The following is a 54,304-nucleotide window of genomic DNA, read 5'->3' on the forward strand; positions in this document are numbered from 1 at the left end:
ATTGTCCAGAACCAGGCGAACGGCACGCTCGCGCACTTCGGGGGAATACTTGTTCGTTGTCTTGCTCATGATGCTCCATCCTACTCAGGAGTTGGAGCCTCCGGCAAACCCGGCGCGGTTCAAGGATCTGGACCTCACCGAAACCCAGTTTGATCGTGCGCGCCAGAGCTATGGTGCCGTCGGAGACTGGCTGTCCGGTTCAACTGATCCCCTACTCGTCAGTGTTCTGGTCTATCTCCAAGAGTCCAGTGCGCTTGGAACGGCCGTGAAGCCAATCGGGCGGCGGGAATTCGATGTCGATCTGATCTGCTTTTGTGCAGGTATCGCGTCCGGCATCTCACCAACGACCCTGAAGGCGGCGGTTGGAAACCGGCTCAAGGAACACGCCACCTATGTGCGCCTTCTCGAAGAAAAAAAGCGTTGTTGGTGTCTGAACTATGCGGAGGACTTCCACCTCGACCTATCCCCGACGATAGCAAACCCGGTCTGCGGCAACCAGGGCGAATTGGTGCCCGACCGGGCTCTGAAGGAATGGCATCCGACAAACCCGCGGGCCTACAAGACCCTGTTCGATGAGCGCGCCGCACTCTGGCCTACCTTTGTGGGCAAGTTTATCGCCATGCAGCGGGACGAGGCGACGGTGGAGCCGTTCCCCGTCCAAGAAGCAGTGAAGGCATCCTGCGCCGCATCGTGCAATTGTCAAACGGCACCGCGACGTTTTTTATCAGAACAACACGCAAGACGTGGCCCCGATTTCCGTTATCATTACCACCCTTGCGATGCAGTCCTATGCCTATTGCGTGCGCAACCACGTCTTCCATGACGAAATGGATCTGTTGGTCGAAACGATCCGGATGATGCCGCACTTCATCGACCGCCCCATTCTGGACGGACGGCGGGGCTATGCCATCCTGAACGAGACAACCAACGGGGAAAACTTCGCCGACAATTGGAACAAGGATGAACGCCGGGCACCAGCGTTCTATGCGTGGCACGCACAAGCTCTGTCCGACTTAGAAGTCCTTCGCGATGCTGTTGGTCAGGACCGTGTGTCATTGAACATGGAGCGTTCGTTCGGTTCCGGTGTCACCGGACGGGTTCTCGGCAACCGCGTCAATGCGGTGTCGGATGGTCGCAAATCGGGTCTGCTTTCTGTCGCACCTGTGGTCGGGCTGACGACATCGAAGGTCGCAGCATCAACGACCGTGCCCACAAATACGTTCTTCGGTGATTGATGATAGGACGAGGCGGGCAATACGACCTGACCCTGTCGCAGCAGCTGCTGTTCCTGAAGGCAAGCCCGGCTATCAGTGGTGTGGGGCAGGTCCGCGCAAACAAATTGACATGGCAAGAGCCTATACAACCGACCGCCTTGGCGCGCTCCTACCTTGCCACTATCACGTTTCAGCCGGGTCAAACGCCCGGTGTTCAGATAGACGACCCGGATCTGGAGTTGCTGGCGGCAGGGCGTCCTTTGCCTCACGTCTACAGAGATCCGCTGCGCCTTTGTCTTTATCTTCCAGGTGCCAGGGAATGGGACGCGCGGAAGCGGATCGACCAAACCATCATTCCGTGGACTTACCTTTGGCTCTATTATTTCGAAGATTGGCTTTGGTCAGACGACTGGAAAGGTGAAGGGCAACACCCCGGCGAAGAGCCTGAGCCAGTTGGCAATCGGGTGATGCGCAGGGCCGTGGCACGGTGCTAAAATTGTCGATTCCGCCTGTGGCAGAAACGGTCGTGTTTGGCCACGTGCCTTGTGTCGCGAGGGATCAACCGTTTAGCAATGACAAAAACCCGCAGCGAAACCTTTGCAGTTTTGGCAAGTTTTTGGCACCTGGCTGTCACCGCCTGCCCAACCTACCAAGTCTTGAAAGCTGTGCCAGCATTCGGGCGCCTGTTCCGGTAGCGTCACCCGGACGAGCCGCAGTTGGCCCTCCAGCAGTATTTGGCCGGCTCGGCAAGGCTTGCACGCCGAAGAATTGTCGCGCTCGAAGGGCTGCGTATTCAGCCCCAGTTGCGCCACCGATGGCATAGCGATTGTAAACTTGTTGGCTACCTGCAAGCCCTCTGGCGAAGGCATAGCTTCCCCCGAACCCGGCCGAGAGTGCCGGCATCATGATGTTTCCAGAAATCGCCCGGACCAAGAAAGGCGTTGCTATGATGAAACCCTTTGCCATCAGCACCATCATGAAAAATGGGATAAGGGCCCCTATGTTCGAGGCTCCCTCCGGGTCGCCAAGCTCGGCAAGAAGCGCCCGAGAGACCCCCGTGATCGTCGCGAACACTCCGGCGACGACGATCGGATACATCGCGAATGAAATGAGCGCGGATAACCAGCGCGCGAAATAATCCTTGGTCACCTCGAACAGGGTCAAGAAGATCATCACTGGCGCAATGCCAATTAGCAGAGCGATCATGAGCCGGGACGCCACAACAATAAACGCCGCCAACCCGCCAAGAATCGAGAGCAGCAGAACCCCAAGTGTGTCAAGCAAGGCACCCGCCATCCAGTTCAGCTCAGATCCCGCAGCATTCAGATAGTCCCCGAGCGCTGCAATCAGTTCGTCAAATTCCTCTGCAAAGGTACCGGACGGACCAGGTGATCCGCCGCCGACAGAAGCCACAAGGGCGCCGGCAATGCTGTCAATTCCGTTCAGTATTGCTGAGGCAAGCGCATTGAACTGGACCCAGTTGGTCGCGAAGACCCCTATAAGTCCGACCTTCACGGCCAGCCAAAAGGCAGTTCGGCCGTCCATGGCGCGATACTGGTAGATCATGTTGATGAAGACCAGAATGACAACTAGTGTTGTGCCCAGAACCAGCAACGTGCCGACCGTTGCGGCGACCGCGCCGAATTGCGTCTCGGCAGCGGTATTGAGATAGCCTTCAGCGGTTTCCACGAAATAGGTGACGACACTCATGGAGACCTACCAGTTTCCGGTGGCTTCGCAGATAGGCATGGCTTCGCGTCGAAGCTCATTTGCTTGGCGTCGGTATGCGGAAGTCGCTTCCACGATGTCCCAGTATTCAGATGCTGCGAAATGCTCGACGTATACGCGTTCGGCTGCTGCCCAAGATGGATACCGCGTGGGACAGTCGCAGTTTTGCGAGTCTACGACGCGCTCCATGCTTTGAGCCCGATATATCTGTTGGATCAAAAGGCGCTTATAGGATTCGCGCACATTGATGTTCTGCATCCACTTCGGCTCAGGTGGCTGGTCTGGGCAAACATTTGGGTGGTTGTCGAGCGTCGGGATCAGGTTCCGCTCGGCTACGCCAGCAGTTGTGCCAAAGATCAAGAGCAGGCCAGCGACTGCAATAGCCCGTGTCATTCCGATGCCGCCTTCTTTGTACCAGTCTCACGCTTCAAGAAAGTGGTGTAGCCGTAGTCGCCGGCTTCGGCGGTGATAACCTCCCACCCTTCCGCGCCGCGCTCATTCAAAGCACGTCGCACCTCGTCGTAGTCCTTTTGCTTCTTCACCGGAAAGAACAGGATATCGTATTCAAAGGTCTTCATTGGGAAGCTCCGATCTCATTGGCGCCGGGGAGGTAGAATTCTGTGATGCCGCGTCGGCCGTCGTGGCGACCGGCCTGGATGATCACGTCGATGGAATTCTCGATGTACTGGATCATGTCGGTATAGGTCATCGGGATCTCGGTCTTGAGCGCCGCGATTGCGAGGCGCTGCACGGCAAGTTGCGGGGTTTCGGCGTGCAGCGTGGTCATGGACCCGCCATGGCCAGTATTGATCGCTTCGAGGAATGTCATGGCTTCCTTGCCGCGCACCTCGCCGAGGATGATCCTGTCAGGGCGCATGCGCAGCGTCGCGGTCAGAAGCACATCGGCGGTCTGGAACTCCGCGTCGCGATTGGCGATGAGGGTCACGGCATTTGGCTGGGTCGGCAGAAGCTCGGCGGCTTCCTCGATGGTGACGATGCGTTCTTCGGCAGGCACATGAGAGAGGATCTTGCGCGCGGCGACAGTCTTGCCGGTGGAGGTGCCGCCCGAGACGATCATGTTGAGCTTGTTGTCGACGCAAAAGGCCAGGGCATCGTCGATGACGCCCGCGGCCACCACCTCGCGCAGTTCGCGGGTTTTCTCGAGGCGGAGTTCTTCTAGCTTGCGTTCCTTGCCATAGAGGAAATCGAGCGCGATCCCGTCGAGCGGCAGGCTCGAGAAAAACCGCAGGCTGATCGACATGGCAGAGGGCACAGCGGGTGGCGTGATGACCTGCGCTCTGATCGGTCGCCCTTTGTAGGTGATCGAGACCGAGACGATGGGGCGGTCCTTGCTCATGGTGGTATTGGCGGAAGAGGCGATCTGGTTGCCGAGGTCTTTGACTTCTGTTGCGGTCAGCTTCTGGTCCAGTCTCCGCATGAAGTGATCGCCCTGGAATTCTCCCCAACAGCTGCCATCGGGGTTGATGCAGATCTCGATGACATCGTCGCGGGCGGCGGCGTCGATCCGATCAAGCGAGGTCTGGAGATAGCTCAGCGACATGGGCTCAGAGTATCTCCAGATCGCGGTCGACCATCACCGTGACGCGGGCGCCCTGGTCGACATAAATGACAGGACCGATCGAAAGGTAATCGCCAATCACGCTGTCCGTGGCATCGGCCAGATCATCGCCCACGTCTTCGAGCACGTCTGCGGTGGTCTCATCTTGAACGTTTGCAGCAGCGGCGCTTGGGGCTGCGGATATCAGGGAAATCAGCGCTGCCGAGCCAAAGCGCTCATCAAAGCGCGTGTCGACAAAGCCGGTCACGCCTGAGCGGCCAAGTTCATCGCCGCCGAAGGAGCTGATCTGGATGGTTTGATTGTCAGGCAGGATGATCCGATCCCAGGCGATCGTGACCCGGCGCTGCGCGATATCAACGCCCGAACGATAGCGCCCGATGAGACGGGACCCGCGCGGGATCAGGAGACGAGAGCCGTCGAAGCTGTAGACATCTTCGGAAACGACGGCACGGGTTTGGCCGGGCAGGGAGCTATCGAGGGCAGTTTCCATGACGGCCTGGATCATCGTGCCCTGAATGATGGTGTTGGACGGATTTGCGATGACCTCGGCTTGCGTGACGGAAGTGGGCAGCGCACCGTTCAGCACGAAATCCGTCACATCGCCAAAGGTTCGCTCTGTCAACGCCGTCTCATTTGCGCCGGAGGTGCCACCAAAGGCGATAGTGGGCGAGGCGATGCGGCGCTCCTGAAACGCGCGCTCCTCAGTTGCGCGGCGCTCAAGTTCCGCGAGCCGTCTTGCTTCCTCTTCGCGGCGGAGCCGCTCTTCTTCCCGCGCGCGCAACTCGTCCTCTGTGGGCCCAATGGGCGCGGGGAGGGGGCGATTGGCTTCGAGCTGCGCGAGTTCGAGGTCCATGCGGAGTTGCTCCAGCTCGCGATCGCGCGCGGTAAGCTCATCTCGAAACTGCTGTTGCGCGGCTTCTGACGCTGCTTGCAGCGCCGCGATTTGGGCTGTCAGCGCATCGATGGCTTCTGCGGCAGCCGTGTCTTCCTCGACCACCGGTTCGGGCGCGTTGCGCAATTCCTCGATCTGGGCCTGAAGGGCGGCGAGTTGCGCCAAAAGCTCGGCGTTCGGTTCCACCGGGTCTGGTGCGACCAGAACGACTTCGGGCTCCGGTGGGGGGAGGGTTTCGATGGCACCGAACCCGTCTCCTTCGTTCTGGAACACGTCCGGTGTGGCCGTGGGCAGGGCCTCCTCTTCTTCTGGTTGGGACAGGAGATAGAGCAGTGCACCGCCGGCGCCGATCACGAGGACGACGACCAAAGCGAGCAGCGGTGAGCGCCGTGGGGCAGGAGGCGAACCTGCGCCTTTGCCTTGCTCGAGGGCTGCGAGACGTTTCTCGAGGTCCGCGTTTCCGGTGTCGCTCATGAGCCCACCCCCGCAGGCGGTGTGGCCTCTATACAGACCACCTCGTCACCGATCCGCAGAACCCATTGCCTGTTTACCCCGGAGACCCGGATCACGCCGTCCTCGGTGGCTTGTGTGTTGACCGTCCGTTCGCGACCATTCGCGTAGCGAAAGATCGCCGGCACCGGCGCGTTCCGCGGAAATTCGAAGTACGTGAAGGTCCCATCGTCCCAGACGCGGGTTGGGGTGAACTCTGTGCGCGCACTTGCCCCGTAATTGTAGTTCGGCGCTTGGGTCGCGATGGCACGTGTGGGCCGTGCATTGTCGTCCGGATAGCGGAACTGCACCACGTAGAAGGTTGGGCTGCGGACCTCCTGGACGTTGAAATAGTAGCTCCGCCTGTTCGTGTAGACGGTCACGTTGGTATGGACACCGCGCGCGACGGGTTTGATCGCGAAAGCTTGCCCGCCCGGCACGCCGTCGATCTCGAAGCCCTCCGTGTCGCCTGCGATGATCGAGCGGATGCTTTCGCCCTCGCCGAACTCGATGGTAGTCACATGGGTGAGTGAGACGCTGAGGCGGTAGACCTGACCTTCCTGGTAGGTGGCCAAGCGCACGCGATTGTCGTTGGGACCGCCACGCGGGATGGCTTCGGCGAAGGCAAAGACTGGCAGCAGGGCAAATATGCCAGTAACAACGAACTTTCTGATCAAACTAATTTTCCAATCTGTCGGAGCGGATGGAATATTCGAGCACGGTGAAGCCGAAGGGGTTCGTCCAGACCTCATCGATGGAGCGGCGGGTCTCGGGGCGGAACTCGAAGAGAAGCGTGGCGGTGAAAAGGCCGGTTTGGACTCCGTTGATGGATGTCAGGCGTTTGCGCAGGCGGACCGTGGCGCGGTTGGTACCGATGCGATTGATGCTGAGGATTTCCACGTCGAGCCGGGCATTCGGGCCATAGACCGTGGGCGGATAGTTCTCGTTGGCGCTGTTCCAGATCTGGCGCAATCCGCTCTCGGCCGCACCGTCCGAGCGACGCAGAACACTGCGGATGCGCAGATCATTGTCGAGCTGGTTATAAACCTCGCGGTCGGTCACATAGCGGAAGACCTCCGCCTCGATGACCGCCTGGTTGGCTGTGACCGAAGTCGCGCCCACGGATGCCTCGGGCAGGGCAAAGCCGGTGGCGGGATCATAGGGAACGACCACAGGCGGCGGATCGACATCGAGAATTGAGACAGCCGCCGCGCTCAGGCAACCGAGGATGCCGAAGATGAGCCCGATGAGCCCAAGGCGCTGCCAGAGCCGTTCGCGGCGCAGGGCACCATAGACCAGTTCTTCTTCGATGATGTCCTGTTCACTCGCCACGCGTCACACCCAAGTCAGTCTGCACGCAGGTCGGGCAGCGTGAAGTCCATGAAGCGCTGCTCCTCGGCGATGGTGGCGGCATCGATCACGCCTCCGGTGCCGTCGCCTACCGTTTGCACGGCTTCGAGCTGCCACATGGCCACGAGCGCGATCGCCAGTTCCGCCGTGACGCGTGTGTTGAGATCGATGCTTTCCTTGAGTTCATCCATGTCATCGATCAGCCCGACGAGCCGGTCGACGCGTTCCAGCGACTGGCCGGCATCTTCATAGCTGTTCTGGGCCGCGGCTGAGACGAGCGCGCCGGTCGTGGCTTGCGTGGCCACGCGGTTGGCCCCTGGATTTCCGCTGGTGGCCATCTCGGAGAGGGTGTCATCGTCAAATCCGAGATCGGCCAAGACCCGATCCATCTGAGTTTCGATCTCGCCCGCACCGGAGCCAGAGAGGCCGGAGAAGTCTCCGGTCTTGATGGCTTCAATGGTGGCGAGGATGTCTCCGAACTCCTGATCGAGCAGGCCGTTCAGCTCGTCCTCCATCTCGGTGCGGATGATTTCCGGGAGTTCGGCAAGGCGGGTGAGCGCTTCGTAGGTCCGTTGCAATTCGCCAAGTTGTTCCGTGAGTGTGGCAAGCTGTTCGCGGAGCTGCGTGAGCTGCTCGTTTTGCAGGATCTCGTCTTCGATCATCTGCCGGAGCTGCTGGATGTTTTGTGCGATGTTCTGGGTGTCGACGACGGGTACGCCTTGCGCCAGGGCGGTGGACGGTGTGCCGAGATGCAGGCCAAACCCAAGTGTCGTGGCCAATGCCGTCCTCATGAGTAAATCTCTCATCAGTCTATCTCCCTGATCGTGAATTCTATGAACGCGCCTTCGGCCATACGGGCGCTGGCCTGGGCCAGTTCCTCGGCGGAGAGCACGCGGGTGCACGCCGCCTGCAGCCGAATACGCGCGGCGACGAGGCGCACGAGTTCGGCGCGGGCATAGGTGTTGAGTGCGATGCTCTCCTGCACATCTTCGGTCTCGGAAATCCGCTCGACGATGTCTTGGATGCGTAGGGCGGCTTGTCTGATCGCGGCGGGCGCGTTGTTGCCATAATAGGCCGCGCCATGCCCGGTGATCGAGAGGTTCGCATTGGCCAGCAACGCGGGGTCGATCGTGCCGAGCGCTTCGATCCCGCCGATGCGGCTCAGGTAGAGATTGTAGCGTTCGGGGATGACCTGGACGTAATGCTGTGTCTCGGCGAAGGGTGGGACGCCGCCATATTCAAAGACCCGGCCCGGCCCCGCGTTATAGGCGGCAAGCGCGTTGATGATATTGCCGTCGAAGGTGTTGAGCTGGGCCGCGAGATAGCGCGCGCCGCCATGCACTTGCAGGTAGGGGCTATCATAATATTCCGGGTTGATGCCGAGATCGCTGGCGGTGCCGGGCATAATCTGGGTGAGGCCGAAGGCGCCTACGGGCGAGCGGGCACCGATGGTGAAACGGCTTTCCTGCCAAATGAGGGCCTGCAGCAGGGCGCGCCATTGGACCGGAGAAAGGCCCGCGCGGCCAACACCGGCAAACCCGCTGGTCTCTTGGGCCACGCGGATGATGAGTTGCTCGATGTTTGCCGCCGCATCTCCGAACATCTGTGCGCCGCCGGGATTGGGATCGATCTCACCCGTGCCATAGACCGCCTCGACGGAACGGTCGGGATCGCCGCTGCCGCTTTCCAGCCCGGAGACCATGGCCGGCAGACCCTGGCCGCCAAAGCTTGTCTGGGCATCGAGGATGCGTTGCAAGGTTTCGAGTTGCTCCCGTTCGATCTCGGCGATGAGTTCGCGCACGGCAAGCTTGTCTGCCTGGATCGCAAGATCGGACTCGCGATCGCTGGTCTCGACGATATCGCGCGCGGTCAGCCCGCTGTCATTGGTCGGCACACCTTGGGACAAGGCGAGACCGGGCAGCAGGCAAAGCGCGAGGATATGGGGCAGCTTAGATCTCAACGTCACCCTCCGGTGCGTCGAGAGGCGTGAAGCTGCAATCCGGTGCTGTGGGCGCCGTCGAGGCCAGGAAGGTGAAGCAATTGGCCTGCGGTTCCTGGTACTGGGCGCAGGAGGCCAAAGCGCCGAGCGCGGCGAGAAGCAACAAAATGCGTGTCATGAAAGTCTCCAGAAGTCTGGGCGGTCGCGGTAATCAGCGCCGACGAGCGCCTCGCCTTTTTCCATGCCGCCGAGGATGGTGAGATTGGCTCCGAGGGCGCTGAGATCTGCATCAACAACGATGGAGCCCTGATCATCACGGATGAGCGCGAGGCGGCTGTCGCTGCCGGTGTTGAGAAGCACGTCGAGTTCCTTCTTATAGAGGTTCAGCATCGCGTAATCGGACGCATGGGCGCGGATGTTCGGAAGCAGGATTTGTGTCGGCACCGCCTCGACGATGGTCTTGCCGGTCCGCGTACGCTCGAGCTGGCTCGTGTATTGCGTCATCATCACCGCAACGGTGTTTTGCTTGCGCGCAGTGACCAGCCAGTTCGAGAGCCGCTCGGCGAAATAAGCGTTGTCGAGCGCTTTCCAGGCCTCGTCGATGACGATGATCGTGGGACGGCGGTCCTCGATCTCGCGCTCGACCCGGCGGAAGAGATAAGAGAGGACGGCCATGCGCTCCTTCTCGGCCTCGCTGTCGAGAATACCGGTGAGATCGAAGCCGACCACATCGCCTTCCAGCGAGAACGTGTCTTCAAGCGTCTGCCCGAAGATCCAGCCGTAGCGGCCGTCTTCTGTCCATTCGAGCAGGCGCTGGTGGAGATCGCCGCCATCATCGGTCGAGACGAACAGTGACGCGAAATCCCGCCAGTTCCTCAAAGCCGGATTCGTGGCCTGCGCGTTCTGGCGCACGACTTCCTGAATGCGGTTGGTCTGGGCGGGCGTGAGCGGCTTGTCGGCGCGATAGAGCAGGGTCGCCAGCCAGTCCGACAGCCAGGCGGTGCCACGCGCATCGGTTTCCGTCCAGAGCGGATTGAGGCCCGTGGGCTGCCCGGCCTTTAGCGATGCATAGCGCCCGCCATTGGCGCGGACCGCCATCTCCATACCGAGACGGTAATCGAAAACGAAGATCCGCGCCCCTGCTCGACGGGCCTGCGTCATGAGGAATGCCGAGAGGACCGACTTACCTGACCCGGGCCGCCCCATGATCAGCGTATGCCCGCTGGTCGGTTCCTTCTCGGGGCTGCCTTGCTCGTGATAGGAAAATCGGTAGGCGCTTTGTTCCGGGGTGGGCAAATAGGTAATGACCCGGCCCCAGGGGGTCTTCTCAGCAGGCTTGCCAAGTTGAGTCCGATGAAACGCCGCGAAATCTGCGAAGTTGCGATTGGTGATCGCGCTGGCACGCACGCGCTTGGGCTGGTTGCCGGGATGCTGGCTGAGGTAATGGGCCTTAGCTGCCACCCTCTCGCCGATCATCTTTACACCTTCGGCGGCCGCGGCGTTCACGATCTCGGCGCTGAGGGTTTGCAGCTCGTCAAGCGTCTCACAGAAGATCGTCACCACCATGTGGTGCTCGCCAAAGCTCTGGCGCTTGGCCTCGAGATCATCGGCGGCGATATCGAGGGCTTCCATGAGCGACAGGGCGGCGTCCTGGCTGGCCTGCATCTGGCGCTTCTGGCGCTTGATCCGGCCCGCCATGAGGTTTGAATTGATCGGTGTGAAGGAATGCGTGACGATCATGTCGACCGGCAGGTTCAGCATGTCGAACATCGTGCAGGAGGTGGCTTCGGAATATTCCCCGACGGTAAAGCTCTTGCCGTAGCGGTGGCCCACGACGCCTTCGGAAAGCTCGAAGTGATCTCCTTGAAACGTCACTCGCGTGTTGGCGACGTTGAATGACAGAAAGCCGTAGGTATTGGCGGGATAAAGCGGCAATTCCTGGCCGGTGTTGAGCGCCCCCAGAAACCCGATGAGTTCGCCGCTTTCGGCCGATAGCACGCGCGGGTTTAGTTCGGTCAGGCCAGACAGGAATACGCTCACGGCCTCGCCCAATCGGCGAAGGCGTTTCTCGGTTGCCTCCTTCAGCCGGTCCGGGGCGCTGCGATTGAGGAAGGGCAGAACGCTCTTGGGAGGCGGGCGGTGAATGACCGTGAGGGTCAGGGTTTTGTCGCGTAGGCCGCTGCTCTCGAGTTTCGCGCGCCACAGGCGGTCAACTTCTCTGGCAAAACTGTCCTCGCGCACTGGCTCGAGGTCCGGCGTGATCGCTTTCGAGACCTTGTGGACGTAGTAGCTGAACTCCGGTCCCAGCTGCGCGATGATCCGGGCAAAGAGCGCCGTCACCTTGTCGAGATAGGCATCATCCGTCGTGTAGCTGTTGACCCCGTCGAGCCGGATGCACTGGAAAAGCTCGTTCACCCGCGTCCGCACCGTGCGGTCATCGACCAGGCTGACGTAAGGAAGCATATGCGCAAGGCGGGTTTCGCGCGCATACCAGTCCGGCGTCATGGTCCGAGTATCGAGGGCTTCATTCAGAGCCGTATTAGGGCGCATAGCTGTCCCCACCGTGAATGCTGCGGTACCGCGTCGGCGGTGTCTCCTGCAGCGCCGTCATTATCACGTCGATGAAGCGCGGGTCCCAATCCGCAGCCTTCCAAAGCACGGGATAGAGCAGGGCCGCCACGCCCAGCACCGCGATGTGCTGGACCCAAACAAAGAGCAGCACCGAGCCAAAGAGCCAGACCATCGCGTACATGATGGGCAGGCCCAAAAGCTTGGGCGGTCGCACGAGGCCGAGAAAGAGGGGCGAGCGCTCAGCCACCGGCAAAGACCGCGGCAACGATGGTGGGGGCGGCGGCGACACCGGCGATGCCAACAAGCACCCAGAGCGCCTGGCGCAGATCGATGATGTTGAAGAACCAGCTCAAGAAAACGCCCAGCACGGCGAGCGTCGCGATGACGACGCCAAGCGGGCCGGTCAACGCATCGACGATACCCTGTAGAAGGCTCTGAATCGGCGAGAGATCGATGCTTTGCGCCAGTGCCGGTTTGGCAATGAGCAGGAACAGCGCCAAAGAGGCGACGAATAGGTTTGAAATCTGTCTCATGAATTTGATCCTTCCAATCGGGCCACGACGGCCATGACACGGGCCACGTGGTTCTGGGTTTCTCTGTAGGGGGGGATGCCGCCATACTGGCTTACGGCCTCGGGTCCGGCGTTGTAGGCTGCGAGGGCAAGGCGCGGATCGCTGAACGTCTCCAGCATCATCGCAAGATAGCGGGCGGACCCGTCGAGGTTCTGCAACGGATCGCGCGGGTCAACGCCAAGGTCGCGCGCCGTCGCGGGCATCAATTGACCAAGGCCAATGGCACCGGCGCTCGAGACCGCATCCTGCCGATAGGCGCTCTCGACTTCGATATTGGCACGGTAGAGCGTCAGCCAATCACGAACCGAGAGATCCGTGCGCCGCAGCCCGGGATGCCCGACGTAACGAAGGGCGGTAGCCTCGATGGCCGCCAGAACATCGACGCGGGGCAGGGGAGCGGGCCGCGCTAGTGATGCCATCTGGATTTCGTCTGACCCAAGGTCAGTCTCACCGAGGATTGCCAGTTCATCAGCAGCGGACCCCTGGCCGATGCCGTCATTGTAATTGCGGGCAAATCTGTCCTGAGAGCGGGACGGGGTCAGTGAGCCATCGCTCTCCATGACCAGCACCATCTGCGCAGTGGCGGGACCCGTCAGGAACCAGAAGAGAAAGAGACTACTTGCTGCCGCCCGTGTCGGTTGCAGCCAGTTTGTGCGTCGTCCGCTGGCCTTCCTCGAGCGGCACATCGGCATGGGAGAAGCCGATCCCGATGAGAAAGGACACCACGCCCGTGATGGTTTTGAACTCGCGGATCTTGATGTCGTTATAGGTCGTTCGGGTACGGGCTGTGACCAGCAGCTTTTCCACGCCCTCGTCAGAGACGACACGCATGATCCAGACCCCATAATAGCTGGGGCCCTTCTTGTGTGCCGACTTCTGGCACAGGATTTCAGCGCTATAGCCACTTTCCACGAGTTCGCGGAAACGTGCTTCCGTAACCACATTTGGTGCTTCGATGTCCCAGTTCATGGCCCGGCTCACGCTTTCTTCAAACACGCAACGACCGGGCATTCCCACTTGAAGCCCAGAGTTACGATAGTATATCATTAACCGCAAGATATAATGCGGCAGATACGGCTGTATCTCAGTTACTCAAACTCTAGGCACGGCCATTGGCGTCTATCAAGGAAAATAGGGGTTTCAGAAACTTGCGGTTGAACCGATGGGTGAAGATGCAGGCTGTGGCCTTGCTGATGCTCGCTCCGGTCGCAAGCCAGGCTGGGTCATGCCTCGCCCCGGTCCGGCCATTCGTTCCAAGCGATTCGCAGGCCGCCCGGGATTATGCCGACATCATCCGACGGGACTTTGAGGTCTACATCACGGACATCCAGGACTACTTCCGCTGCCTCGAGCAGGAGCGTGCGCGCGCCTTCGAAGAAGCCCGCGAAGTCAGTCAGGACTACGGTCGGTTTCTCGAACTGGTGGGGGATTGATGGGCCACTGGGCATGCACCAGACTTGCATCCCTTGGAAACCAGACGCCGATAACACCCTCATATATCTACTTTTTAGATAACAGATTTCATCCGCTAGCGACGTCACAAAGGGTATGTGACGCGTGGCGACAACAATCAGAAGCAAAGGTCAGGAGGCTCTGTGCCAGGCGTTGGTCGACGCCCGGAATAAAGCAGGACTCAGCCAGAAAGAATTGGCGGTCAAACTTAGACATCACCAGTCATTCGTGGCCCGTGTCGAAAGCGGAGAGCGCCGGATCGACGTTGTCGAGCTCATCCAATTGTCGCGTGCCGTCGGATTTGACCCCTTCGAGATTTTGGCGATCGTCGAAGCCGCCACGGAGCCCGACCATAAGATTTGAGAACAAAGTAATTTTGGGGCGTACCGCATTGGACGTCCCCATGTGAAGTGAGCTCCTTCAAGGAAGAGTAGTCAGCCAACATCCACCAATTGCGTCATGCTGTGCAGGCGAAGCCTTGGAACACGATGCCGCGATTGCAGCGCCAAAGTGCAGGAAGTCAGTAAACAGTGGACGATGATAAAGGTGAAGGCGTTGCAATTGCCAATCTGATCGGGACCGATGGGTGCAGCGTAGTTGGTTGGGTGTATCGCTGGACTACAGGCACTTATGCGGTGATGTGGGACATCCATGGGCCCCAGCCGGTATCGGAAACCCGGCCGGATCTGACTGAGGAACAGAAACAGGAAATTGACTTCGACGCGCTCACACGGATCGGAAGAGACGAGGGCGGGTGAGGAGTGAGAGCCCGTAGTGTTTGCCGAAATGCCTAATAGCCTATGGACCGCGACGTATATGCGGTGCCGTCGTAAATTCAAAGGAGCCGGGTTCCGTGGCCAGCCAATGCAGCGGTAGGTCAGTAGTTTACCTGCTCAAACCCATAATTGCCCTCATAGTCACGCCAATCGACGAACACGGAACGGTGATAGATGCCGGGGCAATTCTGGCCCCAGCGTTCGAGACCGACATGGTCGGCTGGTAGGGCGGCTATGGAAGACCTCTGCCAGGCGAAGTCACCTTGGATGCCATAAGTGCCGAGGACCACGGTGGCGCTACGGTTGCAGTCACCATCACGACCGGATTCGTGCTGTCGGGCATACCGGACATCAAAGACTCGGATGGATCGTACGAAGTTGAATTCAGGTCCGCTAATGTCGATGTCCGCGCGGTCCTGAACAAGCCGAAGGGCCCTATCGGCGCGAACAAGGTCATCTGGAGCTTCTGGAGTGCGCCAAGCAGCCTCAATTGGGTCAGCGGCATCGCGCGCTGGAAAGGATTGTCGCGGTCCAGTGTTGTTGTTCTGGAAGAACGCTTCAAAGATGCGTTCTGCACTGCTTGGTGCTGGGGCAGTCTCATAGGAAACACCCATAGGACAGCGCCAGATTTGTAGCGGCGGTTCCACCGGCCATGGCGTAATGCGTCGGATGAATTCGGCTCGAGCTCTGGCGCATGGCACGGAAGCAGGCCAGCCACCAGACAGGCACAGTAGGATCGCGCAATCGATCGGGTATGTCTGCGCGCGGGCGGGCATCGGCAGTAAAAGGCCTGTCACAGTTAAAGCGACTGCGACCGAGGGGAGGAGCTTCTTGAGTAGATGACGCATGCTGAGGACCCTCTGTGACAGGCTTCAGCATACATACGAAAATATACTATCGCAACACTAAGTATAACGGCGCATAATGAAGTTTATGTAAAATAGTTCGAGTTCTTGTTCGATTTTATCGTAACTACCTCGGTTCACATGAACCGGCTTGGAGCGCCTTGGTGGCCAGGCTCATGAACTGTTCTTGTTCCGTCTTTTCGTCAAGCACGGGCTCAACGCCTCTAGAATTTCCGAGGTCAGTCAGGCGCTTCGGGTGCCACGCGCCCCACTCTATTTCTTCATGGCGCTCAGTTGTGCCTTGTCCGCGCTGGCCTCACTGGCCATCGCTTTCACCGGCCCGATGGTCGATCCCGAAGACACCCACGCGGAGGAAGCGCTATGATCGTTGGCTCCATCGCCATGGCTGCGGCCATTCTGCTGGCCTTCCTGCGGGTTCCGCTCGCCTTTTCCCTGCTTGCCATCTCGGTTGCCGGGATCGGATTTGCCATCAACTGGAATATTGCGTTTCAACTTCTGCCACTTACGATTTCGGACGCTGTCCTGTCTTACGATCTCGCGGTCGTGCCGATGTTCATCCTGATGGGCAACGTGATCTCGAAGACCGGCATCGCACACGACCTGTTTCGAGCCGCCTATGGATTTGTCGGCCACGTTCGGGGTGGTCTGGCTCTGTCGACAATGGTGGCCTGCTCCGGGTTTTCCGCCGTCTGCGGCTCCAGCTATGCGACGGCTGCCACCATGGCAAAGGTCGCCTATCCGAGCATGAAGAAGTACAATTATTCTGACGAGTTGGCTGCCGGAACAATCGCAGCCGGAGGCACCCTGGGCATTCTGATCCCGCCCTCGATCATCATGGTAGTTTACGGAATTCTGACACAGACGAATATCGGCGACCTGTTCATCGCCGGAGTGATCCCCGGCCTTCTTGGTCTTGCGTTTTACATGCTGGCTATCCGGTTCGTCGCTGCGCGAAACCCCAGCCATGCGCCGCAGGGCGAAAGAACGCCCTGGCCCGAAAAACTTCAGGCCCTCTCAGGGATCTGGCCGTTCCTGCTGCTGTTTGGCCTGATTATCGGTGGGCTCTATGCCAAGCTCTTCACACCTACCGAAGCAGCAGGCATGGGCGCGGGCCTCGCGATCCTGATTGCGACCTTTCACGGGCGCCTGACGTGGAAAGTGCTGCGCAGGGTGATCATCGACACCGCCTATACATCGGTGTCGCTCTACACGGTCCTGTTCGGCGCGCTGATGCTTTCCAAACTGCTGACCTTGTCCGGGCTGGCGGCGGGGGTCCTTGCTCTTGTCCAGTCCACGGGCCTCGAAGGCTATGCATTGATCTTCGCAATCATGCTCGTGTTCCTCGTGCTCGGCTGCGTGATGGACTCCATGGCGATCATCCTGATTTTCGTCCCGCTCTTTGCGCCCATCGTTGTCGCTCAAGGGTTCGATTTGGTCTGGTTCGGCATCATCGTGATCGTGGTGACCGAGATCGCACTGGTCACGCCGCCCGTCGGAATGAACGTGTTCGTTCTCAAGGCCGTCTTACCCGACGTTCCGGTAGTTCGGATTTTCAAAGGCTTGGTGCCGTTCATCGCGGTCGATGTCGTCCGGCTTGCCTTACTGGTCGCCTTCCCGGCGATCACGCTTTGGCTGGGTACGACGGTTGGCTAACAGCAAAACGCAAGTTCGACGGCGGGTGAGCCTGATCCTTCGCTTCCCGCCAACTTGCGTTGGTATCACGACTGCGAAAGCACCGCTAGAAAGCCATATCCCTCAAAAGGCGATGACGACGTAGTTCCGACCGAAGCTCCTGAAAAATTGAGTCTCATCGGTCGAATTTGTAAGCGGTTCTGACGCTTCACAGAGAAGACCGGAAAGATGGACTCAAAACCGTTCAAAGGAATACTATGATCCGAGCAGTGATCACCCAGGTCAAAGACCAGACTGACACGAAGCGCGCCGGAAGGCGCGCTTTTATTGAAAGTTCTGTCAACTCAGCGTGATCTTGAAGCAGGCTTTCTTTCCGTTTTCAAATTCATACGCCAGTTCTGGCGAGCTTTGAGACAAAGCCAATTCGACCTGCGAGATGCGGTTTCACAGCAATTGTAAGGTCGCGGGTTGGACACATCGACTGGCATGGACGAGCTTGAACCGGTCTCCCTAGTTCGGGTGAAAGATGAAGGACCGCATCGACACCGATCCGAGATCGATGGCATCGGTCAAAAAAGTCAGGTCGTCACGCGTATCTGAAGCGCCCGCTATTGTCAGCGCTGGCAAGTAATGATCCACCGTCGGATGTGCCATGATTAGAAGCGTGCCCAGCTCTTGCGCATTCGCGAGCGCGCCGAAATCCCGGTCCGAAAGACGGTCGGCAAAAAGCGCATCAAATTCCTGCGCGAAATCCTGCGGGGTGCCGCCCCGGCGCATGGCGCGCAGATTATGGACGACATTGCCCGAGCCCAAGATGAGAACGCCCCGGTCCCGCAGGTCCGACAGGGCGCGGCCAATCTCCAGTTGGTGGCCAAGCCCGCGGCTCATATCGATCGAGACTTGGAAGACCGGCACATCGGCCTCGGGGTAGAGATATTTCAGGACAGCCCAGGCGCCGTGGTCAAGACCCCAGGTCTCATCCCCGGCGGCGCGGTGACTGTTCAGAAGCGACACCACTTCGCGGGCCAGATCGGGTTGCCCGGGTGCCGGATATTGCTCTTTGTACAGCGCCTCCGGAAACCCGTAGAAGTCGTGGATTGTGCGCGGCATGGCCGAGACATCCACAAGCGTAGTTCCGTTGGTCATCCAATGTGCAGAGACGACGAGGATCGCCCTGGGTCGTGGCAGGCTCTGGCCAAGTGTTGCCCACGACCGGCTGAACGGGCCGTCTTCGATCGCATGCATCGGACTTCCATGCCCAAGAAAGACGACCGGCATCCGGTCGGAGGGCGCGAAACGTTCCTTTAATTCTTGTAAGCTGAGTGACAGCATGATGGTCCTCTTTCGTTGGTCACCGAGCGGCCGCTTGGCCGCCCGGATGTTATGAGTTTCTCAGGCGAATTGGCCGAGAGCTCTCTGCAGGGCCGGTACCTTTAGGGCGAATGCACCGCTGCCGAGAGATGCAATCGCACCCTGCACGACGGTCCAGTAGACCGGGAACTCCCAGCCGCCGCCCTCGGCCGAGAACAGCCAGCCATTGCCAGCATGAACCCAGGTTGCCCCCAGAAGCACCGGGATCAGCGCCAGTGAGACAAGACGCGTGCCAATGCCGAGGATCAAAGCGACGCCGCCGACGATCTCGGCAAAGATCGTAAGATAGGCCAGAAAACCGGGCAGGCCGAGGCTCTCGAAATAGCCGACGGTTCCGGCGACGGTGAAGACGCTGATCTTCAGCCAGCCATGTGCGAGAAAGAGCGAACCGCTCGCGACGCGAAGTGCGAAGGCGGCATAATCAGAGTTTGCGTGCGTGGTCATATCCGTGTCCTATTGTTGAAAGCCGCCCGGGGACAGCCTGTCTGTGAGGGAACATACGCCTTGCAGATAACTCTCAAAATGACGAATATAGCGAATGACCTTCCACGTTTTGTTCGCAATAGTCACATGGACCTTTTCGATCAGCTCCGCGCATTTGTCGCCACCGCGCAGTCCGGCTCCTTCACAGGAGCGGCAACTCAGCTGGGCATTTCGAACCGATTGACCTCAAAGTATGTGGCCGAACTCGAGCAGCGCCTCGGTGTGCGGCTCTTTCAGCGCACAACCCGCAAAGTCGGCCTGACACCGGCCGGGTCGGACCTTCTGTCCCGCGCCCCTGCCCTGTTGGACGATCTCGACGACTTGCTGGCAGATGTCTCGGACTCCTCAAAGGGGTTGTCGGGAGTTGTGAGGATTTCCGCTCCGATCACGTTCGGCGAAGTCTACATTGCGGGAATGCTGGCGCGGTTCGCCGAAGTTCACCCAGGGATCACCATCGACCTCAGATTGAGCGATGCCTTTAGCGACCTTGCTGCAGAGGGGATCGACCTTGCCTTCCGGATTGGTCGCTTCGACATTGCCTCACTCAAAGTCCGACGACTGGGCACGTTCGAGAGCCTGCCAGTCGCCAGCCCGGCCTACCTCGCGCGGGCGGGGCGCCCGGACGCCCCAAGCGATCTTTCCGAGCACAGCTGCATCGTTGATACCAACCGCAGGAACCCCAAGCGTTGGGTCTTCGACCATAGCGACACGCAGGTCGTCACTCAGGTCGAAGGCCGGTTTCACGTCAATTCAGCCAGTGCCGCCGTCGATCTGGCCCGCCGCAGCTTCGGGATCGCCTATGTTCCAAGTTTCGCCCTGCGTGGTGCGCTCGACAGCGGCGACCTGGTTAGGGTACTGGAAAGCCACACCGGGGACCGCGGCGACGTCGCTGCCGTCTACCTTGAAGGGCGCACGCTGCCTCGAAAGGTGCGCGCGATCATCGATTTTGCAGTATTGGATATCGGGATTACAAGATCAATTTAGAATGCGCCCGATTCTCCGAAACCATGTGAGAGTCGACCAAAATGAATGGCAAGATTGAAGCAACGGCTAGATCGAGATCCGCCATATCCTGAACCGTCCTTGCCCTGTCACTTCGCGGATCAAGTCACTCTCTTCCATCCTGGCGAGGTTCCGTTGGACAGCCGCGCGACTTGCGCCTGTTAAGGCCTCCGCCATCGGGGCCGACACCAAAGACCACTCTGTCAATACCGAACGGAGAACCAACGGTGTCGCGTTGCCGTTAAATCTGCGACGCGAGGGAGTGGGCAAAACTTGAGGGTCATGCGGCTGCTCTTTGGTACGCGCCGGTTAGCCGACCGTCGAGAACGGCGGCGCGGACAACGGCCACGCGGTGTGCTCCCTTTGGCGACCATCTCATTCGGCGGCGCTTTCCCATGCGGGTGTTGCCGATGTCGTCTACGCAGCCCTCTGCACGGGATGAGGAAATCGGAAGACCCCTGCGATGCCGCCAGCGATAGTTAGTCAGGTTGTCGATATTGTTCGCAAGGTATGAATAGAGTTCGCGGCACCGAGCTTGCACCCGCCGCGCTGCTTCAGACGCCAGGCGGTCATCTGTAGCCAGCCGCGCGCAATCGACCATCAACCATTGCAGACCGGGTTGTAGCCGTTAGAACTTTTCCATGCCACAGGTACCATCGCAGCGTTTCGGCCGGACGTTTGAACAGCACCGGAATACCGGAGAAGCTTCTGATCTGCAGCAGGCCCTTTACGGCGTTCTCGACGTGCTGAATACGCATCGAGATATGCCACCAGTCGAGGATGTGGCGGACCTTTCCGCCAACGGCATCGCGCACGAGGTTCGGCAGGGCGGGTTCCCCATCCGAAATCACCGTGACGGTTTGTTTCTGATCCCAACCGAGAGCCCTCAAGTCCTGGCGAAGCTGGCAGGCGGGTGACAGCACCGCCTGCGGAACAAGGCCGAAGCGGCGACAGTTATTGAGGCTCTCGATCTTTCCCACCACAACATCGAGGTGTATCTTCTGGTATTCCGGTCGGCATCGGCTATGCGCGCCGTCTAAGAAAACCGTCAACTCAGGCGCATCTTCGGCGGCCCCCGTGACGACCGGCTCAGTCTGCGGACTGTCTCCGATGTCCCGGGCGACTTTGCCAAGACGGTTCCGCACCGAAGTATTCACCTGCTTCGCACAAGGCAGGAAAGTTTCCAGGATGCGCGCCGCTTCCCGGAAGGAATGACGCGCTCCAAGTTCGGCCTGAGGGCGTCGCAGTTCCGGGGTCGACCGATCCGGGAAAAAGTGAGCGAGAGGCGAAAGCGGCCCGCCCAGGACGTCGTCCGATCTGGCATTGCAGCCGCAGCGGCGAATGCGTGGGGCCTTGACCTGGAACCTGCCAAAGAGCGTGTCGAGCACCCTCGACCGATGATCATGGATGGCTCGCACCCTGCCGCAGTCGGGACAAATCCTGCTGGCTTCGGAAATTTCCTCGATCTGGTCGAGCAGGATCGCATTCTGCAATTGTCCCAGGATTTTCTTGGCATCTTCGAGCAACAACCCGAACCCCTCAGGCTGCGCACGCCGAAACGGGCGGCACAAACGACCGAGACGACGCCTCTTTGTGGTTCCGTTCTCAAAGGTCGTCTCGACAATAATCCGCACGTCCATGGCAGTTCCCCTCTTAGTGAACCACCAGCATACACATACACCCCCAAGTTTTGCCCACTCCCGGTCAACCTGACCAAGGCCGCGGGGCCGTGACCCCCCTGCCCTGCTGCAACAAACCGCACCCTAGAACGGGTTCTCGATCGTCACCCCCGTCGGCGCGAAATCACTGACATTTCCGGTGACAACGGTTGCAGCATGCCGCAGCGCCGAGGCCGCGATCATCAGATCAGCGCCTGCGTGACCGATCTCTGCCGACAACCGGCCCCAGATGCGTGCGTCCTCGGCATCGAACGGCAACAATCGGTCAGAAAACAGCAGGACGGTCCGATCAAGCCAGGAACGAAGATCGCGCGCAAAACCGGGATCGCGCACCTCCTGCTGGCGGATGCCGCGCTCGATTTCGCCAATGGTGATGACGCTCAGGAAAAGATCCTGTTCCGATTTACCCTGCAACCAGGCAGCCACCCTTGGTGCACGGTCCGGGCGGCGGACCGCTGAAATGACGTTGGTATCGAGTAGAAACATCAGAAGGATACGTCCCGCGGCTTCGCCTCAGCTCGTTCGACATCACCCCCCGGAAAGGCCATCAGATGCTCCGCAAAGCTCTCGCGCGCTCTCACGGCCCCATCAACCAGCCTGTGGTATTCATCCGCAGACAGGATGACCACCGCAGGCTTGCCGCGACGTGTGACTTCTTGGGGCGTCCCTGCCAGCGCGGCATCGACAACCGCACTGAACTTGTTTTTCGCATCTTGAACTGTCCACATAGCACTTCACCTAGCTAGCTATCTAGCTAGATATATCATTTGCAGGAGGTCCAATGTCAAGGTGAGAGAAAGACGATTGAGCGGCGCTAGCCCAGATATCACGACACCATCACGCGTAGTCGGTCGTTTATTGGCCGTATGTGAAATTGCAAACGGCCCGTTTTCATGCCCCTGATAGGCTATGCCCGCGTTTTCACAGAGGATCAGACCCCCCTGCCCCAGTCCGAGGCGCTGCAATCTGCGGGCTGTGCCGAGATCTTTGAAGAGCACGCCTCAGGCGGTAATCGCGCGCGTCCTGTGCTCGCGCGTGTGCTCGAACGCGTCCAGAGCGGCGATATGCTGGTCGTTGTGCGGATCGACCGGCTTGCGCGGTCTCTGTCGCACTTGCTGGAGGTGATCGAGCGTCTGGAGGCCAAAGGAGCTTCCTTCCGCGCGCTGCAGGATCCAATCGACACCGCCTCCCCTCAAGGAAAATTCACATTGCAGGTTCTGGGCGCCGCGGCCGAGTTCGAGCGCGCGCTGATACGTGAGCGCACAAAGGCCGGGCTCGCCTCTGCGCGCGCCAAAGGGCGCGTTGGTGGCAATCCTGGGCTTCGCACCAAAGACCCCGCCGCGCTGCGCAAGGTGCGGCTGGCACGACAGGACGGCTACATGGAGCGCCTGAACGAAACCGCGCAGGATTTGCTGCCCCATGTGCGCCGCCTGCGCCCCGATATGGCTTGGGAAGACGTGCTGCGGATCATTAATGGCCCCCTGCCCCACGACCGGCACTGGACCCAAAGCCGCCTACTCCGTGCTGTGAAAGCCTTTGTCCGCGACGGGTTTCTGCCCGGTGATGTGCTGGGCCGCGCCGGACGCCGCGAATCCGACGATCGCCTGCCCGCTATCGTGGCCGGCATCAAGGGCGCGGACCCGGACATCACGCTTCATGCGATCTGTGATCGGCTGGAGTCAATGCGTGAGCGCACACCACGTGGACGGACAAGTTGGCAACCGTCCTCTGTTAAGATGTTGCTCGAACGAGCGGAACGACTTGGGTTGGTGGTCAGGCAAATGGATTGACGATGCGCAGCCGGTTTTCGATGAACAATCCGTCGTGCATGTCCTCGCTCCACAGGGTCGTGCACCCGGCTATCAGTGCGGCAGACACGATCATCGCGTCATAGACCGATAGCTGGTACTTCTCTGCCAACGCGCGACCCACTTGATGGGTTTGAACCGTCAGGTCCTCGACCGGGCACAGAGACTGGATACCCTCGAAAAACGCTCCAGTATCCTCCCAACTGAGCCCAGCTTTCCGCCGGCAATTGACCATCGCTTCGTTGAGGACCTGGACGCTGATCCGAGGTCCCTGCCCCAGAATATCCTCTGCCCTATCCGCCTTTGGGCCATCGTTAAGCAGGTAAAGCACAACATTCGTGTCAGCGAATTCAGCGCTCATGCGCGGCGTCGCGGCTTAGACGCGCGTCCCTGGGCAGTTTTCCGCGAAACCGCCTTAGCTCTTGCAGGACTTCATCGGCGCGAGGTTGGCGCCTGACCAGAATGGTTCCATCGTCCTTTACCAGGTCGATCTGATCGCCTTCCTTTAGGCCCAGTTCCCGCACAAGTTCTGCGGGCAGCCGGACGGCGAGGGAGTTCCCCCATTTGGCAACTTGCATGTTGACCTCTCAGGCGCGGATAAACATCGGACTATGTATATCTAAAAACATCTAGAGGCAAGCTTTGGTTCGTTCAAGGCATTCGTCGGATCTGCGCGTAGAGCAGCGCAGGTTCTCCCCATAAGGTGCTTGCCAATGATGTACTGGACCTAGGGTCTGGACCCATTAATCGGCTTGTGACCATCTTGCCGGCGTGATTCATGCTCCCGAACTGATGGGGGCATGATGAGCGATCTTTTCTGGCTGAGCGACGAGCAGATGGCACGGCTGCGGCCGTTCTTTCCGAAGAGTCATGGCAAACCGAGGGTCGATGATCGGCGGGTCTTGAGCGGGATAATCTTCATCAATCGCAATGGCTTGCGTTGGTCCGATGCGCCGCCGGAGTATGGTCCTGCGAAGACGCTCTACAACCGATGGAAACGCTGGAGCGACATGGGCGTTTTCGCCCGGATGATGGAGGGGCTAGCTTCCGAGGCCGCAGACCGGAAGACGGTGATGATCGACGCCACCTATCTCAAGGCGCACCGCTCGGCTTCGAGCCTGCGGTTGAAAAAGGGGGCGTGGCAGACTGATAGGGCGGACGAAGGGTGGCATGAACACCAAGTTGCATGCCGTCACGGACGCGAACGGGCGCCCGATCAAGTTCTTCATGAGTGCCGGCCAGGTGAGCGACTACACCGGTGCGGCGGCCCTGCTGAGCAGCCTGCCTGAGGCCGAATGGCTGTTGGCCGATCGGGGCTATGACGCCGACTGGTATCGTGAAGCCCTGCAGGGCAAGAGCATAAAGCCCTGCATCCCGGGCCGGAAGTCCCGAGGCAAGCCCGCCAAATACGACAAGCGCCGCTACAAGCGGCGCAATCGTATCGAGATCATGTTCGGCAAGCTCAAGGACTGGCGCCGCGTCGCGACCCGCTATGACAGATGCCCGAAAGTTTTCATGTCCGCCGTCGCCCTCGCAGCGGCTGTAATCTTCTGGCTCTGAAAATTAACGAGTCTGGAGCCTAGCTTACGTCAGTGTCCGAATTTTTGGGGGTAGCTCACCATTCGTTGAAGAACAGCAACATCTGACCAACCTTTTGCAAACCACCGAAATTTTCATTCGAAACAATCCACGGTTGTGCCAGAATCGCAATCAAACCAAAAAACGCGATTATTGAGGACATCTGGCATGGCTTTTACTGGTCGCAAGACCCACCTACGCTACGCACTATCGGCATTGGCCTGCATCGGCGCGGTCATCGCAGCGAGCCTCTTCACGAACAATCTCCTGCTCGAACGAGAACGAACACAGGTTCGGCTGGAGCTTCGTGACGACGCACAGTTGATCCGCATGGAATTGGAACGTGATCTTCAAAGCCTTGCACAAGTCGCAAATGGAGTGTCGGCGGCGATCTCGCGCGACCCGGACATCGACCAGGACGTGTTCTCAAAAATCGTTTCCCGCGTGATTCAGGATGACGCAAGCGCCGGGCACAAGTTGGAAATCCTCAATATCGCGGCCTCGTCCGATTTAATCGTGCGTTTCACCTATCCCTACGAACGCAACAAGGATGTGGTAGGCGTGGATTATCGCGACGTCCCAGAGCAGCGTGAAATGATCGAGCGAGTCAAAAAGAGTGGCCGCTTGTTGCTGACCGATCCAGTTGAGCTTGTTCAGGGCGGTCGGGGAATAATCGCACGAGTCCCCGTTTCGGAGTTTGATAGCGGCAATATCTGGGGCGTGATTTCCGTTGTGGGATCACTCTCGGCGATCTTCGGCCACGCTGAAGACACCGCACGGGAACTGGGCCTTAGCTTTGCAGTCTACAAGACCGAGACGTCGTGGCCGATATTTGGCGAGCCAAGCGTTTACGCGAAGGACCCGTTGAACGTTCCGGTTCAAGTTCCGGGCGGCGAAACGTGGAATATGTCAGTCGTCCCAGCTTCCGGCTGGCCGGTTTCACCTTCAAACGCGGTTTTTACCTGGATCACCTATAGCTTGCTTGGTGCTATGGCATTCGTCACACTCACGCTGTTTTATCGTGCCGCTGATGCACGTCAGCTTGCCGAAAAGCAATTGCGGCTAGCCATCGATGGGATCGCCGACGGATTTGCAATTTATGATCCGCAGGACCGGCTGGTTATCTGTAATGATGCGTATCGGCGTTTTTATCCGAGATCCGCAAAAAAAATGGTCGCCGGTACGACTTTTAGAGACATCATCCAGTATGGAATTGATCATGGCGAATACCTCGACGCAATCGGCTGCGAAGAGGAATGGCTCGATCAACGTTTGGCGGCGCATAAATGCGCCGAACACTCCGTCGTTCAGCGCTTGGCAGATGGGCGTTGGCTCAAAGTTTTCGAACGCCGCCTGACGGACGGCAGCATCGTCGGTTTTCGTGTAGATATCTCTGAATTGATGGAAGCCAGGGAGGCTGCCGAAGCGGGGAGCCGCGCAAAATCCCTATTCCTCGATCGAATGAGTCACGAACTGCGCACCCCACTTGCGATCTTGTTGGGGTATCTGTCGTTTATCGAGCAGCCGTCCAAAATTGCGAGCTACAAGAGAATGCTTGAGGCATGCGACCCCGAAGACGCCGCTGAATTCGAGAAGAACATTTCCACCCATGCCGGTCGAATCCGCAAGTCCGGCAAGCAACTCTTGGGGATGGTGGACAGGGTGCTGGATATATCTGAAACCGAGCGGCGCTCAGGCCAGAACGCTCCAGAAGTCCTGCCGCTCGATGACATCCTCTTTTCTGCGACCAACAATATCGAATGGTCACCTCAAAGCAGACCGACGGTTCACATGCCGGATGGCACCCGAGTCGCGGTGCTGGCCGATGGCGATGCGCTTTCTAACGCACTCACCGCTGTGTTCCGGCATTGCTATGACGCATTTCCTGACGGCAAGGTGGACATCACGGTCAAGCAATACACGGCTTCAATCGAATTGTTCGTCGACACACGCGGGAAACGGGCAGTGTCCGTCCTGGAGGCCAAAGTTTTTCATAGGGCATTTGAGGCGCTTGACTCGAAGCGAGGCTCTGAGATGAGCCTTGACTTGGCAATTGCTGAACGTCTGATCGCTCAGGCGCGCGGCGGGTTTTTTTACAAACGACTTAGCGACACGCAAGACCGCATAGAAATATCCATACCACGTGCGCACCTTGAACTTGTTCAGAACAACGCTGCCTAGTATTGGCAAACACGCAGAAGATGGTCGGAGATCGTGCGCGCTATTTTTTGCATTCATTCAATAGGCTATCAATCGCCGTGAAGACTTCTTTCGAAGGGACACGGGCTTCAATACTCTGTTGAAAATATTCCTCTGCGCGTTCCGCAATCCTTATCGATTGGTCCAAAACAGCATCGGTCCCCGACTTATATACCCCAAGCCGAACCAAGTCTTCCATCTCTCCGTAGCGGGAAATGGCGCGACGCAGTTCAAGCATGAGTTCGTTCTCCGCCGTCGAGTGGCAATGGGGCAGCATTCTTGATAGGCTTTTTTCTATATCCACAGCAGGAAAGCGCCCGCGCTCTGCCACACGTCGAGAAAGTAGGATATGACCGTCCAAAGTGCCTCTAACGGCGTCCACAATCGGGTCATTGGGATCATCGCCATCCATCAAGACCGTATAGAGCGCCGTAATGTTGCCCTGCCCTTCCCCACCGGGCCCGGCGCGTTCCAGCAATTGAGGAAGCTGGGAGAAGACTGTCGGGGGGTAGCCGCGTGCAGCTGGTGGCTCGCCCAAGCTTAGACCGATTTCACGGTGTGCATGAGCAAACCTTGTGACACTATCCACCAGAAGAAGGACGTTCTGTCCCGCATCGCGGAACGCCTCGGCGACGCTTGTCGCCGTCAAGGCAGCCTGCCGCCGCATTAGCGGTGCTTCATCCCCGGTGGCAACGACCAGAACGGCACGCGCCATTCCTTCCTTGCCCAAAGCGTTTCCAATGAAGTCCCGGACCTCGCGACCGCGTTCGCCAACCAACGCGACAACCACTACATCCGCTTCAGCCTGCCGCGTCATCATGGATAGAAGTGTTGATTTCCCAACCCCCGAACCGGCGAAGACCCCCATCCGCTGCCCCTGGCAAAGTGGTGCGAAAACGTCCACCACTTTTATGCCGGTTTCAATCCGGGCACCGACTGCGCGACGCTTGAATGGCGATGGAACCCTCGCATGAAGGGGCTTTTCCGGTGCGTCCTGCGGCAACGGACCACGATCGTCGATCGGCTCTGCCAAGGCATTGATGACACGCCCGATCCACCCTCGTCCCGGCCGAATGCCACCATGAGTCGGAAGGTGCTCGACTTCGGCACCGGGACCGACGCCGGTCCAATCGCCGAACGGCAACAGATGCGATCCGCGCCGGTCGACCGCAACAACTTCGCCAAGAACGGACTCGCTTGCCTTGCGGATGCGACAGCGTGACCCGACCCCCAATATCCGCTCAAGCCCGACCACGGTGGCGCGCAGGCCGACCACCTCGCTTACACGGCCAACGCAGCGCACAGTAGTCACCTCCCTCACAGCGGAAGCAAGATTAGAAATGGACATTTGCAAGAACAACCTCGTATAGACGAAGGATTAAAGCCATGTTAATCCTTGGCGGACATGGGAGCAAGAGCATGAATTTTGATTCGATCTCGCTTTTCGACCTTGCGTCAAAGCGCCTGAACTGGCTGGCCGAGCGCCAGCAGGTCGTTTCGGAAAATGTCGCGAACGCCGACACGCCCGGCTTCCGCGCACAGGACGTCGTACCATTTGAAGAGCTGCTAGAACGGCCAACGATCAGCACGAGCCTCGCGACGACGCAGGCGGGACATCTTACGGGAAATTTGGGATCATATACGGCCGCTGCGGTCATCGCGGACGAAACGGCTTGGGAGAAGAGCATCAACGGCAACACGGTCGTACTTGAACAGCAGATCATCAAGGCGACCGAAATCGAAGACGGATACCAGTTGGCCACCGACCTATACCGGAAAGCTCATCAATTGCTTACCCTAGCGACGACCGGGCGCAGATAGAAAGCCAAGGAGGCGGCAACATGGACCCGCTCAAATCTATATCGTCGATCGCAGCCAGCGGCATGCTCGCACAAGGCACGCGTATCAAGGTCGTGGCAGAGAACGTAGCCAACGCCGATACGCGCGGCACGACGCCCGGCGCAGATCCCTATCGCCGAAAAACCATCTCATTCGCCGAAATGGTCGACCGTGAGGTCGGCGCATCCATGGTTGAGGTAAGCGACATCGGTCGCGATCAAGGCGACTTCGACCTTCGGCATGACCCATCGCATCCCGGTGCGGATGCGGATGGGTTCGTGAAAGTGCCGAACGTGAACACATTCTTGGAAATGGCGGATCTCCGGGAGGCATCACGAAGCTATGAGGCCAACATGAACATGTTCGAAGCGGGACGCCGAATGCGTACCCGTATCCTCGATTTATTGAAGTGACCGAACCAAAATGAGCGACACAGTCTTCTCAACCAACGCAGCACTTGGCGCATATCGCACGCTGCAAAAGATGCCCGCAGCCGCTCAGGAGCCGGAGACGGCCCAACCCGTTGGTCAGGACTTCGCCAATGTTCTTGCCGAGGCGGGCAAAAACGCGATCGCAGATGCTCAGAGCGCAGAGAACGTCATGACGTCCGGGTTGGCCGGCGGCCATTCGACCCAGGAAATCGTGCAGGCCACACTCGAACTCGAACAGACGGTTCAACTCGCCGTATCCGTTCGGGACAAGTTCGTCGAAGCCTATCAAGAAATCATGCGGATGCCGATCTGAAGGATGGCGCGATGACCGAAACCGAAGTCTATGAATTTACATCCGACATGCTTTGGGTGGTCATTATCGCTTCGGCTCCGGTGCTTGTTGTGGCGCTTGTCGTGGGCCTTGTGATCGCTTTGTTCCAGGCGCTTACGCAAGTCCAGGAAATGACGCTCACCTTCGTGCCGAAGATCATTGTGATCTTCCTGACCCTCGTGGCGAGCACCCCCTTCATTTATGCGACGCTGGCCACTTTGTCCGAAAAGGGCTTTGATGCAATCGCCAGTGGCGGTCTGTGACGGTGCGGATCTCGCTTGTGACATTCGGCATAGCCCTGATCTGCCTCGGGCTTGTTTTGCCGGGGCCTGCTGACGCATGGCGTGAACTCTACCGACCGATACAGCGTGCTGACCCGGCGCAACCTAGCTACGGACGCGGCGCGCGCCCGCCCGAAAGCGTGTGTATTGCCGAGATATTGGCCGCCCAGACGCGCCACGGGATACCAAATAACCTTTTGCTGGGGCTTGGCCTGCAAGAGGCCGGGACAAAGCGCAAAGGCGTTCTGACAGTTTGGCCCTATGCGGTGAATTCGGAAGGCCGGGGTCGAATCTTCAACACGCGAAAGGAAGCCTTGGATTTTGTGCGATCTGAACAACGCAACGGTGTGCAGTCGATTGATGTCGGCTGTATGCAGATCAATCTTCGCTGGCATCCAAAAGCATTCTCGACCCTTGAGGGCGGGTTTGATCCCGCCCGTAACATCGACTACGCGGCGCGGTTCCTGCGGCGCCTGTATCAAGAAAGCGGCGACTGGAACCTCGCGGTTGGCAATTACCATTCAAGGACGCCAGAAAAGCGGGCCATTTACTCGCGGCGCGCGCAGCGCAACATCGCCGTCGCAAATGAGCGGATCGAAGCATTTCGATCATTGGCGTCGAGATCCGCGACGACATCAGTGCGAGAAGTACAACCGAAGGCACAGCCTCAGACCTCGAAGGTGAAGACTTTGTGGAGCACCGGCGGAGGCGGAACGGACACCCGCTTCACACCCTACGGTCACTACGAGCTTCAGCCAATCCTACCAATTTTGGCGCGGGGCAATTGAACTCATGTCAGACCTGTCATCCCCTGAACACCGGACAACCGCTCTAGAGCACGGGCTCGCCAACCGCGATGTCGCTTTTGCCATCGCGGTCACGCTGATCCTCGGAGTGTTGTTCGTTCCGCTGCCACCGGCCTTCCTGGACTTCGGACTGGCGGTCTCGTTGTCTTTGTCTGTTCTGATCCTGATGGTAGCGCTCTGGATCCAGAAACCCTTGGAATTCAACTCCTTCCCGACTCTTCTTCTTGTGGTCACGATGCTTCGATTGTCACTTAATGTTGCATCCACGCGACTGATCCTGTCGGAAGGCCACACAGGCAGCGGCGCGGCCGGCGGCGTGATCGAGGGGTTCTCTCGGTTCATCGTGGCCGGCTCGTTTGCCATTGGGATCGTGATTTTCATCATTCTGGTGGTGATCAATTTCATCGTAATCACCAAGGGTTCCACGCGGATTGCGGAGGTATCGGCGCGCTTCTCACTCGATGCCATGCCGGGCAAGCAGATGGCCATCGATGCCGATCTCGGCGCTGGGTTGATCGATGAGAAACAGGCCCAAGCCAGGCGACGTCAGCTTGAGAACGAAAGCAGCTTCTTTGGGGCGATGGACGGTGCATCGAAATTCGTTCGGGGCGATGCGGTCGCGGGAATTATCATTACGCTTGTGAATGTCGTCGGCGGAATTCTGATCGGCATCCTTCAATACGACATGTCGATTGGTAGCGCAGCGAGTGCATATACGACTTTGACAATCGGCGATGGTCTCGTGAGTCAGGTCCCCGCACTGATTGTCTCGCTGGCCGCGGGTCTGATCGTCACCAAGGGCGGTACCATCGGTGCGACCAATGAAGTCGTCCTGTCACAGTTGGGCCGGTTTCCCAAGGCACTTTACATGTCGGGAGCGCTGCTCATTTTGATGGGTCTTTTGCCTGGTTTCCCTCTGCCGATCTTTGCCCTGCTCGCTGTTCTCCTGGCCGGGCTGGGCGTTCACATGCAGCGCGTCGATGCCACCGCCAAGAAGACCGCGTCGGATGAGGAACTTCGTGCAAATATCGCTCAGCCCCTAAGCGAAGAAGATGCGCTGAAGGAATCGCTGAAGGTCGATGCTCTTTGCCTTGAACTTGGCAGCGCCTTGATCCCCCTCTCTGACAGTGGGGATGCTGCGCTACCGGGCAAGATCAAGAGCTTGAGAGGCTTTTTCGCCCGCGAATACGGCTTCGTCTTGCCGACGGTGCGTATTCGCGATGAATCCAGCCTCGCACTCAACGAGTACCGCGTTCTGGTACACGGGGTCGAAGCCGCGAAAGGTGAGGTACGTCCGACCGGGTGCATGGTGCTGACGCCTGACGAACGCCCCGAAGGGATCGCGGGAACCCCCGCAAAAGACCCCACCTTCGGTTTGGAAGCGCTTTGGGTCGATGCCGAAAATGCTCGCATCGCCGAAGATCGCGGATTGACGGTTGTCGACCCCGAAAGCGTTTTGACGACCCATCTCACTGAAATCGCGAAGGACCATATGGCGGAACTCGTCACCTTCTCAGACGCCAAAGCGGCCGTCGACAGGCTTGACCGCGACTATCAAAAACTCCTGACGGATCTGTCGATCCCGAACCCGGTGATCATGCTGGAAAGGATGCTGCAAAGCCTGCTGGCGGAGCGGATTTCAGTGCGGAACTTGCCGCTGATCATCGAGGCCATTGCGGAAGCCACCCGTTCGACACAAAACGAACGGAAAATTCTGGATCACGTGCGGCAAAGGCTCTCCAAGCAGATCTGTTCGACGATGCAGGGACTTGACGGGTTCGTGCCGGTGATTGGGCTTAGCCCACCCTGGGAGCGCGAGCTTCTGGAATCGCTGACCACTCGTGGAGACGAGACAACATTTACCATGTCCCCAAAACGCGTTCAGGATTTCCTTTTAGACGCGCGGAGGGAGATCCAGTCGCATGCGCAATCCAATACGTGGCCAGCGATTTTGGTATCCGCGGAGCTCCGCGGGTACATTCGTTCGATGCTTGAACGCGTTAGTCCAGCGACGCCCGTTCTCTCGCATGCAGAGGTGCATCGGAAGGCGTTGTTGCGCACAGTCGGGCAGATAGGCAGCTGATATGGATCTGTCCGACTTTCTGACATCACAGATCCTAGGCTTTGCAACGGTGTTCGCAAGAATTGGCGGCGTGTTCATGTTCATGCCCGGCTTTGGAGAAAGCAGCATTCCGGTCCGCCATCGCCTCGCATTGGCGCTGTTGCTTTCCATCGCGCTCTCCCCTGCCCTCCTTATTGGTCCCCTCGATTTAACATCGCAGGCCAAAGTGCTGGCAGTGTTAGCGACCGAAGTGACGCTTGGCCTCTGGTTCGGGCTGACCGCGCGCATTGTTCTCAGCGCACTGGATTTTGCCGGATACCAGATCGGGATGATGGCGAGCCTCGCCAACGCCCTATCGCCCAGCGTGGGTGCATTCGAGGGGGCCACCCTTGTCGCATCAACGCTGATGCTTGCCGGGACCGCACTGATTTTCGCCACTGACCTCCATCACGTTATCATCTCTGCACTGATCCGGTCGTATGTTGTTTTTCCGGTGGGCGGCATTATGCCCGGCGATCTCGCTGATCAGATCGTCGGAGCTACCGCCACAAGCTTTTACGTCGGCATTTCAATCGTTGCGCCGTTCTACGTTCTGTCCGTCGTCCTGCAAGTTGGCCTGGGTTTGGCCAACCGGTTGATGCCAACGATGCCGGTCTTCTTTGTTGCAATGCCAGTGCTGCTTGGCTCCGGCCTACTGGTTTTGGCTATTGCAGTTCCATCGCTCTTGTCAGGCGTCATCAGCGCGCTTGCCGAGTGGCTCGGCTCTCTAAAGTTCTAAGGGGCTCACATGGCCGAGAATGACGAAGACCGCGACAATCGCACCGAAGAACCGACCGAGCGAAAACTCGAGAAGGCTCGCGAAAAAGGCGATGTGCCAAGTTCCAAAGAGCCAGGCAACATGATGATTGCGCTGTCTCTTTTCGTGCTCGCCTCGCTCATTCTACCGACCACAGGTCCACAACTGGCTGAGGCCTTCTCATTCTACCTGTCAATCTCGGGCACCGTTAATATCGGAACAGCCGCAGAAGGGGTCGCCGATACCGGGAACTTGATGCGCCACCTCCTTTTTGCCGTCGCGGTCATCTTGGGTCCGGTGTTTGGCGTCATGATCGCTCTGGCAATCTTCGGAGTGCTGATCCAAGGCGAAGTCGTAGTATCCTCAGAACGCATTCGCCCGAAACTGTCGAAAATCTCGCCTATCGGTGGGCTCAAGCGGCTCTTCTCGAAAGATACATTGGTCGAATTCGCGAAGAACCTCGCGAAAATAGCGACCGTGACCGCGATCGGCACCTTCATCACCAATGCAGCCGTGACCAGACTTTGGCGCGGTTCGGCTTTCTCACCAGAGGCGCTTCCGCCGCTGCTTCTGCATGAAGTGGCGAAGGTGTTTCTGTGGACGTCAGCATTGCTAGTCCCCTTGGCCATTTTGGACATTCTCTGGAAGCGTTATCAGTGGCATCAGAAACAACGCATGACGATCAAGGAATTGCGTGACGAAATGAAGGATTCCGACGGCGACCCGCAAATCCGGCGTCGCCGAGATGAAATCCGCCGCAAGCGCCTGCGTGATCAATTCGCCAAGAGCGTGCCGACGGCCACTGTCATCCTGACAAACCCGACCCATCTCGCAGTCGCATTGCGCTACGAGCAGGGCGTCGATGCGACCCCAGTTTGCGTTGCGAAGGGTGCCGATCTGATGGCCGCGCAAATCCGAAAGATCGCGCAGGAAAACGATATTCCCGTCATCGAGAACAAGCCGCTGACGCGCGCGCTCTATCCTGTTGTAGAGGTCTCTGACCGGATTCCGGAGGATCATTGGCGCGCCGTGGCCGAGATCATCCGCTATGTGTTCGAGCTGCAAAAGAACATCTCGACCAAGCCGCCGATCGCGTCGATGCCTCGTGACAATTGATCGCGGTCTTAGCGCAATTTGATGCCTCTGAGGTCCTGATCGCCTGGCAATTGCGCCCGTTCGAGCAGGATCTTGGAAATTGCGCGGGCACGGATATCGCTCAGATCCGCCAAGATCGGTGCTGCATCCCGTTCCCGCATGGTCCCAAGAACCATAACAGTCACTTCAAGATCCATGTCGTCCATGATCCGCGCTGCGTCCGCCGGCTTCATCGCTGAATAGAGGGCGACCAGCCGGTCCAGATCGGCCGTTTGGCGGGCTTCCGCACGCTCAAGCAGACCAGAAAGTTCCTGACGTAGCTCTTCGAGACGTGCGGCTTTCACATCAACCGCTTCTTGTTTAATCGCAATCTCGACCGCGCGCTCTTCGAGGCGGACACGTTCTGCCTGAATCAAGGCCTGTTCCTCTTTGATCGTATCGAGGAGCATCTCCGGTATTTCGCAGCCATTGGCCAAGATGTTGCTTACACTTGCCGGCTCCCGGGACTTCGGGGCGGGATCGTCGTCGCTCTCGGCAGCCTCTGCCCATCCAACAAACCCACTGCTCGGTGTGGTTGGCGGCGATGTCGCTTCACCTTGGGGCAACGTCGAGATCGCCAGTCTCAGCACTACCGTCGACCCCAACAACGCCAACAGGCATTGTGACCTTGTCAGTTTCATGCCTGACGACTCCGCGCGGTTTCAAAGAAATCACGGACGAGGTCGGCCTTGCCGTCCACGTTTTTGACCCCGCTGGGCTTGGCTGGCGGAACTGGCGTCTCCACCCGGCGCGATCTGAAGGACAGCAAACTGCTCGGGCGGTCCATCTCTTGTTCCGCTTTGGGCGCGGCGGCAGGGATGGCATCCGGCTCGAAGTCGGACCGCAATGCGGAGACGGAATCTTCGGACCGATCAACCGCGATCGAGAAATCTTCGACCGTCGGTTTCAATTCACGGAGGGCATTCGTCAATCGACGAACACGTCGGTCAAGAACCATACCGAAGCCGATCGCGACGACCAGAAGCGCGACGATGACGATATCTATGAACTCTCCGACCATGGTATTGTTCTCCTCTATGCAAGATTGACGCTGGTGATGCGAACCGCGGTAGAACCTGACCTTCGCCGCCCGACGGAACCGCGGGCTACAACCCGTCCGCTCGTGGCCAACTGGATCTCGTCTTCGGAAGACACCCCAAGATCCAGCACTTGGCCGCGACGCCAGGTCAGCATCTCGCCCAGCGGCACGTTCATTTGACGCAAAATTGCAGTAAGCTTCACACTTGTCTCAGAAATCGCGCCTTGAATATTGGTGCGCCATTCGTCGTCCTGGCCTATATTCTCGCCGGTGGAGAGCACCGATAGGTTCTCCCGGGTGTGGTGCAGCGCAGCATGGGGCAGCATGAAAATCACGGCGCCTCCACGCCCGTCCAGATCAATCGAGAGTGCCACCGACGTTGCCGGGCTTTGGGCTGGAGCAATCATTGACGCCTGCGGACTGCTCTCAAAGTGAGCCAGCGAAAACCGCACCTTATCGATAGGCGCAAAGGCTGTTTCCAACTCTGAAAGTATAGTCTCGGTAACCTGTTGCGCGAGCCGTTTCTCGATTGAGGTGAAGGTCCTTGGGCTCCATTCGGCCGGTGCCGCAGAACGCCCACCAAGCAGCACTTCCAGAAGGGAAAAAAGCAGCTTTGGCTCCAGTGCGACGAGGAACTGTCCGCTCCACTGGTCTGCGTCGCAAATTGCGGTCAGCCAAGCGGCATCTATCTGGCCGATAATATCGCCTGCCGTCTTATAATCGACGCCCATAATGCTGGTTTCAGCCTGGATACCGCTGAATGAGCGCAGTGAGCCGGCAAGCCCCTGCGCCAGTCGATCGAATATTCGCTCCAGCATCGGCAGGCGCTCGATGTTTTCCGCAGCGGCGCGGATGATGTCCTCTTCGATGGCGTACCGTTTTGGCTCAGCGACATTCATTGGATCACCAGGTCTGCGAACAGCACCTCTCGGGGTGCTTCTGTTTCCGCCACGATCCGTGCGCGGCGCAGCAACTCGGACTTCAGAAGCGCAACTCCGGCGCTGCCGGCCAGATCATCTTCGTGAAGCTGGCGCAGGAAGTCTTGCATGGCGTCACGGATAAAGATCTTGCGCTGCACGAGGCGCTCGACGCCCTCCGCCTCGGGGTTGATCGCCAAAGCGATGTTCACCTTCAGAAAGCGCGACGTTCGGCGGCCTGTCGCTGTGACCGAGGTGATATTTACGATCATCTCATCGAAAGGCATCAATTCGACCAGCCCGCTGTCTTTCGGCGCATCGGTTTCGCCGTCACTTTCAGTCTTCTCGGGATCTTTGCTGGACCCTTCGTCAGCCGCGCCTGTCACCATGGCAAGCATACGATCCGGACCGATAGCGACAACCGCGCCCCCAATAGCGGCCAGCGACGACAAAACGACCGCGGCGATCACGATCCGCCCGCGCTTTGGCTTCGCAGCCGTGCCGTCGCTTTCGTCGTCGTTTTCCATACCACACCCGCATTTTATTCTTGTCTAATCTTGAACAATATTTGTTTGACCTGCAAGCTATAAGTGTGCAGAACTTGTTTTTGCTTGCACCAAGCAAGTCACCCCAAGAAAAACCTGCCCCAGAGGACCGCGTGCAAGAATTGAAGAAAAACCTTTTTGCACTTGGGAGGCCGCGATTGGCAGCGCTCGCCGCGACCGGCCTTGCCGTGCTTCTGGTGGTTTTCTTTGGTGTCGGCTCGGTCTTCTCACCAAGCTATCGCCCACTTTACGGCGATCTTGAACCGGCCTCGGCAAGCCGCATCGTTTCCACTCTTGAGCAAGCCGGGTTCGATGTGTCGCTGGACAGCTCAGGGCGCGTTGTGAGCGTTTCAGAACCTGACGTTGCCCGGGCACGCATGGCCCTCGCCGATCAAGGGCTGCCGGCACAAGGAGCCCCTGGCTGGGAGTTGTTCGACAACGCAAGCGGGTTGGGCATGAACAGCTTCATGCAAAGGGTGAACCGGCTTCGGGCGCTGGAAGGTGAACTCGCGCGCTCCATCAAGACGATCGAAGGCGTCGAAGCTGGGCGCGTTCATCTGGTTCTGCCCGAGCGCGAGGCGTTTTCGAACTCAAGGCCAGAGACCAGCGCGTCCGTCATCATAAAAAGTCGGGCTGGGTACTCACTTTCTCGCCGGCAAGCCATGTCCATCCGCGCATTGGTTGCCTCTGCGGTTCCCGATATGGCGGCAAGTCAGGTCACCGTTCTTTCCGCGAACGGTGAAACCATTATGTCCGATGATGGAGAAGCGCCCGGCGACGTTTCCATCGCAGGCATGCAATCGACCCTTGAGGAACGACTATCCAAGCGCGTCAGCCAACTTCTTGCCGCCCGCCTGGGGGCAGACAATATTCGCGTCGAGACCAGCGTGGCGCTGACCACGGAACGCCAGGTCATCCGCGAGCAAAGCTACAACCCCGATCAGCAAGTTGTCCGGTCCACGGAAAGCACTGCGGAAGAGCGGGAAGGCAGCGAAGCCGCGCCGGGTGAGGTCGGTGTCGCAAATGACATCCCGCCCGAACTTGGCGGAGGAACCGATTCAGCGCGTTCCTCCAATCGCAGCAGCCAAACAAACGAAGTCATTAACTACGAGATCGGCAGCACGACATCTGAGACGGTTCGCGAACCCGGCGACATCGAGCGGATTTCCATCGCTGTACTGGTCAACGGCACTTACGTACCCGACGCAAACGGTGTGCCGACTTATCGGGACAGGACGGAAGTAGAACTTGAGCAGATCAACCGCCTCGTCCAGTCAGCCGTCGGTTTCGATGAAACCCGAGGCGACTTCATCTCCGTTGAGTCGATGGAGTTTGTGGCGTTCGAGCAAGACGGCATCCAGATGAGCCAATCTGCATTTGGCGACTTTCTTGCGCGCAACGGCAACACAATGCTGCGTGGTCTTTTTGGTCTTGCCGTTGTATTGGCCGTGCTTTTCCTCGCGGTCCGCCCTGCCCTTCGACGTGCGTTGCCTGACAAGAGCGAAGATGCCGATGCAGCCGCTCTTGACGCGCCGCCGGCAGCGGAGGCCCTCCCGGCCCAGAATACGATGCCGCAGATCGTTCATAACCCATCGAGGCAATCGATCATCAACGATGGCAGGGTCCAAAGGATTGAACCCTCCATCGACGCACTGCTTTACGATGATGAACCGGGCGATCTGATCACGCTCGCGTCGGTGCGCGGTGGCGTTCGCAAGCGCCGCGTTCAGTCGGTGGGCGACCTTGTCGACGCTGAAACTGACGAATCCATGCGTGTGCTGAAGAACTGGCTTGCAGAAGCATGAACAGCGCGCGTTACATATTCGAGCGAGACTTCGATCAGGAACTCGAAATCGAGCGCGGTGAAAGCCCTGCGCCTGAACGCCTCTACACCGAAAGCGAACTTCAAGCCGCGCTCGACAGCGCCAGGGAGACCGCCTTTTCCGAAGGTCAGGATCGTGGATGGCGGACCGCCCATGGCGACGCGGTCGAACAAGCAGAACGCCAGCACCTGGCCGCCTTGGAGTTGCTTAGTGCACAATTGAGCAGCCTGATGGGAGCTGAGGCGCTGCACCGCGCAAAGCTTGAACGCGAGGTCGTGTCGTTGGCTCATGCCGTGCTTGAGAAAGTTGTGCCGAATGTGCAGGCAAAGTTCGCGCAAGATCGTCTCCGCTCGGAAATCCTTTCGCATCTACATCTGGCGCTCGGTTCTGCGAGACTGTTTATCAAGCTGAGCGTCCTCGACACACCACATCTGGAAATCATGATACTTCGCGAAGCTGAAAAGTTGGGCGTTGGCAATCGGATCCAAATTTCTTCGGACGCCGCGCTTTCGAAAGGGGAGTGTCGTGTCGATTGGGACGATGGTTTCATGGAGTTTGGGTTCGACAAGGTCTGCGAAAAAATCTTGGCGCTTCTGCAAGAGACACAAGAGCAGTCCGACCTCGGCAAACAGGAGTTGAAACAAAAACATGGATGACGCGACAAAACAGGATGGTCCTTCGCCGGAGCAACAATCTGGATCCGACGTGACCGCCGATACTACTGTTGGGACCGACACCAAGGACAAGCAGGACACTGCATTTCCTGAGCTGGGCACAAGCGAGGGCAGTGCGTCATATACTGGCGACAGCCAGTCGAAGGAGCATCGCGGACACAGCATCGAGGCTCTGCTGAACGTGGATCTCGAAGTCACGGTCGTGCTTGGGGACAGCAAGATGCCGATCTCGAACTTGCTGAAGTTGTCCAGAGGATCCGTCATCGAACTTGAGCAGCGCATCGGCGAACCGGTTCGAATCGTCGTCAACAGCAAGACCGTGGCACGCGGGGAACTGGTCAAGCTTGCCGGCGAACGGTTGGGCGTTTCGCTGACGGAAATCGTCCGCGAACACATCGGCCATGATTGATTGATGTCACGTCCTTCAGCTCTCCCGTTTCTGCTGCTAACCGCCGCCATACTTGTGGCTGGATGGCCGGCGATGGCACAGGAATCGGGCGGGCTCCTGGATACTCTATCCGACGTGCTCTCGGATGCACCCGCCGGGTCGGACGAACGCGCCGAACTCACGGGCCGCATTGTTCAGCTCATCGCCTTGTTTACCGTGCTCAGCGTTGCACCGGGTCTTCTGGTGGTGATGACAAGCTTTACTCGGTTCGTGATCGTGTTCTCGATTCTTCGATCTGCACTGGGCCTGAACCAGACGCCTCCAAATATGGTCTTGTCGGCGATGGCGTTGTTCATGACCTTCTTTGTGATGCAACCAGTTCTGGAAGACAGCTGGGAAGGCGGTTTGGAGCCGCTTCTCGAAAACACCATCACCGAAGAACAGGCCGTAGAGCGCATCGGCACCCCCTTCAAAGTCTTTATGTTCGAGAATACGCGGCCCAAAGACCTTGCGCTCTTCGAGGGAATCGCTGCCCGTTCAGAGGGCCGCGACGCGGTCGAAAGTTTTGAAACGGCGCAAGAGACTTCGTGGCGTTCGCTGGTGCCCGCCTTCATGATCACGGAACTCAGACGCGCCTTCACTATTGGCTTTTTGATCTATCTGCCTTTCGTGGCGATCGATCTGATCGTTGCATCGATACTCATGAGCGCCGGAATGATGATGCTTCCCCCGGTTCTCGTATCGCTGCCCTTCAAGGTAATCTTCTTCGTACTCATCGACGGCTGGTACATGATCGCCGGCAGCATGATGGAAAGCTATCTCGCCCCGGTCGGCGGATGATTTGGAGACCGCTCAAATGACAAATGCCAAGATCGAAAAAGTGAGCTATTCGGCGTCCTCCCCCCGCAATGTACCGAAGAAGAGCCTTAAAGGGGCCGAAAAAGCGGCCGTTCTTTTCCTGTGCCTTGGGGAAGAGCGGGGATCGACGTTGATGAAGAATCTGTCCGAGACGGAAATTCGCAGCCTGACGCATTCGATGGCGGGCCTTGGCGTAATCCCGGCCGCATCGGTCGAAGAGGTGATGATCGAGTTCGGTGAAGCCGTGGCCAATGGCGGCAGCGTTGTCGGCTCGTTTTCGATGGCGGAAGCCATGCTCCGCAAGGTTCTGCCCGAAGATAAAGTCAGCTCGATCCTGCGCGAGATCCGTGGGCCGTTGCAGGAACGCGATCTCTGGGCCCGATTCAGCGCACTGAATGAGACGTCTATCGCGAATTATTTGCGCTCTGAGCATGACCAGACGGCCGCCGCAATTTTGAGCAATCTGGAACCGAATGTGGCCGCCAGTGTTCTTCCCCTGTTAGGGGAAGAGCGTATGGTCACGATCATCGAAAGAATGGTTCGCATGGATGCGGTTCCACATCACATGATGAAGCAGATTGAAGAAACCTTGCAGAAGGACATGGCAACTGTTGCCGCCCAACCAACGCTGTCCGAACGCCAAAAGCATATGGCTGACCTGTTCAACCGACTGGATAATCAGCTGTTCGAAAAAGTATCGCCTAAACTGGAACAGCGTTTGCCCGATACCTTCCCGGATATCAGGCAAAGGATGTTTACCTTTGACGATCTGACCAAGCTGGACGTCAACAGCCTGGTTCGCGTAATGCGGTCTGTTGAAGGCAATACTCTTCCAGTGGCTCTCAAGGGTGCCAAGGATCATGTAAGAGAGCACTTCTTCTCATGTCTGCCTGGCCGGTCCCGGGACATGCTGAAGGATGAGATCCAGAACATGGAGTCCCCCAAAAAACGTGACATCAAGGCCGCTCAGCGGGATCTTCTGGATTGCACGCGCCAATTGGCCAACGAGGGCCAGATCGAGCTGCCTACGGCGGAAGAGGAGGAAGAGTTCGCTTGATGTGATGTCAGGCGTAAGGTTTGGAGGGAATCGACAGAATTGCGGAGAAATCTATCGTGACCGGGACAAATGCACTCAATGGCTGCAAGAGCTGAACCGCCGGGTTCGCAGCAACGGCAGCCCCGCTCAAGGCGTCTTTGATCGTCGCATATCGTTGCATCACGCGGTCGATCTCGCCCGGTTCCTTCAACTTGTCGATATCGACCTTGGACAGAATAATGTCCGCCTGCCGATCAATATCGAGACCGGCTGTTTCACTCGGGATTCCGAATGCCGTCCGGATCACGTCTGAAAGGTCACTATCTTTCAGAATATCGAACACATTGCTGATAGAGGATACCTTCTCTCTGTATTCGAGGGCCGTGCCAACCGTTGCGTTGCTGTCGTCCTGAGAGTCAATGAATTGCCGCGTTACATAGCGGTCGATGACCGAATTCTGCCATGCCGCGCTGATCGTATTAGAATTACCGACACCCCCCTCGCCGAAATCAAGCGCCGCGTAGAGTTCCTTAAACCTTGGATCCGTCAGTCGATTGACCAGCGCATCACGGTCATCAATGTCACTCTTGAGCATCTTGGACATTAACCCCTTGCCGAAGATCTGGTCCTCAAGATCAAAGGCGCGCATCACGAACGCATAAAGGTCCTGATCCTCAAGAAGTTTATCTACGGTATCAACTTCCGCAATATTTTCTGTGAAGTAAGCAATTGCGCGAGAATGCTGGGCAGACGAGCGAATAAGATCGCGGGACGTTGCTTCAAGAACGCCCGAGATTTTGAGGCCAAGCACCGCGTTGGTATTCGGCAGAGAGATCATTCCGCGGCGACGCGGGACAGATCACTTCCGGACTTCGCCTGTGACAATTCCAAAAGCGAGAACAGTCTCTCTTCGTATTTAAGAACGGGCTTCAACGAAATGAACGCGCGATAATAATCGGCTTGGCTGACATAGTTTGCCGCTTCGAAAATGCTGTTTTGCATCGAGATGCCAAACGTACTCGCCAGTTGCGCCAAACCTGTCTGGATCTTCTTGTTCAATCGCTCGCGATGGTCGGGCTGCGTCAAAGCGCTTTGGATCATGAAGCATATTCGCTTGGTTGGTGTATTTGCGTCAGCATCGGTCAGCAGATCGTTGCCTCGGATTATGTCCGCACGGTTTTCGACGTGAAGAGTTTGCCGGCGCATCGTATTTCGTACCACGCATCCGTTTACGATCAGGTATTCACCGGGCTTCAATGTAAGCGTCAAAGCCAATGCTACAGCTCCTTTGGTTGCGGCGCGTCTCCGCGCAGGCCCGCGACAATGTGTTTGTTGATGGCGCAGAGACCATCCACGCCAGCGTTGCCGCCCAAGACAGCCGAAGTCCGCTGATCCACCCACAAAGAGATCGAAATCAGTTGTGCGCGCAAAGGAGGCGGTAATTGGTTGCCTTCCGACGCAAGGTCCGCACGTAGGCGCTGCCAAAGTTTCTGATTTTCTACTAGAAGCCCTCGCAGGCCACCTGCCAGGATTGCCTGACGCTCTTTGCTCGGTGCCAAATCGAACTTCTCAGCAAGGACTTCCAGTTCCGAATTTACGGTCGCGATAATACGGCGCTCGATGTTCCGCGGCGATTCGCTTTCCAGGATATTTTGCTTGTACGCAGTAATGCTCATGACTTGCCTCACGTTTTTTAATTGTTTTATGGCGGTTCAGCCCGCGACCGGGCCGAACCAATTTTCACGAGAGCATTGGAACCTTAACGGAAGAGGCTAAGGATATTCTGCGGCGACTGGTTGGCAATCGAGAGCGACTGCGTGGCCAGCTGCTGCTGGACTTGCAGCGCCTGAAGGCGCGCGGCCTCCTCTTCCATGTTCGCATCGACCATCGCACCGATACCGGAGTCGATGTTTTCGACGAGCGAGGTCAGGAAGGACTGCTGGTTTTCGATTGTTTTCTCCGCCACGCCGAGGCTGGTCATGTTGGAAATGGCATCGGCCTGAAGACTTTCAGACGAACCAAGGGCACCTTGGAGGAAGGCCTGGCCAGTGGTCGCGTTGCCGCCATTCGTAGCAAAGCCGGTTGCGATCAGGGTGAAATCTGAAAGCAGGGCCGACAGGTCGACGCTATCGAAGGTAGTCGTCGTCGCCGCGAATGTGCCGCCTGCGCGGGTGATCCCCGTAACTGCGGTTTCGGTCGATGTTACACCGACTGCCTTGGTCACGACACCAGTCGTAGCGCTGATGGAGCCGGCAGTGCCGACCGTACCAGCGGCGTTGACGAGGTCAGCACCGTTGAACGTCGACTGAGCGATAGTCACGGTCATCTCTTCGATAAGACCAAGGAGTTCTTCCTCGATTTCATCGAGGCCCGTGGTCGCCCCTTGTGCAAATGCCACACGATCAGTGAATTGCTGCGACAATTCCTGGAAGTTTTCTGCGCCCAGGCGTGCTGTCGACAACGAGTTTTTGGTCATAGTGAGACCTTCGTTGATCGACGAGTACATCGACGAGTCGCTGCGCATGGTTTCCGAAATCTGGAAATACGCCGCGTTGTCTTTGGACGACTGCACCTTCAGGCCGCTCGAGATGCGACCTTGGGTTGTTTCGAGCGAAGAGTTGATGTTCCGCATGGTAGCCAAGGCGTTCATTGCGGAGGTATTGGTAAGAATGGAGGACATATTCTGCTCCTATAGGTTTCTCTATGAAATGACGTCATTCTGACTGTCAGGCGGGTAACCCACCAAAGAAGAAATTGTCCCCCACGGTTAACAGGGGGTTAAGGCTAGACCTCTCGATCGAGCCGTTGCATTTGGGACACGGGTATCTTGGATTGACTTCCGTCCAGATCGTAGAGCCCGCTCAATCCATGCCGGTTCTGCACATTCCGCATATCGCGAACGACGTCCCCCAGAACGCCCCGTAAATGATTTATGCGAAAGGCATTGGCGTCGATCATTTCCTTGATCCTAGCAACACGATCCTGAAGCCTTGGCTCCTCCGATAGCGCGGTAGTTATTTCGTCCGACGAACGCTCAAGCTCCAAGAGTAGCCCTTCTTTCCCCTGAAGTTCGCGCACAACTTCTGACATTGCCCCCCGGGACAGCGCGGCAGACTCGCGTTCCAGGAGTTGTTCAAGCTCGGACAGAACGAAAAACTTCGACCGGAACACTACTGCTTGCCTCCCAGGTCATACGCCGACATCGCGCGTTCAATCTGAGCTGCGACGCCGGTCGACGCCGTCTCAGCGATCTTGTCGGCGACAGCTTTAGCCAGAAATGACCGCCACATTTCTTCGGCATGCCCGCCGCCGAAGGCCCCCGCATCCGCAGTCTTGAGCATTTGGTCCACGCCCTGTGCGAGAAATGCGGTCTCGAATTCCCGGGCTACACGGGCGGATTCAGATGTCGAGCTTGCGAAATTCGACCTGCGCGATTCGAGCAACATGTTTTGGCTGAACGGCGACAAGCGTAATCCGAGGCTGTCTGACATCTCAGATGATCTCTAGATCGGCATGCAAGGCACCGGCAGCCTTGATCGCTTGCAGAATTGAGGTCGTTTGCGATGCGGTAACTCCGATCGCATTGAGCCCGTCGACAAGGGCGCGAAGACTGACGTCGCCTTGGAGGATCGAGAACTGCGCCCTCTTCTCTTGCACCTGTACTTCGGTTTGCGGCACAACGACGGTTTCGCCGATTGTAATCGGTTCTGGCTGGCTGACTTCGATCTGTTCCTTTACGAGTACGGTCAATCCACCTTGGCTGACGGCGACTTCGCTGATGCGGACGTTCGCGCCCATGACGATGGTGCCAGACCGGGCATCAATGACGACACGCGCGGGTTGGTCCGGTGCGATGGTCAAATTCTCGATGTGCGACATGGCCCCCATCAGGTCGAGCTTGTCATACGGTCGAATCTCGATCGTGGTCGGATCGAGCGCCAGCGCAGTGTTGGCGCCCAGTGCATCATCGATCGCCGAAGCCACGCGAACAGCAGTGGTGAAGTCCGGATCCCGCAACGAGATGCGGATACTCTCCAGTGACGAAAACTCGAAATCGATCTCGTTCTCGACCGTGGCACCGTTTTCGATGCGTGCAACCGTTGGGACCCCCTGGGTAATCGCGGCGTTCGCCCCTTGAGCCGCATAACCGGCGACCGCTATCGGCCCTTGCGCGACAGCATACACTTCGCCATCCGCTCCGGAAAGCGGCGTAACAATGAGAGTTCCGCCCCGCAGCGAGGACGCGTCACCGAGCGAGGAAACGACGACGTCGATTGTGGAACCCCGGCGTGAAAAGGGCGGCAGCATTGCCGTCACCATGACCGCAGCCGTGTTACGTGTACGTATCGTATCTTCTGAAAGGTTACCGACGCCCAGCCTTTCCAGCATCCCCTCAATGCTTTTTTGAGTGAACGGCGAATTGCGCAACCCGTCACCGGTTCCGTTGAGCCCCACGACCAGCCCGTATCCAACGAGCTGGTTTTCGCGGACGCCCTCAAATGTGGAGATGTCCTTGATCCGGACATCCGCAGCCGCTGAATACCCGACACTTATGATGACACCCGAAAGGATGCTACCCAAAAGGAACCTGTACGCGCCGATGGCCTGCATGGTCTTTACCCTCAATTTCTTACTATGGAAAATGCACGAGAAAGCCAAGGTTCACAAGAACAAATAAGTCTATTGTTGTTTATGCTTGCTCATGGGGCCAACTATTGCATAGTATACACCAAGATTTCACAAGGAAACGCTCGTCCGGGCGGATGCAGAACTCATGTATGTCTTGGTTCACCACCCACGAAACGATCAAAATGCACGCCTGACCGACGAACTGACGGCCAGCGGCATCAAGGCTGTCCCGATTGGTATCGAGTTTTTCCACACAGACCCCCATACGCTTCGCGCCCGTACATCAAATCGCACCGCTTTTCTTTTGGCGGACTGTGCGGATGTGATTGATTACATTAAAAAAATACGACTGGCGGAATGCAATTCGCCCATCCTGATCGTGCGCGACGCGCGCAACGCGACAGCGTCGGCCGCGGTTCTCGATGCAGGTGCCGATGACGATATCGTGGCACCGATCAAAGCTGTAGAATTGCGTTCACGGATCAATAGCATTGCCCGGCGTGCTGCCGGGCATTCCTCCGAGAGCATCAAGCTGGGAGAGGCTGTCATCTTCTTCGACGGTCGTCACCCCGAATTTTTTGGGCAATCTGTCCCGCTATCCCGCCGGGAATACGCGATATTTCACGAACTCGCACTGGCCGCAGGTCGATGCGTGTCAAAGCGTGCGCTCTACGATGCGGTCTATGGCATGTCCGAAGAGCAGCCGTTCGACAAAGTGATCGACGTCTATATCTGCAAGCTGCGAAAGAAATTCGTCAATGCATCCTCCGTCGCGCATCCCTATATCGAGACTGTGCACGGACGTGGTTACAAGCTGACCGAGCCCGCCTGCCCGAGTGTCACCGCGGCGGAATGAAAAATCAGATATAGTTGAGGAATGACAGCTTCCGAAGCCGGGCCGTGACCGTGTAACTTACCTCTAGCCTTGCTTCCAGTTCGGAAAGCCGCAAGGCCGCGTCATAGGGATCCACACCCTCGATATGTCCGCGTTCAGCCTCCAACATATCACGTCGTTCTCCTTGGCGCGAAATCGTGGTCGATAGCTGCTGCTGCTCGCTGCCAGTCTTGACCTCCAGGCTCAAGACACCACTGACACCAGCGCTGACTTTCTCAATCGCGCGGTCCATCCATTCGCGATAAGCAGCCTCGTCGGCGATGTTGGACACATCCGCGCTGGCAAGCATGGCAAGCCCCTGCATCAGATCCCGGAACCCCTGATCATCGGCTTGTGTCCCGTAGTCCAAGTGCAAGCCCGTATCGATTTGTGCCGAGAGCCGTGCGCCGTCGCGGGAACCTCCACCATAGAAGACATCGCTGTAGCCTGACGCCCCGGCTACGCCTGGTCCATCGGCGAAGATAGCGTCCAATGACTCCGCTTTGGCTGCCGCATCTGCCGCATTCCCAATACCGGACCCGAGCACGGCTGACACGACCCGCTCAGGACTCGTGCCGAGAGCGTTCTCTTCCCGCCATCTTGCAAGCGCGGACCGGTCAGACATCACACCAGACAGCAGGCGCGCCCCCGAGTAAGTTGCATTCGAAAGATCAGCGATCTGGTCAAACGCCCTTCGCGCATCATCTTGCAATGCGCGCGTGCTAGTCGAGGTCCCGCCGCTGCTTGGTGCCGCGAGCGTCAGGAAATCTTGCGCCACTTCGCGAATTTGCGACAACGTATGATTGGTCAAATCCAACTTTGCTTCCAGAAGCCGGTTCGACACCAGGAATCCCTCCGTCCGCTGCAATTCTCCACGAACATTGAATGCACGAGAGGACTTTGATCCCGCGGCTTCGAAAATATCTTGATGACGGCCGGTCGAAAGCTCAATCGACGCACGATCCATTTCTGCGTTCAGGCGTGCGATCGTATCATTGCGCAGGTCGTAGGCGAGGTAAGTCGACATGGGGGCGATGCTGGAAATCATAGTTAGCTATCCTCTTCACACGGCATTCAGCAGGTCGTCCATCATCCGCGTCAAGGCGGAAATGACCTGAGAATTCGCGGCAAATGCTTGCTCAATCGCAAGAAGCTGTTGGATCTCGGTGTCGATATTGACGCCTTCCCTGGCCGACCTCTCACTTTGGATTGCAAAAATCGCAGTCAGCGCGGCATCGGCCTGACGCGCTGATTCAACCGCGGCCAAGTTGGGCTGCGTTACGAAATTGGCGGCAAAGCTCGAAAGCGTCACGGTTCCACCGAGGCCCAGCGCGGGATCGAAATTCTTTTGCTGGCCCATGGCGTCGATGTACGCAACGACTTGAGTGGAATCCGATAGCGCGCCTGGAGTAGACGCACCGATTCCATCGCGTAGCTTTGATAGTCTGCCCCCCTGGTCGGGATCGACCGCCGCATTGATTGCAATCCGGCTGGACAACCCATCCTGGTTGGCGGTATCGAACGCCGAGCCGCCATCGGTGAATAATCCCGCCTGACCAAAAGCCAAGGACGTATCCGCCGCCTCAAACGTCGTGATCAAGGACCCGGCCAGAGCGTCGAGCTGGTGCTGCGCGTCGGGGAAAACCTGCGCATATAACTCCACATCGGCCGCGAGGGCACCGCCAGCCAACCCACGCGTCCCGGCCCGCCCAGGTGTAACGTCGATCGCTCCGGCGAGCAGTGTTTCGGCCGAACGGTCGAAGCTTATTTCGAGCGAGGTATTGCCTTCGACAAGACTGGCACCACTCGGGATCAGGATATCGATGCCTTCGCTCCCCCGGTTGACCAGTTTAAGGTCGACCAATTCCGCAAGTTTGCCGATGGCGGCATCCTGTTGATCCTGAAGCGACGCGCGCTCGGACGTGCCCGGATCGCTCGCGCTGACGAGGACGTTCAGATTAGCAATCTGCGAGGTCAGTGAATTGACTTCGCCAACCATCCTATCGATCGAATTAAAGGCCCTCTGAGACGCGGTATAAATGGCACCTGCTGCATCGCCGATGCCTCTTGTCACGCCTTCAGCCCGTCTCAGGACCGAGGCTTGGACAATGGCATCATCCGGGTTGACGGACAGAAGATCCAATTCGGATTGCAGTGATGATATGAGCGAAGGAAGGGACGTTACGCTTCCCGGCTCACCCAATTGGTCTGCGAAATAGGAAATACCCTGCGCCATCTCGGCATGGTAGCCGGCTGACGCCGTTTCGGCCCATTCGCGACTTTGAAGCGACCGGTCGATTTCGCGGCTGATCGCATTCGTTCCTACACCGGTATTTCGCGCGCCCGTCGCTACCTCAACGTCCCGGCGCACATAGCCCGGACGGTCAGCGTTGGAAATGTTCGTCGACGTGACCTCTGCCCGCTTTCCAAGTGTGGCGAGGCCGGATTGGCTGGTCGACAGGGCTGCAGAAATCGACATTTACCGCCTCCTAGCCACGTCAAGCGTCAGCGCTTGATCTGGAGAGTTTCCTCAAGCATCTGATCGGCTGTCGTAATTATCTTGGCATTCGACGAATATGCCCGTTGCACCTGAATAAGGTCCGTCAGTTCCTGAGCGATATTGACGTTTGAGGATTCAAGGGCAAACGAACTGATCGACCCGACTTTATCGGTTCCAGGAAACAAGAGGCTGATATTCCCACTGGACAGCGAGACTTCGAATGTATTTCCATCCCCCGGGGTCAGACCGTCCGGATTAGGAACATCCGCAAGCGGGATAATGTAGAGCGGTTTTCGAACGCCATTGTCGAAGATCCCGTACACCATGCCACTACTATCGATCTCTGCCGATACCAGGGACCCTGCGCTCGCGCCGTCCGCATCGACGGTCAACCCGGAATAGTCACCGGCGAATTGAGTGACGCCGCCAAATTCGTCTGGCGCGCCCAATGACACCTCTATTGTCTGCGGTTCAGTCCCGGTGTCGAGGGTCAATGTTGCGATTCCGGTCACAGGATCAAGGAAAAACTCAGATGGCGGAGTCGCCAGATTGACCGCATTGGAGTAGCTTGCCGGGGCACCTGCATTGGGGCCGCTGTCATGGAATGTCACATCGGCCGACCCAAGGGGGGCACCGGTTGCATCCTCAAAGGTCACAACCCAGAGATTCTCGTTATCGGTCGGCTGCCAGGACACAGCTAGACGCTGCGGTTCTCCGAGCGGGGTATAATATTCGATTGAAGACACGAAGGGATCACCCGGCATGGCCACCCCACTGGCCTGCGCCGGAAGATTGGCACTAATGTCGATATTCTCGGTTGGCGCACCTGAAATCGTCTGGTCGCCAATGTTCACGGTTTCAAGACTTGCGTAGGAACTGGTGTCCACAGCGCCGACAGCGCCGGTCTCATCAACCGGAAAACCCGCAAGGTAATAACCAGCCGCATTCTGAAGATTGCCGTCTTCATCTGGAATAAACGATCCCGCCCGCGTCAACGCATAGTTGGCCTGGTTCGCATCGTCCGGCGACTGGGACACGACGAAGAAGCCCTCACCTTCGATCGCGAGATCGGTTGCACTATTCGTTGCGCGCACCGAACCGGTCGATGAGATATCGTTGCGCGTTTCGGCGCGGACGCCCGACCCTTCCGATGCGTACGATGTCCCAACCGTTTCGGTCACCATCGAAGAAAAGCTCCGTTTGTAACCGTCGGTGCTTGCGTTCGCGATGTTGTTCGAGATGTCGTTGACCCGTTCGGCGTTGGCGGTCAGCCCACTTACGCCAATCTGCATAGATTGAGAGATGCTCATTCTGTGTCCTTCCCGAGTCCCGAAAACCGTTCAATCGGCCAAGTATAATCGCATATATATCTATGTTACGTCCTGCGGTTTACGCTGAGTTAAACTTTGTAAATTTTTTCTGCTGCATGGCTATTCATTGCTATCTGCCGGGTCTTTGTCCATCGCTAACGCGTCTTGCAGAGTGTCCTTCCGCAGGGGAAACAAACTCGGCCTTTCACGGGCCAGCGTCGCGGCGACCGGCCCCCAATCGGGAGACCGTTTCAATGCTGGCAGCGCCTGCACCACTTTGCGCAGGTGGGCTTTACGTCCCGATCTGTGCGCCGCCAGCACCATCTTCGCAGCCGCGCTTATTGGCATCGCATCGCCCGTCACCGCCCAGAGCTCCTCATAGGCATCGAATGCAAGGGACCAATTTCCGGCATCAAAAAGCGCTCCGGCCTTGTGAAGCTCAAAAGGTACCGACGGCGTCTCGGTCTCTAGCGCCAGCAGATCTTCATGCTTGCCCATGTCGGCAAAAAGCTGGACGCGCAGCGCCTCTCGGCGCGCTTGGTTCTCGTCAGTCTCGGAGATCATCGGCGCTTCAATTATTTCTTCCGCCTGCCCTACCTGACCACCTCGCATCAGCGCTTCGGCTTGCTTCAACCGCAACCTGTCGCGGTCGCGCCCTGTCTTCTCCGCGAGCCCGAGATCTTCGCCCGCCGCAAGGTAGGCCGCTGTTTCATTATACTCCCGAACAGCCAAAGACGTGATGCCCGCGTCGAGAGCGAAATCCGCGAAAGCTTCGGCCCGTAGTGCGAATTGCGGCTCCAGCCGACGATCAGCCGCAATCCGAGCATGACCGGATATGAAATCTGACAGCGGGATCGTGCCGCGCGTTCCGGCCTCATAGAACGCCTCCAGCAAGTCTTCCGAAAGTGCTGCGCTTTTTTGCGCATAGAGACTGCCTTGATGGCGCTTTCCGAGATCATGCAGCACTGTGAGTGCATTCACCTCGCTGCCGGCTGATGCCTCCGCCTGGGCAAGCCGCAACAAGGTCTCGCCGGCAAAGGCGTCTCCACTCCACAGCCATCGCGCTGCGCGCAGAAGCTGCAATCGATCGTTTTCGTCAAGCGCTCCGTTTCGCTCGGCGAGATCAATGATAGCAAGCCTCGCGCGGTGCGCCCAGCCATCACGTTTCTCGGCCGCTCTGCGGTAACTATCGAACGCCGCAACATTCTCCTCTCCGAGCTCTGCCGCTCTCCCCAATAGGAAATGCAGGGCAGAGGAATCGCGAAGGGTTGCGTGCTGCAACATCCGTTCGGCGATATCGCGGCTGGCGGTCCAATGATCTTCATCAAGCGCTACCTCAAGAAGGATAGGTAGGCTAAGATCTAGAAGATCGTCAGGAACATTCGCCGCAGCCGCTGCGGCATCCACAAGATCCGACTCGGACATGGTTGCACCCGAACCGATTGCTGCCAGCGCATTAAAGTATGGCCACGCGCCCCATTTATTCTCGACAAGATCGGGATGATCCAAGGCGACGCGTTCGCCGTCGATGATTTCCACGATCAAGCTCAGACGTCGGCCAAGCGAGTTGATTTCGGCGCTGACATTCCTTCGATCCGCCTCTCTCAAAAAGGATCGCGCCTCGACAAGCATTCCGCGTGAGACATGCAGTTGCGCCAGATCCAGCAAGATACCAGCGGCCGCGCTTCCCTTCTTCTGCGTCAGCTCCACGATCAGCGTGCTTCGCGTCGTCAGGAAGTCCCTCTCTGAAACCGCCATCAACTCGGTCGACCATCCGCCATCTCTCTGGTCCGACCGGACATCGACAGGCTCTGGCAACAAGATATCGCCAGGGGCCGCCGCACACACCGCTGGCATCGCAAACGTCGAAACCGACACAGCGAACACCGCTACGATATTCTTGCCAGTGCTTGCCAATGCGAAATCTCTCCTTGCCTTTTTGCAAGTATTCTATGTATTGCTTGTTATGAGCAAGTAAAAAGAGCGCAATATCGTCATGGACAGTGCGGCATACATCTCTCTTTCAAGGGTCTCCTCGCTTCGGCGCGACCTCGACGTGACAGCCAACAACATTGCGAATGCCGATACCGTGGGCTTCAAACGCGAGCGCGTCGCGTTCGAAAGCTACGTCCACAAGGGCCAGGGAGCAGGCGAGGACGTACACCTTGTCGTCGATGGCGGTTCATACGTTGATGAAACACAAGGTCGTATGCTGGCCACGGGAAATCCGTTGGACTTCGCACTGCAGGGGCAAGGCTGGTTTTCATTTGAGACCGCGGATGGCCAGCGCGCATTCGGTCGGGATGGTCGGCTGACGTTGGATGCCGAAAGCATGCTGGTCAATTCCGAGGGCGCGCAGATCCACGATATCGGTGGTGCGGCGATCACCATCCCCCCTGAACTGGCGCAATCGCTGGCGGTGGCGACGGACGGGACAATAACAACCCCGGATGGCGCGGTCGTTGCCCGCCTCGGTGTGTTCCAGTTGGACGACCTGCAAAGCTTCGAGCGCATCGGAGCAGGCCTTTTCCGCCCGCCGGCTGAGGTTGTGGCCGACCCGCGCAGCGATCCTAACACCGACATCATCCAAGGTGCTTTGGAAGGAAGCAATGTGCAGGCGATCACCGAAGTGACCCGGCTGATGGAAATCCAGAAATCCTATGATCGCGCCCAGAACATCAGCCAAGGCGTCGACGACCTTCGCCGTGACATGTTGAGCCGTTTGTCGCGGCCAGCCTGAGGAGATTGACAGATGAAAGCCCTTGGTATCGCGGCGACCGGCATGCTGGCGCAGCAGACGAACGTGGACGTGATTTCGAACAACATCGCCAACGCCAACACCACAGGTTAC

63 protein-coding genes and 2 pseudogenes (1 of these 65 cut by a window edge) are annotated in these 54,304 nt (G+C 58.1%); 27 read left to right on the forward strand and 38 right to left on the reverse strand.

Annotated features, from left to right (window positions below):
- Positions 1 to 823 (forward strand): nucleotidyltransferase domain-containing protein (locus ACXYMN_RS18020; RefSeq protein WP_459015249.1); only part of this gene is annotated, 823 nt, incomplete at its 5' end.
- The gene (locus tag ACXYMN_RS18025) at positions 801 to 1,235 is read left to right on the forward strand and encodes a hypothetical protein (RefSeq protein ID WP_459015250.1); all 435 of its coding nucleotides are present in this window, start codon (positions 801 to 803) and stop codon (positions 1,233 to 1,235) included. The genes ACXYMN_RS18020 and ACXYMN_RS18025, both read left to right, overlap by 23 nt.
- 609 nt (positions 1,236 to 1,844) lie before the next feature.
- Here ACXYMN_RS18025 and ACXYMN_RS18030 read toward each other — a convergent pair.
- From ACXYMN_RS18030 to ACXYMN_RS18095, 14 genes are all read right to left on the reverse strand, one after another.
- On the reverse strand, positions 1,845 to 2,924 hold the full coding sequence (locus ACXYMN_RS18030) for a TrbL/VirB6 family protein (RefSeq protein WP_459015253.1): 1,080 nt from the start codon (positions 2,922 to 2,924) through the stop codon (positions 1,845 to 1,847).
- 407 nt (positions 2,925 to 3,331) lie between these two features.
- A complete protein-coding gene (locus ACXYMN_RS18035) occupies positions 3,332 to 3,520 on the reverse strand; it encodes a hypothetical protein (protein ID WP_459015255.1) in 189 nt (62 codons plus the stop codon).
- Entirely contained in the window at positions 3,517 to 4,503 is a 987-nt protein-coding gene (locus tag ACXYMN_RS18040) for an ATPase, T2SS/T4P/T4SS family (protein ID WP_459015257.1), read from the reverse strand. The genes ACXYMN_RS18035 and ACXYMN_RS18040 overlap by 4 nt, the downstream gene beginning before the upstream one ends.
- Positions 4,504 to 4,507: 4 nt before the next feature.
- Positions 4,508 to 5,887 (reverse strand): TraB/TrbI/VirB10 family type IV secretion system protein, encoded by a 1,380-nt coding sequence (locus ACXYMN_RS18045; RefSeq protein ID WP_459015259.1) that lies wholly within the window; start codon positions 5,885 to 5,887, stop codon positions 4,508 to 4,510.
- On the reverse strand, positions 5,884 to 6,579 hold the full coding sequence (locus ACXYMN_RS18050) for a TrbG/VirB9 family P-type conjugative transfer protein (protein ID WP_459015261.1): 696 nt from the start codon (positions 6,577 to 6,579) through the stop codon (positions 5,884 to 5,886). Before ACXYMN_RS18050 ends, ACXYMN_RS18045 begins: the two co-directional genes overlap by 4 nt.
- A 1-nt stretch (position 6,580) precedes the next feature.
- Positions 6,581 to 7,234, reverse strand: coding sequence for a VirB8 family type IV secretion system protein (locus ACXYMN_RS18055; protein ID WP_459015263.1), 654 nt, complete (start codon positions 7,232 to 7,234; stop codon positions 6,581 to 6,583).
- A gap of 14 nt (positions 7,235 to 7,248) precedes the next feature.
- Positions 7,249 to 8,058, reverse strand: coding sequence for a type IV secretion system protein (locus tag ACXYMN_RS18060; protein WP_459015265.1), 810 nt, complete (start codon positions 8,056 to 8,058; stop codon positions 7,249 to 7,251).
- Positions 8,058 to 9,146, reverse strand: a complete 1,089-nt coding sequence (locus tag ACXYMN_RS18065) for a lytic transglycosylase domain-containing protein (RefSeq protein ID WP_459015385.1) — start codon at positions 9,144 to 9,146, stop codon at positions 8,058 to 8,060. Before ACXYMN_RS18065 ends, ACXYMN_RS18060 begins: the two co-directional genes overlap by 1 nt.
- A 55-nt stretch (positions 9,147 to 9,201) precedes the next feature.
- Positions 9,202 to 9,369 carry a hypothetical protein gene (locus tag ACXYMN_RS18070; protein WP_459015267.1) on the reverse strand — a complete coding sequence of 56 codons (168 nt, stop codon included), beginning with the start codon at positions 9,367 to 9,369 and terminating at the stop codon, positions 9,202 to 9,204.
- Entirely contained in the window at positions 9,366 to 11,741 is a 2,376-nt protein-coding gene (locus tag ACXYMN_RS18075; protein ID WP_459015269.1) for a VirB4 family type IV secretion/conjugal transfer ATPase, read from the reverse strand. The genes ACXYMN_RS18070 and ACXYMN_RS18075 overlap by 4 nt, the downstream gene beginning before the upstream one ends.
- Positions 11,731 to 12,009: a VirB3 family type IV secretion system protein gene (locus ACXYMN_RS18080; RefSeq protein WP_459015271.1), complete on the reverse strand. Its 279-nt coding sequence runs from the start codon at positions 12,007 to 12,009 to the stop codon at positions 11,731 to 11,733. The genes ACXYMN_RS18075 and ACXYMN_RS18080 overlap by 11 nt, the downstream gene beginning before the upstream one ends.
- Positions 12,002 to 12,295 carry a TrbC/VirB2 family type IV secretion system protein gene (locus tag ACXYMN_RS18085; RefSeq protein ID WP_459015273.1) on the reverse strand — a complete coding sequence of 98 codons (294 nt, stop codon included), beginning with the start codon at positions 12,293 to 12,295 and terminating at the stop codon, positions 12,002 to 12,004. Before ACXYMN_RS18085 ends, ACXYMN_RS18080 begins: the two co-directional genes overlap by 8 nt.
- The gene (locus ACXYMN_RS18090; RefSeq protein ID WP_459015275.1) at positions 12,292 to 12,906 is read right to left on the reverse strand and encodes a lytic transglycosylase domain-containing protein; all 615 of its coding nucleotides are present in this window, start codon (positions 12,904 to 12,906) and stop codon (positions 12,292 to 12,294) included. Before ACXYMN_RS18090 ends, ACXYMN_RS18085 begins: the two co-directional genes overlap by 4 nt.
- A gap of 43 nt (positions 12,907 to 12,949) precedes the next feature.
- On the reverse strand, positions 12,950 to 13,303 hold the full coding sequence (locus ACXYMN_RS18095; RefSeq protein WP_459015277.1) for a hypothetical protein: 354 nt from the start codon (positions 13,301 to 13,303) through the stop codon (positions 12,950 to 12,952).
- A 203-nt stretch (positions 13,304 to 13,506) separates the two neighbouring features.
- Between ACXYMN_RS18095 and ACXYMN_RS18100 the strand changes: the two genes are divergently transcribed.
- The 3 genes from ACXYMN_RS18100 (at position 13,507) to ACXYMN_RS18110 (ending at position 14,544) form a co-directional block, all read left to right on the forward strand.
- Positions 13,507 to 13,767 carry a hypothetical protein gene (locus tag ACXYMN_RS18100; protein WP_459015387.1) on the forward strand — a complete coding sequence of 87 codons (261 nt, stop codon included), beginning with the start codon at positions 13,507 to 13,509 and terminating at the stop codon, positions 13,765 to 13,767.
- A gap of 124 nt (positions 13,768 to 13,891) precedes the next feature.
- Positions 13,892 to 14,149 carry a helix-turn-helix domain-containing protein gene (locus tag ACXYMN_RS18105; protein WP_459015279.1) on the forward strand — a complete coding sequence of 86 codons (258 nt, stop codon included), beginning with the start codon at positions 13,892 to 13,894 and terminating at the stop codon, positions 14,147 to 14,149.
- Positions 14,150 to 14,316: 167 nt separating this feature from the next.
- Positions 14,317 to 14,544, forward strand: coding sequence for a hypothetical protein (locus ACXYMN_RS18110; RefSeq protein WP_459015280.1), 228 nt, complete (start codon positions 14,317 to 14,319; stop codon positions 14,542 to 14,544).
- A 119-nt stretch (positions 14,545 to 14,663) separates the two neighbouring features.
- Here the strand turns inward: ACXYMN_RS18110 and ACXYMN_RS18115 are convergent, their stop codons facing one another.
- Positions 14,664 to 15,410 carry a hypothetical protein gene (locus tag ACXYMN_RS18115; protein WP_459015282.1) on the reverse strand — a complete coding sequence of 249 codons (747 nt, stop codon included), beginning with the start codon at positions 15,408 to 15,410 and terminating at the stop codon, positions 14,664 to 14,666.
- A 184-nt stretch (positions 15,411 to 15,594) separates the two neighbouring features.
- Here ACXYMN_RS18115 and ACXYMN_RS18120 point away from each other — a divergent pair, with 184 nt between their 5' ends.
- Both ACXYMN_RS18120 and ACXYMN_RS18125 read left to right on the forward strand, forming a co-directional pair.
- A complete protein-coding gene (locus ACXYMN_RS18120; protein ID WP_459015284.1) occupies positions 15,595 to 15,792 on the forward strand; it encodes a hypothetical protein in 198 nt (65 codons plus the stop codon).
- Positions 15,789 to 17,081 (forward strand): TRAP transporter large permease, encoded by a 1,293-nt coding sequence (locus ACXYMN_RS18125; protein ID WP_459015286.1) that lies wholly within the window; start codon positions 15,789 to 15,791, stop codon positions 17,079 to 17,081. Before ACXYMN_RS18120 ends, ACXYMN_RS18125 begins: the two co-directional genes overlap by 4 nt.
- 489 nt (positions 17,082 to 17,570) lie before the next feature.
- Here ACXYMN_RS18125 and ygiD read toward each other — a convergent pair whose 3' ends face one another.
- Both ygiD and ACXYMN_RS18135 read right to left on the reverse strand, forming a co-directional pair.
- Positions 17,571 to 18,392: a 4,5-DOPA-extradiol-dioxygenase gene (gene ygiD, locus ACXYMN_RS18130; RefSeq protein WP_459015288.1), complete on the reverse strand. Its 822-nt coding sequence runs from the start codon at positions 18,390 to 18,392 to the stop codon at positions 17,571 to 17,573.
- Between the two features lie 60 nt (positions 18,393 to 18,452).
- Entirely contained in the window at positions 18,453 to 18,875 is a 423-nt protein-coding gene (locus ACXYMN_RS18135; protein WP_459015290.1) for a DoxX family protein, read from the reverse strand.
- Positions 18,876 to 19,001: 126 nt separating this feature from the next.
- On the opposite strand from ACXYMN_RS18135, the gene ACXYMN_RS18140 reads away from it, so the two are divergent.
- Complete coding sequence (locus ACXYMN_RS18140; RefSeq protein ID WP_459015292.1) at positions 19,002 to 19,898, forward strand: LysR family transcriptional regulator; 897 nt, start codon at positions 19,002 to 19,004, stop codon at positions 19,896 to 19,898.
- Between the two features lie 66 nt (positions 19,899 to 19,964).
- On the opposite strand, the pseudogene ACXYMN_RS18145 reads toward ACXYMN_RS18140, so the two are convergent.
- From ACXYMN_RS18145 to ACXYMN_RS18160, 4 genes and pseudogenes are all read right to left on the reverse strand, one after another.
- Positions 19,965 to 20,147, reverse strand: a pseudogene (locus ACXYMN_RS18145) (helix-turn-helix domain-containing protein); the annotation flags it as partial.
- Positions 20,148 to 20,196: 49 nt separating this feature from the next.
- Positions 20,197 to 21,556, reverse strand: a pseudogene (locus ACXYMN_RS18150) (ISKra4 family transposase).
- A gap of 123 nt (positions 21,557 to 21,679) precedes the next feature.
- Positions 21,680 to 22,081, reverse strand: a complete 402-nt coding sequence (locus ACXYMN_RS18155; RefSeq protein ID WP_459015294.1) for a PIN domain-containing protein — start codon at positions 22,079 to 22,081, stop codon at positions 21,680 to 21,682.
- Positions 22,081 to 22,323 carry a type II toxin-antitoxin system Phd/YefM family antitoxin gene (locus ACXYMN_RS18160; RefSeq protein ID WP_459015296.1) on the reverse strand — a complete coding sequence of 81 codons (243 nt, stop codon included), beginning with the start codon at positions 22,321 to 22,323 and terminating at the stop codon, positions 22,081 to 22,083. The genes ACXYMN_RS18155 and ACXYMN_RS18160 overlap by 1 nt, the downstream gene beginning before the upstream one ends.
- A gap of 165 nt (positions 22,324 to 22,488) precedes the next feature.
- On the opposite strand from ACXYMN_RS18160, the gene ACXYMN_RS18165 reads away from it, so the two are divergent.
- Positions 22,489 to 23,385, forward strand: a complete 897-nt coding sequence (locus ACXYMN_RS18165; protein ID WP_459015298.1) for a recombinase family protein — start codon at positions 22,489 to 22,491, stop codon at positions 23,383 to 23,385.
- Here the strand turns inward: ACXYMN_RS18165 and ACXYMN_RS18170 are convergent.
- A complete protein-coding gene (locus tag ACXYMN_RS18170) occupies positions 23,369 to 23,764 on the reverse strand; it encodes a PIN domain-containing protein (RefSeq protein ID WP_459015300.1) in 396 nt (131 codons plus the stop codon). The two genes, ACXYMN_RS18165 and ACXYMN_RS18170, sit on opposite strands and share 17 nt — an antisense overlap.
- Positions 23,754 to 23,981: an AbrB/MazE/SpoVT family DNA-binding domain-containing protein gene (locus tag ACXYMN_RS18175; RefSeq protein ID WP_459015302.1), complete on the reverse strand. Its 228-nt coding sequence runs from the start codon at positions 23,979 to 23,981 to the stop codon at positions 23,754 to 23,756. The genes ACXYMN_RS18170 and ACXYMN_RS18175 overlap by 11 nt, the downstream gene beginning before the upstream one ends.
- Before the next feature lie 225 nt (positions 23,982 to 24,206).
- Between ACXYMN_RS18175 and ACXYMN_RS18180 the strand changes: the two genes are divergently transcribed.
- A protein-coding gene (locus ACXYMN_RS18180; RefSeq protein ID WP_459015389.1) for an IS5 family transposase occupies positions 24,207 to 24,963 on the forward strand; the annotation gives its coding sequence in 2 pieces (ribosomal slippage) (positions 24,207 to 24,538 and positions 24,537 to 24,963; 759 coding nt in all).
- A 186-nt stretch (positions 24,964 to 25,149) separates the two neighbouring features.
- Positions 25,150 to 27,162, forward strand: coding sequence for a sensor histidine kinase (locus ACXYMN_RS18185; RefSeq protein WP_459015303.1), 2,013 nt, complete (start codon positions 25,150 to 25,152; stop codon positions 27,160 to 27,162).
- A 40-nt stretch (positions 27,163 to 27,202) separates the two neighbouring features.
- On the opposite strand, the gene ACXYMN_RS18190 is transcribed toward ACXYMN_RS18185, so the two are convergent.
- Positions 27,203 to 28,528, reverse strand: a complete 1,326-nt coding sequence (locus ACXYMN_RS18190) for a FliI/YscN family ATPase (RefSeq protein ID WP_459015391.1) — start codon at positions 28,526 to 28,528, stop codon at positions 27,203 to 27,205.
- Positions 28,529 to 28,566: 38 nt separating this feature from the next.
- Here ACXYMN_RS18190 and flgB point away from each other — a divergent pair, with 38 nt between their 5' ends.
- The 8 genes from flgB to ACXYMN_RS18230 are packed head-to-tail and all read left to right on the forward strand — an operon-like array spanning position 28,567 to position 34,842.
- Positions 28,567 to 29,001, forward strand: coding sequence for a flagellar basal body rod protein FlgB (gene flgB, locus ACXYMN_RS18195; RefSeq protein ID WP_459015305.1), 435 nt, complete (start codon positions 28,567 to 28,569; stop codon positions 28,999 to 29,001).
- A 20-nt stretch (positions 29,002 to 29,021) separates the two neighbouring features.
- Positions 29,022 to 29,432, forward strand: coding sequence for a flagellar basal body rod protein FlgC (gene flgC, locus ACXYMN_RS18200; protein WP_459015306.1), 411 nt, complete (start codon positions 29,022 to 29,024; stop codon positions 29,430 to 29,432).
- Positions 29,433 to 29,442: 10 nt separating this feature from the next.
- Entirely contained in the window at positions 29,443 to 29,763 is a 321-nt protein-coding gene (locus ACXYMN_RS18205) for a flagellar hook-basal body complex protein FliE (protein WP_459015308.1), read from the forward strand.
- A gap of 11 nt (positions 29,764 to 29,774) precedes the next feature.
- Positions 29,775 to 30,044 carry a flagellar biosynthesis protein FliQ gene (gene fliQ, locus ACXYMN_RS18210; RefSeq protein WP_459015310.1) on the forward strand — a complete coding sequence of 90 codons (270 nt, stop codon included), beginning with the start codon at positions 29,775 to 29,777 and terminating at the stop codon, positions 30,042 to 30,044.
- A 17-nt stretch (positions 30,045 to 30,061) separates the two neighbouring features.
- Positions 30,062 to 30,850 carry a lytic transglycosylase domain-containing protein gene (locus ACXYMN_RS18215; RefSeq protein ID WP_459015312.1) on the forward strand — a complete coding sequence of 263 codons (789 nt, stop codon included), beginning with the start codon at positions 30,062 to 30,064 and terminating at the stop codon, positions 30,848 to 30,850.
- Positions 30,851 to 30,854: 4 nt separating this feature from the next.
- Complete coding sequence (gene flhA / locus ACXYMN_RS18220) at positions 30,855 to 32,951, forward strand: flagellar biosynthesis protein FlhA (RefSeq protein WP_459015314.1); 2,097 nt, start codon at positions 30,855 to 30,857, stop codon at positions 32,949 to 32,951.
- A gap of 1 nt (position 32,952) precedes the next feature.
- Positions 32,953 to 33,708, forward strand: coding sequence for a flagellar biosynthetic protein FliR (locus ACXYMN_RS18225; protein WP_459015316.1), 756 nt, complete (start codon positions 32,953 to 32,955; stop codon positions 33,706 to 33,708).
- A 9-nt stretch (positions 33,709 to 33,717) separates the two neighbouring features.
- Positions 33,718 to 34,842, forward strand: coding sequence for an EscU/YscU/HrcU family type III secretion system export apparatus switch protein (locus ACXYMN_RS18230; RefSeq protein WP_459015318.1), 1,125 nt, complete (start codon positions 33,718 to 33,720; stop codon positions 34,840 to 34,842).
- A gap of 8 nt (positions 34,843 to 34,850) precedes the next feature.
- Here ACXYMN_RS18230 and ACXYMN_RS18235 read toward each other — a convergent pair whose 3' ends face one another.
- Genes ACXYMN_RS18235 through ACXYMN_RS18250 form a run of 4 tightly spaced genes read right to left on the reverse strand, consistent with a single transcriptional unit; the run spans position 34,851 to position 37,343 of the window.
- The gene (locus ACXYMN_RS18235) at positions 34,851 to 35,501 is read right to left on the reverse strand and encodes a MotE family protein (RefSeq protein ID WP_459015320.1); all 651 of its coding nucleotides are present in this window, start codon (positions 35,499 to 35,501) and stop codon (positions 34,851 to 34,853) included.
- Complete coding sequence (locus ACXYMN_RS18240) at positions 35,498 to 35,881, reverse strand: flagellar motor switch protein (RefSeq protein ID WP_459015322.1); 384 nt, start codon at positions 35,879 to 35,881, stop codon at positions 35,498 to 35,500. Before ACXYMN_RS18240 ends, ACXYMN_RS18235 begins: the two co-directional genes overlap by 4 nt.
- Before the next feature lie 14 nt (positions 35,882 to 35,895).
- Complete coding sequence (locus ACXYMN_RS18245; protein ID WP_459015324.1) at positions 35,896 to 36,798, reverse strand: FliM/FliN family flagellar motor switch protein; 903 nt, start codon at positions 36,796 to 36,798, stop codon at positions 35,896 to 35,898.
- On the reverse strand, positions 36,795 to 37,343 hold the full coding sequence (locus ACXYMN_RS18250; RefSeq protein WP_459015325.1) for a flagellar basal body-associated FliL family protein: 549 nt from the start codon (positions 37,341 to 37,343) through the stop codon (positions 36,795 to 36,797). The genes ACXYMN_RS18245 and ACXYMN_RS18250 overlap by 4 nt, the downstream gene beginning before the upstream one ends.
- A 131-nt stretch (positions 37,344 to 37,474) precedes the next feature.
- Between ACXYMN_RS18250 and fliF the strand changes: the two genes are divergently transcribed.
- The 5 genes from fliF to ACXYMN_RS18275 all read left to right on the forward strand — a co-directional run bounded on the left by fliF (position 37,475) and on the right by ACXYMN_RS18275 (position 42,161).
- On the forward strand, positions 37,475 to 39,166 hold the full coding sequence (fliF, locus tag ACXYMN_RS18255) for a flagellar basal-body MS-ring/collar protein FliF (RefSeq protein WP_459015327.1): 1,692 nt from the start codon (positions 37,475 to 37,477) through the stop codon (positions 39,164 to 39,166).
- Positions 39,163 to 39,840, forward strand: coding sequence for a FliH/SctL family protein (locus tag ACXYMN_RS18260; protein WP_459015329.1), 678 nt, complete (start codon positions 39,163 to 39,165; stop codon positions 39,838 to 39,840). Before fliF ends, ACXYMN_RS18260 begins: the two co-directional genes overlap by 4 nt.
- A complete protein-coding gene (locus ACXYMN_RS18265; RefSeq protein WP_459015331.1) occupies positions 39,833 to 40,267 on the forward strand; it encodes a FliM/FliN family flagellar motor switch protein in 435 nt (144 codons plus the stop codon). Before ACXYMN_RS18260 ends, ACXYMN_RS18265 begins: the two co-directional genes overlap by 8 nt.
- A 72-nt stretch (positions 40,268 to 40,339) precedes the next feature.
- Positions 40,340 to 41,086: a flagellar type III secretion system pore protein FliP gene (fliP, locus tag ACXYMN_RS18270; RefSeq protein ID WP_459015333.1), complete on the forward strand. Its 747-nt coding sequence runs from the start codon at positions 40,340 to 40,342 to the stop codon at positions 41,084 to 41,086.
- Between the two features lie 16 nt (positions 41,087 to 41,102).
- Complete coding sequence (locus ACXYMN_RS18275) at positions 41,103 to 42,161, forward strand: flagellar motor switch protein FliG (protein WP_459015335.1); 1,059 nt, start codon at positions 41,103 to 41,105, stop codon at positions 42,159 to 42,161.
- Positions 42,162 to 42,168: 7 nt separating this feature from the next.
- Here ACXYMN_RS18275 and ACXYMN_RS18280 read toward each other — a convergent pair whose 3' ends face one another.
- The 6 genes from ACXYMN_RS18280 to ACXYMN_RS18305 form a co-directional block, all read right to left on the reverse strand.
- Positions 42,169 to 42,978: a DUF1217 domain-containing protein gene (locus ACXYMN_RS18280; protein WP_459015337.1), complete on the reverse strand. Its 810-nt coding sequence runs from the start codon at positions 42,976 to 42,978 to the stop codon at positions 42,169 to 42,171.
- Positions 42,975 to 43,415 (reverse strand): flagellar biosynthesis repressor FlbT, encoded by a 441-nt coding sequence (locus ACXYMN_RS18285; protein WP_459015339.1) that lies wholly within the window; start codon positions 43,413 to 43,415, stop codon positions 42,975 to 42,977. Before ACXYMN_RS18285 ends, ACXYMN_RS18280 begins: the two co-directional genes overlap by 4 nt.
- Before the next feature lie 2 nt (positions 43,416 to 43,417).
- Positions 43,418 to 43,816: a flagellar biosynthesis regulator FlaF gene (locus ACXYMN_RS18290; RefSeq protein WP_459015341.1), complete on the reverse strand. Its 399-nt coding sequence runs from the start codon at positions 43,814 to 43,816 to the stop codon at positions 43,418 to 43,420.
- 83 nt (positions 43,817 to 43,899) lie between these two features.
- Entirely contained in the window at positions 43,900 to 44,820 is a 921-nt protein-coding gene (locus tag ACXYMN_RS18295) for a flagellin N-terminal helical domain-containing protein (RefSeq protein ID WP_459015343.1), read from the reverse strand.
- Between the two features lie 490 nt (positions 44,821 to 45,310).
- Complete coding sequence (locus tag ACXYMN_RS18300; RefSeq protein ID WP_459015345.1) at positions 45,311 to 45,631, reverse strand: rod-binding protein; 321 nt, start codon at positions 45,629 to 45,631, stop codon at positions 45,311 to 45,313.
- 1 nt (position 45,632) lies between these two features.
- The gene (locus ACXYMN_RS18305) at positions 45,633 to 46,751 is read right to left on the reverse strand and encodes a flagellar basal body P-ring protein FlgI (protein ID WP_459015347.1); all 1,119 of its coding nucleotides are present in this window, start codon (positions 46,749 to 46,751) and stop codon (positions 45,633 to 45,635) included.
- A gap of 163 nt (positions 46,752 to 46,914) precedes the next feature.
- Between ACXYMN_RS18305 and ACXYMN_RS18310 the strand changes: the two genes are divergently transcribed.
- On the forward strand, positions 46,915 to 47,625 hold the full coding sequence (locus tag ACXYMN_RS18310) for a response regulator transcription factor (RefSeq protein WP_459015349.1): 711 nt from the start codon (positions 46,915 to 46,917) through the stop codon (positions 47,623 to 47,625).
- A 4-nt stretch (positions 47,626 to 47,629) separates the two neighbouring features.
- On the opposite strand, the gene ACXYMN_RS18315 is transcribed toward ACXYMN_RS18310, so the two are convergent.
- The 4 genes from ACXYMN_RS18315 to ACXYMN_RS18330 form a co-directional block, all read right to left on the reverse strand.
- Complete coding sequence (locus ACXYMN_RS18315; RefSeq protein WP_459015351.1) at positions 47,630 to 48,691, reverse strand: flagellin; 1,062 nt, start codon at positions 48,689 to 48,691, stop codon at positions 47,630 to 47,632.
- A 15-nt stretch (positions 48,692 to 48,706) separates the two neighbouring features.
- Positions 48,707 to 50,122 carry a flagellar hook-associated protein FlgK gene (gene flgK / locus ACXYMN_RS18320; RefSeq protein ID WP_459015352.1) on the reverse strand — a complete coding sequence of 472 codons (1,416 nt, stop codon included), beginning with the start codon at positions 50,120 to 50,122 and terminating at the stop codon, positions 48,707 to 48,709.
- A gap of 26 nt (positions 50,123 to 50,148) precedes the next feature.
- Positions 50,149 to 51,453 carry a flagellar hook protein FlgE gene (locus ACXYMN_RS18325; protein ID WP_459015354.1) on the reverse strand — a complete coding sequence of 435 codons (1,305 nt, stop codon included), beginning with the start codon at positions 51,451 to 51,453 and terminating at the stop codon, positions 50,149 to 50,151.
- 120 nt (positions 51,454 to 51,573) lie between these two features.
- Entirely contained in the window at positions 51,574 to 53,370 is a 1,797-nt protein-coding gene (locus tag ACXYMN_RS18330; RefSeq protein ID WP_459015356.1) for a hypothetical protein, read from the reverse strand.
- Between the two features lie 79 nt (positions 53,371 to 53,449).
- Between ACXYMN_RS18330 and ACXYMN_RS18335 the strand changes: the two genes are divergently transcribed.
- Together ACXYMN_RS18335 and flgG are read left to right on the forward strand one after the other, a co-directional pair.
- Positions 53,450 to 54,193: a flagellar hook basal-body protein gene (locus ACXYMN_RS18335; protein ID WP_459015358.1), complete on the forward strand. Its 744-nt coding sequence runs from the start codon at positions 53,450 to 53,452 to the stop codon at positions 54,191 to 54,193.
- Between the two features lie 12 nt (positions 54,194 to 54,205).
- Positions 54,206 to 54,304, forward strand: the beginning of a protein-coding gene (flgG, locus tag ACXYMN_RS18340; protein WP_459015360.1) for a flagellar basal-body rod protein FlgG. The gene runs 687 nt beyond the window's last position; only the first 99 of its 786 coding nucleotides appear in the window; it begins with the start codon at positions 54,206 to 54,208; its stop codon lies beyond the right edge, outside the window.

This window comes from Roseivivax sp. CAU 1753 (genome assembly GCF_054482575.1).

Coding starts and splice junctions, on each gene's coding strand:
- ACXYMN_RS18335 (WP_459015358.1), top strand. CDS start 53,450: ATGGACAGTGCGGCATACATCTCTCTTTCAAGGGTCTCCTCGCTTCGG.
- fliP (WP_459015333.1), top strand. CDS start 40,340: ATGGCACAGGAATCGGGCGGGCTCCTGGATACTCTATCCGACGTGCTC.
- ACXYMN_RS18300 (WP_459015345.1), bottom strand. CDS start 45,631: ATGTCAGACAGCCTCGGATTACGCTTGTCGCCGTTCAGCCAAAACATG.
- ACXYMN_RS18170 (WP_459015300.1), bottom strand. CDS start 23,764: ATGAGCGCTGAATTCGCTGACACGAATGTTGTGCTTTACCTGCTTAAC.
- ACXYMN_RS18035 (WP_459015255.1), bottom strand. CDS start 3,520: ATGAAGACCTTTGAATACGATATCCTGTTCTTTCCGGTGAAGAAGCAA.
- flgC (WP_459015306.1), top strand. CDS start 29,022: ATGGACCCGCTCAAATCTATATCGTCGATCGCAGCCAGCGGCATGCTC.
- ACXYMN_RS18140 (WP_459015292.1), top strand. CDS start 19,002: ATGGACCTTTTCGATCAGCTCCGCGCATTTGTCGCCACCGCGCAGTCC.
- ACXYMN_RS18160 (WP_459015296.1), bottom strand. CDS start 22,323: ATGTGGACAGTTCAAGATGCGAAAAACAAGTTCAGTGCGGTTGTCGAT.
- ACXYMN_RS18295 (WP_459015343.1), bottom strand. CDS start 44,820: ATGTCCTCCATTCTTACCAATACCTCCGCAATGAACGCCTTGGCTACC.
- ACXYMN_RS18280 (WP_459015337.1), bottom strand. CDS start 42,978: ATGATCTCTCTGCCGAATACCAACGCGGTGCTTGGCCTCAAAATCTCG.
- flgB (WP_459015305.1), top strand. CDS start 28,567: ATGTTAATCCTTGGCGGACATGGGAGCAAGAGCATGAATTTTGATTCG.
- ACXYMN_RS18245 (WP_459015324.1), bottom strand. CDS start 36,798: ATGAATGTCGCTGAGCCAAAACGGTACGCCATCGAAGAGGACATCATC.
- ACXYMN_RS18045 (WP_459015259.1), bottom strand. CDS start 5,887: ATGAGCGACACCGGAAACGCGGACCTCGAGAAACGTCTCGCAGCCCTC.
- ACXYMN_RS18115 (WP_459015282.1), bottom strand. CDS start 15,410: ATGCGTCATCTACTCAAGAAGCTCCTCCCCTCGGTCGCAGTCGCTTTA.
- ACXYMN_RS18230 (WP_459015318.1), top strand. CDS start 33,718: ATGGCCGAGAATGACGAAGACCGCGACAATCGCACCGAAGAACCGACC.
- ACXYMN_RS18305 (WP_459015347.1), bottom strand. CDS start 46,751: ATGCAGGCCATCGGCGCGTACAGGTTCCTTTTGGGTAGCATCCTTTCG.
- ACXYMN_RS18205 (WP_459015308.1), top strand. CDS start 29,443: ATGAGCGACACAGTCTTCTCAACCAACGCAGCACTTGGCGCATATCGC.
- ACXYMN_RS18260 (WP_459015329.1), top strand. CDS start 39,163: ATGAACAGCGCGCGTTACATATTCGAGCGAGACTTCGATCAGGAACTC.
- ACXYMN_RS18275 (WP_459015335.1), top strand. CDS start 41,103: ATGACAAATGCCAAGATCGAAAAAGTGAGCTATTCGGCGTCCTCCCCC.
- ACXYMN_RS18085 (WP_459015273.1), bottom strand. CDS start 12,295: ATGAGACAGATTTCAAACCTATTCGTCGCCTCTTTGGCGCTGTTCCTG.
- ACXYMN_RS18165 (WP_459015298.1), top strand. CDS start 22,489: ATGCCCCTGATAGGCTATGCCCGCGTTTTCACAGAGGATCAGACCCCC.
- ACXYMN_RS18250 (WP_459015325.1), bottom strand. CDS start 37,343: ATGGAAAACGACGACGAAAGCGACGGCACGGCTGCGAAGCCAAAGCGC.
- ACXYMN_RS18125 (WP_459015286.1), top strand. CDS start 15,789: ATGATCGTTGGCTCCATCGCCATGGCTGCGGCCATTCTGCTGGCCTTC.
- ACXYMN_RS18325 (WP_459015354.1), bottom strand. CDS start 51,453: ATGAGCATCTCTCAATCTATGCAGATTGGCGTAAGTGGGCTGACCGCC.
- ACXYMN_RS18075 (WP_459015269.1), bottom strand. CDS start 11,741: ATGCGCCCTAATACGGCTCTGAATGAAGCCCTCGATACTCGGACCATG.
- ACXYMN_RS18175 (WP_459015302.1), bottom strand. CDS start 23,981: ATGCAAGTTGCCAAATGGGGGAACTCCCTCGCCGTCCGGCTGCCCGCA.
- flhA (WP_459015314.1), top strand. CDS start 30,855: ATGTCAGACCTGTCATCCCCTGAACACCGGACAACCGCTCTAGAGCAC.
- fliQ (WP_459015310.1), top strand. CDS start 29,775: ATGACCGAAACCGAAGTCTATGAATTTACATCCGACATGCTTTGGGTG.
- ACXYMN_RS18060 (WP_459015265.1), bottom strand. CDS start 8,058: ATGAGAGATTTACTCATGAGGACGGCATTGGCCACGACACTTGGGTTT.
- ACXYMN_RS18240 (WP_459015322.1), bottom strand. CDS start 35,881: ATGGTCGGAGAGTTCATAGATATCGTCATCGTCGCGCTTCTGGTCGTC.
- ACXYMN_RS18100 (WP_459015387.1), top strand. CDS start 13,507: ATGCAGGCTGTGGCCTTGCTGATGCTCGCTCCGGTCGCAAGCCAGGCT.
- ACXYMN_RS18265 (WP_459015331.1), top strand. CDS start 39,833: ATGGATGACGCGACAAAACAGGATGGTCCTTCGCCGGAGCAACAATCT.
- ACXYMN_RS18155 (WP_459015294.1), bottom strand. CDS start 22,081: ATGTTTCTACTCGATACCAACGTCATTTCAGCGGTCCGCCGCCCGGAC.
- ACXYMN_RS18030 (WP_459015253.1), bottom strand. CDS start 2,924: ATGAGTGTCGTCACCTATTTCGTGGAAACCGCTGAAGGCTATCTCAAT.
- ACXYMN_RS18315 (WP_459015351.1), bottom strand. CDS start 48,691: ATGATTTCCAGCATCGCCCCCATGTCGACTTACCTCGCCTACGACCTG.
- flgK (WP_459015352.1), bottom strand. CDS start 50,122: ATGTCGATTTCTGCAGCCCTGTCGACCAGCCAATCCGGCCTCGCCACA.
- ACXYMN_RS18310 (WP_459015349.1), top strand. CDS start 46,915: ATGTATGTCTTGGTTCACCACCCACGAAACGATCAAAATGCACGCCTG.
- ACXYMN_RS18235 (WP_459015320.1), bottom strand. CDS start 35,501: ATGAAACTGACAAGGTCACAATGCCTGTTGGCGTTGTTGGGGTCGACG.
- ACXYMN_RS18135 (WP_459015290.1), bottom strand. CDS start 18,875: ATGACCACGCACGCAAACTCTGATTATGCCGCCTTCGCACTTCGCGTC.
- ACXYMN_RS18190 (WP_459015391.1), bottom strand. CDS start 28,528: ATGTCCATTTCTAATCTTGCTTCCGCTGTGAGGGAGGTGACTACTGTG.
- ACXYMN_RS18090 (WP_459015275.1), bottom strand. CDS start 12,906: ATGGTGCTGGTCATGGAGAGCGATGGCTCACTGACCCCGTCCCGCTCT.
- ACXYMN_RS18095 (WP_459015277.1), bottom strand. CDS start 13,303: ATGAACTGGGACATCGAAGCACCAAATGTGGTTACGGAAGCACGTTTC.
- ACXYMN_RS18040 (WP_459015257.1), bottom strand. CDS start 4,503: ATGTCGCTGAGCTATCTCCAGACCTCGCTTGATCGGATCGACGCCGCC.
- ACXYMN_RS18185 (WP_459015303.1), top strand. CDS start 25,150: ATGGCTTTTACTGGTCGCAAGACCCACCTACGCTACGCACTATCGGCA.
- ACXYMN_RS18225 (WP_459015316.1), top strand. CDS start 32,953: ATGGATCTGTCCGACTTTCTGACATCACAGATCCTAGGCTTTGCAACG.
- ygiD (WP_459015288.1), bottom strand. CDS start 18,392: ATGCTGTCACTCAGCTTACAAGAATTAAAGGAACGTTTCGCGCCCTCC.
- ACXYMN_RS18070 (WP_459015267.1), bottom strand. CDS start 9,369: ATGACACGCATTTTGTTGCTTCTCGCCGCGCTCGGCGCTTTGGCCTCC.
- ACXYMN_RS18290 (WP_459015341.1), bottom strand. CDS start 43,816: ATGAGCATTACTGCGTACAAGCAAAATATCCTGGAAAGCGAATCGCCG.